At 61.9% G+C, this 55440-nt stretch carries 52 protein-coding genes and 1 pseudogene (2 of these 53 only partly in view); 26 read left to right on the top strand and 27 right to left on the bottom strand.

Annotation, left to right across the window (positions count from 1 at the left end; all coding sequences use genetic code 11):
- The 4 genes and pseudogenes from ACTG2S_RS08400 to ACTG2S_RS08415 all read left to right on the top strand — a co-directional run.
- Window positions 1–505 carry the 3' portion of an aminoimidazole riboside kinase gene (locus tag ACTG2S_RS08400; RefSeq protein ID WP_201974207.1) on the top strand. It extends 452 nt beyond the left edge of the window, so the window shows 505 of its 957 coding nt (coding positions 453–957); its start codon lies off the left edge, out of view; its stop codon occupies window positions 503–505.
- Window positions 506–588: 83 nt separating this feature from the next.
- Window positions 589–1952, top strand: a pseudogene (locus tag ACTG2S_RS08405) (sucrose-specific PTS transporter subunit IIBC).
- Window positions 1952–3367 carry a glycoside hydrolase family 32 protein gene (locus tag ACTG2S_RS08410; protein WP_274161007.1) on the top strand — a complete coding sequence of 472 codons (1416 nt, stop codon included), beginning with the start codon at window positions 1952–1954 and terminating at the stop codon, window positions 3365–3367. The pseudogene ACTG2S_RS08405 and the gene ACTG2S_RS08410 overlap by 1 nt, the downstream one beginning before the upstream one ends.
- Window positions 3368–3394: 27 nt before the next feature.
- Complete coding sequence (locus tag ACTG2S_RS08415) at window positions 3395–4405, top strand: LacI family DNA-binding transcriptional regulator (RefSeq protein ID WP_144712384.1); 1011 nt, start codon at window positions 3395–3397, stop codon at window positions 4403–4405.
- A 90-nt stretch (window positions 4406–4495) separates the two neighbouring features.
- Here the strand turns inward: ACTG2S_RS08415 and ACTG2S_RS08420 are convergent, their stop codons facing one another.
- The 4 genes from ACTG2S_RS08420 to ACTG2S_RS08435 all read right to left on the bottom strand — a co-directional run bounded on the left by ACTG2S_RS08420 (window position 4496) and on the right by ACTG2S_RS08435 (window position 7739).
- Complete coding sequence (locus tag ACTG2S_RS08420) at window positions 4496–5224, bottom strand: MgtC/SapB family protein (protein ID WP_123173429.1); 729 nt, start codon at window positions 5222–5224, stop codon at window positions 4496–4498.
- Between the two features lie 218 nt (window positions 5225–5442).
- The gene (locus ACTG2S_RS08425; protein WP_139406236.1) at window positions 5443–5847 is read right to left on the bottom strand and encodes a hypothetical protein; all 405 of its coding nucleotides are present in this window, start codon (window positions 5845–5847) and stop codon (window positions 5443–5445) included.
- A gap of 380 nt (window positions 5848–6227) precedes the next feature.
- Window positions 6228–7499, bottom strand: a complete 1272-nt coding sequence (locus tag ACTG2S_RS08430) for an NAD(P)/FAD-dependent oxidoreductase (protein ID WP_439982327.1) — start codon at window positions 7497–7499, stop codon at window positions 6228–6230.
- A gap of 54 nt (window positions 7500–7553) precedes the next feature.
- The gene (locus tag ACTG2S_RS08435; protein WP_005344304.1) at window positions 7554–7739 is read right to left on the bottom strand and encodes a YgaP family membrane protein; all 186 of its coding nucleotides are present in this window, start codon (window positions 7737–7739) and stop codon (window positions 7554–7556) included.
- 88 nt (window positions 7740–7827) lie between these two features.
- On the opposite strand from ACTG2S_RS08435, the gene ACTG2S_RS08440 reads away from it, so the two are divergent.
- Genes ACTG2S_RS08440 through ACTG2S_RS08480 form a run of 9 tightly spaced genes read left to right on the top strand, consistent with a single transcriptional unit; the run spans window position 7828 to window position 17541 of the window.
- Window positions 7828–8142 carry an ArsR/SmtB family transcription factor gene (locus ACTG2S_RS08440; RefSeq protein WP_005338008.1) on the top strand — a complete coding sequence of 105 codons (315 nt, stop codon included), beginning with the start codon at window positions 7828–7830 and terminating at the stop codon, window positions 8140–8142.
- Entirely contained in the window at window positions 8142–8555 is a 414-nt protein-coding gene (locus ACTG2S_RS08445) for a YeeE/YedE family protein (RefSeq protein ID WP_042080319.1), read from the top strand. The genes ACTG2S_RS08440 and ACTG2S_RS08445 overlap by 1 nt, the downstream gene beginning before the upstream one ends.
- Window positions 8556–8568: 13 nt before the next feature.
- Window positions 8569–9039, top strand: coding sequence for a YeeE/YedE family protein (locus ACTG2S_RS08450; RefSeq protein WP_201936885.1), 471 nt, complete (start codon window positions 8569–8571; stop codon window positions 9037–9039).
- A 41-nt stretch (window positions 9040–9080) separates the two neighbouring features.
- Window positions 9081–10121: an efflux RND transporter periplasmic adaptor subunit gene (locus tag ACTG2S_RS08455; protein WP_201936884.1), complete on the top strand. Its 1041-nt coding sequence runs from the start codon at window positions 9081–9083 to the stop codon at window positions 10119–10121.
- Entirely contained in the window at window positions 10114–13278 is a 3165-nt protein-coding gene (locus ACTG2S_RS08460; protein WP_274161005.1) for an efflux RND transporter permease subunit, read from the top strand. Before ACTG2S_RS08455 ends, ACTG2S_RS08460 begins: the two co-directional genes overlap by 8 nt.
- A 27-nt stretch (window positions 13279–13305) precedes the next feature.
- Window positions 13306–14445 carry an efflux RND transporter periplasmic adaptor subunit gene (locus tag ACTG2S_RS08465; RefSeq protein ID WP_274161004.1) on the top strand — a complete coding sequence of 380 codons (1140 nt, stop codon included), beginning with the start codon at window positions 13306–13308 and terminating at the stop codon, window positions 14443–14445.
- Complete coding sequence (locus ACTG2S_RS08470) at window positions 14438–15127, top strand: ABC transporter ATP-binding protein (protein WP_274161003.1); 690 nt, start codon at window positions 14438–14440, stop codon at window positions 15125–15127. Before ACTG2S_RS08465 ends, ACTG2S_RS08470 begins: the two co-directional genes overlap by 8 nt.
- Window positions 15128–16342 carry an ABC transporter permease gene (locus tag ACTG2S_RS08475; protein ID WP_274161002.1) on the top strand — a complete coding sequence of 405 codons (1215 nt, stop codon included), beginning with the start codon at window positions 15128–15130 and terminating at the stop codon, window positions 16340–16342. It abuts the gene before it with no gap.
- On the top strand, window positions 16342–17541 hold the full coding sequence (locus tag ACTG2S_RS08480) for an ABC transporter permease (RefSeq protein WP_439982329.1): 1200 nt from the start codon (window positions 16342–16344) through the stop codon (window positions 17539–17541). The genes ACTG2S_RS08475 and ACTG2S_RS08480 overlap by 1 nt, the downstream gene beginning before the upstream one ends.
- 51 nt (window positions 17542–17592) lie before the next feature.
- On the opposite strand, the gene ACTG2S_RS08485 is transcribed toward ACTG2S_RS08480, so the two are convergent.
- Window positions 17593–20055, bottom strand: coding sequence for a diguanylate cyclase domain-containing protein (locus tag ACTG2S_RS08485; protein ID WP_439982330.1), 2463 nt, complete (start codon window positions 20053–20055; stop codon window positions 17593–17595).
- A gap of 430 nt (window positions 20056–20485) precedes the next feature.
- On the opposite strand from ACTG2S_RS08485, the gene ACTG2S_RS08490 reads away from it, so the two are divergent.
- Both ACTG2S_RS08490 and ACTG2S_RS08495 read left to right on the top strand, forming a co-directional pair.
- Window positions 20486–21502 carry a lipoate--protein ligase A gene (locus tag ACTG2S_RS08490; protein WP_421342834.1) on the top strand — a complete coding sequence of 339 codons (1017 nt, stop codon included), beginning with the start codon at window positions 20486–20488 and terminating at the stop codon, window positions 21500–21502.
- A 224-nt stretch (window positions 21503–21726) separates the two neighbouring features.
- Complete coding sequence (locus ACTG2S_RS08495; protein ID WP_439982332.1) at window positions 21727–23421, top strand: pyridoxal phosphate-dependent decarboxylase family protein; 1695 nt, start codon at window positions 21727–21729, stop codon at window positions 23419–23421.
- A 146-nt stretch (window positions 23422–23567) separates the two neighbouring features.
- Here the strand turns inward: ACTG2S_RS08495 and ACTG2S_RS08500 are convergent, their stop codons facing one another.
- The 3 genes from ACTG2S_RS08500 to yiaY form a co-directional block, all read right to left on the bottom strand.
- Window positions 23568–24197, bottom strand: coding sequence for an NAD(P)H-binding protein (locus ACTG2S_RS08500; protein WP_439982333.1), 630 nt, complete (start codon window positions 24195–24197; stop codon window positions 23568–23570).
- Between the two features lie 184 nt (window positions 24198–24381).
- Window positions 24382–24720 (bottom strand): outer membrane protein assembly factor BamE, encoded by a 339-nt coding sequence (gene bamE, locus ACTG2S_RS08505; protein WP_005337980.1) that lies wholly within the window; start codon window positions 24718–24720, stop codon window positions 24382–24384.
- A 135-nt stretch (window positions 24721–24855) separates the two neighbouring features.
- On the bottom strand, window positions 24856–26007 hold the full coding sequence (gene yiaY / locus ACTG2S_RS08510; protein WP_323914010.1) for an L-threonine dehydrogenase: 1152 nt from the start codon (window positions 26005–26007) through the stop codon (window positions 24856–24858).
- A gap of 382 nt (window positions 26008–26389) precedes the next feature.
- Here yiaY and udp point away from each other — a divergent pair, with 382 nt between their 5' ends.
- On the top strand, window positions 26390–27145 hold the full coding sequence (udp, locus tag ACTG2S_RS08515; RefSeq protein ID WP_005337975.1) for a uridine phosphorylase: 756 nt from the start codon (window positions 26390–26392) through the stop codon (window positions 27143–27145).
- 140 nt (window positions 27146–27285) lie between these two features.
- Here the strand turns inward: udp and ACTG2S_RS08520 are convergent, their stop codons facing one another.
- The gene (locus ACTG2S_RS08520; protein WP_325793699.1) at window positions 27286–28014 is read right to left on the bottom strand and encodes an RluA family pseudouridine synthase; all 729 of its coding nucleotides are present in this window, start codon (window positions 28012–28014) and stop codon (window positions 27286–27288) included.
- Between the two features lie 222 nt (window positions 28015–28236).
- Here ACTG2S_RS08520 and rihA point away from each other — a divergent pair, with 222 nt between their 5' ends.
- Together rihA and ACTG2S_RS08530 are read left to right on the top strand one after the other, a co-directional pair.
- On the top strand, window positions 28237–29172 hold the full coding sequence (rihA, locus tag ACTG2S_RS08525; RefSeq protein WP_325793700.1) for a pyrimidine-specific ribonucleoside hydrolase RihA: 936 nt from the start codon (window positions 28237–28239) through the stop codon (window positions 29170–29172).
- Between the two features lie 33 nt (window positions 29173–29205).
- A complete protein-coding gene (locus ACTG2S_RS08530) occupies window positions 29206–29673 on the top strand; it encodes a hypothetical protein (RefSeq protein WP_139472934.1) in 468 nt (155 codons plus the stop codon).
- 136 nt (window positions 29674–29809) lie between these two features.
- Here ACTG2S_RS08530 and ACTG2S_RS08535 read toward each other — a convergent pair whose 3' ends face one another.
- The 4 genes from ACTG2S_RS08535 to ACTG2S_RS08550 all read right to left on the bottom strand — a co-directional run bounded on the left by ACTG2S_RS08535 (window position 29810) and on the right by ACTG2S_RS08550 (window position 32775).
- Window positions 29810–30079, bottom strand: a complete 270-nt coding sequence (locus ACTG2S_RS08535; protein WP_234879884.1) for a putative quinol monooxygenase — start codon at window positions 30077–30079, stop codon at window positions 29810–29812.
- Window positions 30080–30153: 74 nt separating this feature from the next.
- Entirely contained in the window at window positions 30154–30450 is a 297-nt protein-coding gene (locus ACTG2S_RS08540; RefSeq protein WP_319920185.1) for a winged helix-turn-helix domain-containing protein, read from the bottom strand.
- Window positions 30447–30977: a DUF1523 family protein gene (locus ACTG2S_RS08545; RefSeq protein ID WP_041208367.1), complete on the bottom strand. Its 531-nt coding sequence runs from the start codon at window positions 30975–30977 to the stop codon at window positions 30447–30449. Before ACTG2S_RS08545 ends, ACTG2S_RS08540 begins: the two co-directional genes overlap by 4 nt.
- 175 nt (window positions 30978–31152) lie before the next feature.
- Window positions 31153–32775 carry a methyl-accepting chemotaxis protein gene (locus ACTG2S_RS08550; RefSeq protein WP_266134438.1) on the bottom strand — a complete coding sequence of 541 codons (1623 nt, stop codon included), beginning with the start codon at window positions 32773–32775 and terminating at the stop codon, window positions 31153–31155.
- Window positions 32776–33007: 232 nt separating this feature from the next.
- On the opposite strand from ACTG2S_RS08550, the gene ACTG2S_RS08555 reads away from it, so the two are divergent.
- Complete coding sequence (locus ACTG2S_RS08555) at window positions 33008–33640, top strand: LysE family translocator (RefSeq protein ID WP_005344345.1); 633 nt, start codon at window positions 33008–33010, stop codon at window positions 33638–33640.
- Between the two features lie 73 nt (window positions 33641–33713).
- Here the strand turns inward: ACTG2S_RS08555 and ACTG2S_RS08560 are convergent, their stop codons facing one another.
- The 8 genes from ACTG2S_RS08560 to ACTG2S_RS08595 form a co-directional block, all read right to left on the bottom strand.
- Entirely contained in the window at window positions 33714–34922 is a 1209-nt protein-coding gene (locus ACTG2S_RS08560; protein WP_325793702.1) for a cation:proton antiporter, read from the bottom strand.
- Window positions 34923–34950: 28 nt separating this feature from the next.
- Window positions 34951–36054 (bottom strand): beta-N-acetylglucosaminidase domain-containing protein, encoded by a 1104-nt coding sequence (locus tag ACTG2S_RS08565; RefSeq protein WP_325793703.1) that lies wholly within the window; start codon window positions 36052–36054, stop codon window positions 34951–34953.
- Between the two features lie 43 nt (window positions 36055–36097).
- Window positions 36098–37825, bottom strand: coding sequence for a potassium/proton antiporter (locus ACTG2S_RS08570; protein WP_216948301.1), 1728 nt, complete (start codon window positions 37823–37825; stop codon window positions 36098–36100).
- Window positions 37826–38105: 280 nt separating this feature from the next.
- Complete coding sequence (locus ACTG2S_RS08575) at window positions 38106–38252, bottom strand: hypothetical protein (protein ID WP_005337933.1); 147 nt, start codon at window positions 38250–38252, stop codon at window positions 38106–38108.
- Window positions 38249–38938 (bottom strand): M15 family metallopeptidase, encoded by a 690-nt coding sequence (locus ACTG2S_RS08580; RefSeq protein WP_203116130.1) that lies wholly within the window; start codon window positions 38936–38938, stop codon window positions 38249–38251. The genes ACTG2S_RS08575 and ACTG2S_RS08580 overlap by 4 nt, the downstream gene beginning before the upstream one ends.
- Window positions 38935–40062 carry a succinyl-diaminopimelate desuccinylase gene (gene dapE, locus ACTG2S_RS08585; protein WP_219263511.1) on the bottom strand — a complete coding sequence of 376 codons (1128 nt, stop codon included), beginning with the start codon at window positions 40060–40062 and terminating at the stop codon, window positions 38935–38937. The genes ACTG2S_RS08580 and dapE overlap by 4 nt, the downstream gene beginning before the upstream one ends.
- A gap of 19 nt (window positions 40063–40081) precedes the next feature.
- Window positions 40082–40432: an ArsC family reductase gene (locus ACTG2S_RS08590; RefSeq protein ID WP_201993411.1), complete on the bottom strand. Its 351-nt coding sequence runs from the start codon at window positions 40430–40432 to the stop codon at window positions 40082–40084.
- A 315-nt stretch (window positions 40433–40747) separates the two neighbouring features.
- Complete coding sequence (locus ACTG2S_RS08595) at window positions 40748–41062, bottom strand: hypothetical protein (RefSeq protein ID WP_005337929.1); 315 nt, start codon at window positions 41060–41062, stop codon at window positions 40748–40750.
- 285 nt (window positions 41063–41347) lie between these two features.
- Here ACTG2S_RS08595 and dcuC point away from each other — a divergent pair, with 285 nt between their 5' ends.
- Entirely contained in the window at window positions 41348–42724 is a 1377-nt protein-coding gene (gene dcuC, locus ACTG2S_RS08600; RefSeq protein ID WP_005350454.1) for a C4-dicarboxylate transporter DcuC, read from the top strand.
- Between the two features lie 134 nt (window positions 42725–42858).
- Entirely contained in the window at window positions 42859–43998 is a 1140-nt protein-coding gene (locus ACTG2S_RS08605; RefSeq protein ID WP_325793705.1) for a M20 family metallopeptidase, read from the top strand.
- A gap of 138 nt (window positions 43999–44136) precedes the next feature.
- Here ACTG2S_RS08605 and ACTG2S_RS08610 read toward each other — a convergent pair whose 3' ends face one another.
- The 4 genes from ACTG2S_RS08610 to asnS all read right to left on the bottom strand — a co-directional run bounded on the left by ACTG2S_RS08610 (window position 44137) and on the right by asnS (window position 48950).
- Window positions 44137–44793 (bottom strand): adenine nucleotide alpha hydrolase, encoded by a 657-nt coding sequence (locus ACTG2S_RS08610; protein WP_236366737.1) that lies wholly within the window; start codon window positions 44791–44793, stop codon window positions 44137–44139.
- A gap of 172 nt (window positions 44794–44965) precedes the next feature.
- Window positions 44966–46309, bottom strand: coding sequence for an anaerobic C4-dicarboxylate transporter (locus tag ACTG2S_RS08615; protein WP_005337916.1), 1344 nt, complete (start codon window positions 46307–46309; stop codon window positions 44966–44968).
- Window positions 46310–46683: 374 nt separating this feature from the next.
- On the bottom strand, window positions 46684–47439 hold the full coding sequence (locus ACTG2S_RS08620; RefSeq protein WP_270804037.1) for a substrate-binding periplasmic protein: 756 nt from the start codon (window positions 47437–47439) through the stop codon (window positions 46684–46686).
- A gap of 110 nt (window positions 47440–47549) precedes the next feature.
- Entirely contained in the window at window positions 47550–48950 is a 1401-nt protein-coding gene (gene asnS / locus ACTG2S_RS08625) for an asparagine--tRNA ligase (RefSeq protein WP_043818544.1), read from the bottom strand.
- A gap of 200 nt (window positions 48951–49150) precedes the next feature.
- On the opposite strand from asnS, the gene ACTG2S_RS08630 reads away from it, so the two are divergent.
- Complete coding sequence (locus ACTG2S_RS08630) at window positions 49151–49495, top strand: hypothetical protein (protein WP_005359354.1); 345 nt, start codon at window positions 49151–49153, stop codon at window positions 49493–49495.
- Window positions 49496–49504: 9 nt separating this feature from the next.
- Here the strand turns inward: ACTG2S_RS08630 and ACTG2S_RS08635 are convergent, their stop codons facing one another.
- Both ACTG2S_RS08635 and bioA read right to left on the bottom strand, forming a co-directional pair.
- Complete coding sequence (locus ACTG2S_RS08635) at window positions 49505–50317, bottom strand: HAMP domain-containing protein (protein WP_005350472.1); 813 nt, start codon at window positions 50315–50317, stop codon at window positions 49505–49507.
- A 176-nt stretch (window positions 50318–50493) separates the two neighbouring features.
- Complete coding sequence (gene bioA, locus ACTG2S_RS08640) at window positions 50494–51768, bottom strand: adenosylmethionine--8-amino-7-oxononanoate transaminase (RefSeq protein ID WP_376890822.1); 1275 nt, start codon at window positions 51766–51768, stop codon at window positions 50494–50496.
- A 193-nt stretch (window positions 51769–51961) separates the two neighbouring features.
- On the opposite strand from bioA, the gene bioB reads away from it, so the two are divergent.
- The 4 genes in view from bioB to bioD are tightly spaced (at most 59 nt apart) and all read left to right on the top strand, a layout consistent with a single transcriptional unit that may run on beyond the window.
- Window positions 51962–53050, top strand: a complete 1089-nt coding sequence (bioB, locus tag ACTG2S_RS08645) for a biotin synthase BioB (RefSeq protein ID WP_439982336.1) — start codon at window positions 51962–51964, stop codon at window positions 53048–53050.
- Window positions 53047–54243 (top strand): 8-amino-7-oxononanoate synthase, encoded by a 1197-nt coding sequence (gene bioF / locus ACTG2S_RS08650; RefSeq protein ID WP_106843206.1) that lies wholly within the window; start codon window positions 53047–53049, stop codon window positions 54241–54243. Before bioB ends, bioF begins: the two co-directional genes overlap by 4 nt.
- Window positions 54236–55051 (top strand): malonyl-ACP O-methyltransferase BioC, encoded by an 816-nt coding sequence (bioC, locus tag ACTG2S_RS08655; RefSeq protein WP_106843205.1) that lies wholly within the window; start codon window positions 54236–54238, stop codon window positions 55049–55051. Before bioF ends, bioC begins: the two co-directional genes overlap by 8 nt.
- Window positions 55052–55110: 59 nt before the next feature.
- Window positions 55111–55440 carry the 5' end (the start) of a dethiobiotin synthase gene (gene bioD, locus ACTG2S_RS08660; protein ID WP_005337893.1) on the top strand. The gene runs 348 nt beyond the window's last position, so only the first 330 of its 678 coding nucleotides appear in the window; the start codon lies at window positions 55111–55113; its stop codon lies beyond the right edge, outside the window.

Here is a 55440-nt window from a genome sequence, read left to right on the forward strand (position 1 = left end):
GGCCATCAAGGCGGCAGGCGGGCGGGTCTGTTTCGACCCCAACCTGCGCCCCGAGGTGTGGGGCAACCCCGCCGAGATGCTGCCGCTGGTGCGTCAGGCCATTGCACAGGCGGATGTGGTCAAGCTCTCCATTGAGGAGCTGCAACTGTTGAGTGGCGAGGATGAGCTGGCCGCCGGGCTTGCAACGCTCTCTGGCCCGGCGCTGGTGCTGGTGACCCGGGGCGCGGCCGGTGTGGTGGCTCGCCTTGATGGCGAGTTGCTGGAGTGGGTGGGGCAGAAAGTGACGCCCATCGACACCACGGGGGCGGGGGATGCCTTCGTCGCCGGTCTGCTGGCGGCGCTGGCCGGGCGCTCGTCGCTGCCGACGCTGGCCGAGTTGCCCGCCATTCTGGCTCAGGCTCACGGCTGTGGGGCGCTCGCCACCACCGCCAAGGGGGCGATGACGGCGCTGCCGACCCGCTCCGAACTGAATGCCTTTTTGCGATCAGGCGCAAGCGACTGTTGAGCTGAGGCTAGAAGCCCGGCTCGACAGCCCCTACTCTCATGTGACAAGGGCCCGCCAGCGTGGCGGGTCATAAGAGGAAGAATATGAATATCAGTGCGATAGCCAAGGATCTGGTGCCCCTGCTCGGGGGCAAGGAGAATATCGTCAGCGCTGCCCACTGCGCCACCCGGCTGCGGTTGGTGCTGGCCGATGACAGCAAGGTAAACAAGGCCGCCATCGACAAGCTGGAGGGGGTCAAGGGGTGCTTTAGCAACGCGGGCCAAATTCAGGTGATCTTCGGCACCGGTCTGGTCAACAAAGTCTATGCGGAGTTTGTGACGCTGACCGGTACCGGCACCGCCAGCAAGGCGGAGCTGACCGACATGGCGGCGGCCAAGCTCAACGTGGCCCAGCGGTTGGCGCGAACCCTCTCCAACATCTTCGTGCCGATCATTCCGGCCATCGTCGCCTCGGGCCTGCTGATGGGGCTGCTTGGCATGGTGCGCACCTACGGCTGGGCCAATGCCGACAGCGCCCTGTTCGTGATGCTCGACATGTTCAGCTCGGCGGCCTTTATCATATTGCCGATCCTCATCGGCTTTACTGCGGCGCGGGAGTTTGGCGGCAATCCGTACCTCGGGGCGACCCTTGGCGGCATCCTCACCCACCCGGCGCTGACCAACGCCTGGGGCGTGGCCGGTGGCTTCAAGACCATGGATTTCTTCGGACTGGATGTGGCGATGATCGGCTATCAGGGCACCGTCTTCCCGGTGCTGCTGGCAGTCTGGTTTATGTCCCATCTGGAGAAACAGCTGCGCAAGCGCATTCCGGATGCGCTGGATCTGTCCTCACGCAGTTTCTCACCGTCATCATCACCGGCTTTGTGGCGCTGCTCTTTATCGGCCCAGCGGGTCGGGTGCTGGGGGATGGCATCTCGTTTGGTCTGAGCGCCCTCTATGAGCAGGCGGGCTGGCTGGCGGGGCTGGTGTTTGGCGGCACTTACTCGCTTATCGTCATCACCGGCATCCACCACAGCTTCCACGCCATCGAGGCGGGGCTGCTGGCCAATCCGCAAATTGGCGTCAACTTCCTGCTGCCCATCTGGGCCATGGCCAACGTGGCACAGGGTGGGGCTTGCCTCGCGGTCTACTTCAAGACCCGCGACGTGAAGATCAAGGCCATTACCGTGCCGGCGGCCATGTCCTGCCTGCTGGGCATCACCGAGGCTGCCATCTTCGGGGTGAACCTGCGCTATATCAAACCCTTCCTCGCCGGTCTGTTTGGCGGGGCCTGCGGCGGCGCCTACGTGGTGGCGGCCAAGGTGGGGATGACGGCGGTGGGGCTGACCGGTATTCCCGGCATGGCCATCGTCCAGCCCATGAGCCTTGTTCATTACATCATCGGGCTGGTGATCGCCTTTGGCGCCGCCTTCGCTGCATCCTACCTGCTCAAGTACAAGGTGGAGTGATGAAGGAAAGCGATCTTCTCAACCAGATTGTCCGGTCGCTGCTGGCCGGACAGCTCAAGGTGGCGGCCGATCCCCATCGGCCCCGCTGGCATCTGGCAGCCCCGGTGGGGCTGCTCAACGATCCCAACGGCTTTATCGAGCATGACGGGCGCTACCACCTCTTCTACCAGTGGAATCCACTGGGCTGCGAGCACCGCAACAAGGGCTGGGGTCATGTCACCTCCACCGATCTGCTGCATTGGCAGCACGAGCCGGTGGCGCTGTTGCCCACCGAAGCCTATGAGAGCCACGGCTGCTATTCGGGCTCGGCGGTGAGCGACGAGCAGGGGCGCCTGACCCTTATCTACACCGGCAATGTCAAATACCCGGATGGCAGCCGCACCGCCTATCAGTGTCTGGCCCGCGTCGACGGTGAGGGTAGTTTTGCCAAGCTGGGGCCTGTGCTGGATCTGCCCGAAGGCTACAGCGGCCACGTGCGCGACCCCAAGGTGTGGCATGACGGCCAGCAGTGGCTGATGGTGCTGGGGGCCCGCACCCTGGATGACAAGGGCGAAGTGCTGCTCTATCGCGGCGACACCCTGCAAAGCTGGCAGCGGGTGGGCCCCATCGCCGGTAGCGGGCGCGGGGGGCTGGGTGAGTTTGGCTATATGTGGGAGTGCCCGGATCTCTTCCCGCTGGGGGAGCGCCATGTGTTGATCAGCTGCCCGCAGGGGATTGCCCCGGCAGGCGAGGATTATCGCAACCTCTACCAGTGCGGCTGGCTTTCTGGCAACTTCGACGGCAAGCGCTTCGAGCACGGGGCTTTCCACGAGCTGGACCGGGGCTTCGAGTTCTATGCGCCGCAAACTACCCTGGACAGTCAGGGGCGCCGCCTCTTGTTCGGCTGGCTGGGGCTGCCGGAGGAGAACGAGATGAGCCAGCCTACGGTCGCTCACGGCTGGATCCACCAGATGAGCTGCCCGCGGGAGCTGTTCTGGCAGGATGAGTGGCTCTGCCAGCGACCGGTGGCGGAGCTCGCGGCATTGAAGGGAGAGCTGACCCGTTTCGAGGGGACGCTTGGCGAGTTTCCGGGGCTGGCCATCGACTCGGCCTGGCTCGATCTGGATCTCTGCGGTGAGGGGAGTCTCTGGTTCGGCGCCGTGGCCGAGCTGGTGTGGCAGCCGGACCGCATCACCTTGCGGCGCCAGAACTGGCAGAGCGGAGCGTGGGAGACCCGCTGCAGCCCATGGGCTGGCGGGCGGATCACCGTCCTGTGTGATCGCTCCAGTCTGGAGTGTTTCATCGATGAGGGGCGTCACAGCCTGTCGGCGCGCTACTTCCCCGGGGAGAAGCCGCAACTTTCATCAGGTAACGGCGATGATGGCTGCAAAATTTGCCTCAATCACTGGCCGCTGTCGGCGTGCCTAGTACAATAGCCCGGTTCTAGTCAGCCGGGAGGCCAGGTGGAGAAGAAGAAACGGATCACGATTGCCCAGATCGCCGAACTGGCGGGGGTGTCCAAGGCGACCGCCAGTCTGGTGCTCAACGGGAAGAGTGCGGAGTACCGGATTGCCGACGATACCCGCAAGCGCATTCAGGCGGTGGCGGAGGAGTGTCACTACCTGCCGAGCTTTCACGCCCGCTCCCTGCGTGAGACCCGCAGTTACACCTGGGGACTGGTGATACCCGATCTCACCAACTTCGGTTTTGCCCGCATTGCCCGTGCCCTCGAGGCGCACTGCCGGGAGGCGGGCATCCAGCTGCTGATCGCCTGCTCCGAGGATGATCCCGCTCTCGAGCAGCGGGTGGTGGACAACCTCATCAGCCGTCAGGTGGATGGGCTGATTGTCGCCTCCAGCGGCCACAGCGATGACATCTATACCCGCATTCACGACCGCCTGCCGGTGGTGCAGCTCGACCGCCATATTGGCGAGTCGCGCCTGCCCATGGTGATCTCCGATGCCTGCAAGGCGACCGCCGAGCTGGTGCGGGACATGGCCAGCGAGTGCGGCGAGCAGATCTACTACTTCGGCGGCCTGCTGGATCTCTCCCCCAGCCGTCACCGGCTGGCGGGCTATGAGCTGGGGCTCCATCGCGCCGGTTTTGAAGCCGATGCCGCCCGGGTGCGTCATCGCGACTACCAGCCGAGCTCCGGTTATCAGCTGATGGCCGAGCTGGTGGCCGAGCTGGGAGCCCCCCCCAGGGGGCTCTTTACCGCTTCCTTTACTTTGCTGGAAGGGGTGCTGCGCTACCTCAACGAGGCGGGGCTGATGGAGACGGGCATGCGCCTGTGCACCTTCGACGATCACGACCTGCTCGACTGCATCCCCATGCGTATCGACTCGGTGGCGCAGGATTGTCCGGCGCTGGCCCTCGCCGCTTTCGAGCTGATGCAGCAACTGATTGCGGGCAGTCCTCCCGCACAGACTGCCCAGGTGATCACCCCCAGGGTGCGCTGGCGCAGTCGCCGCTAGCCACTCTTCGCCCATCCATATGAAAAAGCCCCGCTATTGCTGGCGGGGCTTTTTGCTGTGGGCGGGTGGCTCGTTCCTCTGACCGGCAGCTCAGTCGGTGGTACTGGTGCGCCAGAACACCTGCTTGATATGGGGGTGGATGCCGAGTTTCACCATCAGGGCATCCAGCTCGTCGCCATCGATGGAGGTAGCCAGCAGCACCGCCGAGATCTCCAGATCCCCCGCGCCAAACGGCTCGATGTCGAGCTCGCTCAGGGGGTAGTTGGCCTGCTCCAGCATCTCTTCGAGCCAGTGCAGCACCTCTTTTTGATGTTCGCGCTGGGTCAGTGCCGTCACCTTGTAGGTCACTTCGGTGTCGGTATTGTCCACCGGACGGCGGTTGATCTGGTTGACCAGCGGTCTCAGCAGGGTGTTGGCGGCCAGCACGAACAGGGCGCCCAGAATTGCCTCCATGGCCAGCCCGGCGCCACAGGCGGCGCCGACCGCTGCTACGCCCCAGAGGGTGGCGGCGGTGTTGATGCCGCGGATATTGCCCGATTCGCGCATGATGACGCCGGCGCCGAGAAAGCCGATGCCGGAGACGATATAGGCCACCACATGGACCACGTTGTAGTTGCCGCCGTGCAGGTCATAGATACGCTGGGCCAGACTGACGAACAGGGCGGCCCCTACGGCGACCAGCACGTTGGTGCGAAGGCCTGCGGTACGTTGGCGGTACTGGCGCTCCAGCCCGACCAGACTGCCGAGCACAAAGGCGAGCAGCAGGCTGGCCAGGGTGTCGAGCAGGGAGATCATGTCAATTTGTTGCCACATCTTCATGGCGTACTCCTTCTGATAAGCGCTGGCTTGACGCAATCCATGATGAAACGCCGGGGGGCGGATGGATCAGGGGATGATTGCGCGGATGGCCAGCAGAAAAACAAAAACGCGGCGTCCCGGGGCGCGAGCATCATCGGATGCCCTGACGCTTGGAGAGGACGCAACAAGCGGGGCCAGCGTGGCTGGCCCCTTTCACTGTGGTTAACGCAGGTGTGCGGTCAGTTGAGTTCGGGATCGCAGTCGATGCGCGGGCGCAGTTGCCAGCGCACCGGATGTGCTACTCCGACCTGATGAACGAACTGCACCAGATAGCGTCGCTGGGGCGGGGTGCACTGCAGGTTGAGCACCAGCTCTCGCCCGCCGCCGCGACCCGGCTTCATCGATTGCATCGGTTGCAGCCCGGCCGGTTGCAACGTGTGGTTCACCATATCCAGCACCTGCTCCATATCGGCGCGATCCTCACAGCGGATCTGCAGCCGGTAGTGGTGCTGACGCTGTTTGCCGCCCAGCCAGCGTGGCAGCATGCCACGGCCGAGCCGGCTCAACAGGGGGTGAGCCCGGGTAGCAACAGAACCTGTTGCGACCGTGCGATCCGCAGCCGGTTTGATTGAGATAAAACGCATAGCAGCCTCCTTGTGGGAAGCAGAAACTATGCAGGCATGGCGACCGTGGCGGTTGGCCTCTGGTTGCCAGACGTCAAGTGTAAAAAGGGAGAAGAGGGGAGTGGATTTCCGCTTCTCGCAGGGTTGCGAGCATGCGGCAGAGAAAGACCTGCGGCTAGCTCGCGACCTTGGTACCGACGATGAGGGTCGGTCTACAACTGTCACTTGATGAGTTGCCCACTGATGGTCTCCGCTATTGATAAGAGGCTCGAATGATAGCCGAGGTGGTAGGCAGGGTAAACCCCGCGCCGCCCGCAGCAACATCTTGAAACATAATTGAAAGCCCCGTTTTGCCGCGCAGGGCCGTAAAAAGAGACCCGGCGAGGGCCGGGTCTGCGGGGTCATTCGGTCTTGTCGATGCCGAGGTATTTGAGCATCAGTTTCTCGTAGATGGGCTCGGTATCCCCCACCTGCATCTTGTGCAGGAAGTACTTCTCAAAGGCGATCTTGGTCAGATGGACCCACTTTCCTTTCTTGAACCAGGCGACGTTGCGCGGCGGGATCTGCGGCATGGCGACGAAGGCGGCACCTGTGTCCCCCATGTCTGCCAGGCAGATGGCATTCCACACTGCCTTGGTCACCGGCGGCTGGCCGCTGAGCTCCGCCTTGATGTTGTGGCTCAGGGTGCGCACCATCGCCTCAATCATATAGCCGGTCTTGGGCACCCCGGTTGGTACCGGCGTCTTGTGCGGCGGTGCAATGGCGATGCAGACTCCGGCGGCGTAAATCTGCGGGAAGGCGGGATTACGCTGGTGTTCGTCGACGATGACAAAGCCGCGGGGATTGACCAGCCCCTCGATGCCCCGCAGCGGCGCAATGCCGACAAAGGCGGGCAGCATCATGGCGTGTTTGTAGGGCAGGGTGTGAGTGCGTTTGATGTTGCCCTCATCGTCCAGCTCCTCCACCTTCATCTGGCCATCTTGCGCCGCCACAGTGCGGGCATTGCAGATCCACTGCACGTCGCGCATCCGCAATTCGCTCTCCAGCATCCCCTTGGAGTCGCCCACGCCGTTTAGACCCAGATGGCCGATGTAGGGCTCGCTGGTGACAAAGGTCATGGGCACATTTTTTCTCACCTTCTTGTCGCGCAGGTGGCGATCGAGGATGAATGCGTACTCGTAGGCGGGGCCGAAGCAGGAGGCACCCGGCATGGCGCCGACAATCACCGGGCCGGGCTCATCGACCAGGGCACTGACGCTGTGGCGGCACTCTTCGGCGTGGGAGAGGGTGCAGACGCTGGTGGTGCCACCGGATTCGGGGCCAGCCCCCGTCACCTCGTCAAAGGCGAGGGCCGGGCCGGTGCAGATCGCCAGAAAGTCGTAACGCAGGGTCTGGCCATCGGAGAGGGTGAGCTGCTGCGCCGCCGGTTGCAGCTCGGTCAGGGCGGCATGGATAAAGCGGATCCCCTTTTTCTTCACATGGGGTTCGATGGGTATCGAGGTCTCCTTGCGCTCCCGCCACTGGACGGCAATCCAGGGGTTGGAGGGGGTAAATTCAAAGTCCGGCTTGTCATTGATGAGGAGCACCTCATGCTGCTTGCCCAGTTCGGCCTTGAGTTCGTAGGCGGCAGACATGCCCCCCAGACCCGCGCCGATGACGATTACCGTTGCCATGTTCAGCCTCCTGCGTTTATTACACGCTCATGTGAGCCGGGTCATCCGACCCTGTTATTTAAATCCTATCCGTTTGAGGATCATCGCTGCCGGGCAGAAACCGGTGAAGGCGCTCTGGATCAGGTTGACCCCGACAAAGGCACTCAACCAGACAAAGCCCGGATGAACCCAGGTGGTAAGGATCAGCGAGAGCAGCAACATGCAACCCGCGACGATTCTGACTCCGTTATCTACTGTCATGGTCCTTCTCCTCATCTACTTTAGATGTTGCTAATTTAGTGTTGTTTTATACAATAGAACAAATATCAGCAATTGCTAATTTAATCTTATGAGCCAATTCGACGAGATGAACAGACATGCGACAGCCGCCGCCTCCCTGCTCAAGGCGTTGGCTCATCCCGAACGCCTGATGGTGCTCTGCCAGCTGGTGGAGGGGGAGAAGGGGGTCGGGGAGCTGCTGGCCCATAGCCAACTTGGGCAGTCGGCCTTCTCCCAGCAACTTTCGGTATTGAAGCGCTACGGCCTGATCCGTTCGCGCAAGGTCTCCCAGCAGATCTACTACTCGCTGGTGAGCGAGGCGGCCGCCGATGTGTTGGGGGCGCTGCAAACCCATTTTTGTCACTCAGAAAATAAGGAATCTTGATGATGGAAAGCCAATGGCTGCTCTCTTTGGGCGGTGGCATGCTGGCGGGGCTGTCGGCCCTGATCCTGATGTTGTTCAACGGCCGGGTGGCCGGGATCAGCGGCATTCTGGCCGGTGCGCTGCAACACCGTGCGCCGTGGCGGGTGCTATTTCTGCTGGGGCTCGGGGCGGGCGCCTGGTTGGCGCTGACTCTGGGTTGGGCCCGCATGCCCACATTCACCACGCTGCCCGGCTGGCCCGTTGTGCTGCTGGCCGGTCTGCTGGTCGGCATCGGTACCCGTCTTGGCAATGGCTGCACCAGCGGCCACGGCATCTGTGGCATGGGGCGGCTCTCCCTGCGCTCCATCGTCGCCACCCTGACCTTTATGGCGGCTGGCTTTATCACCGTCTTCGTCACTCATCATCTGCTGTAAGGGGCTGATTGCCATGAAGTTGCTGACAAGTTTGTTTGCGGGTGTGTTGTTCGGACTGGGGATGGCCATCTCCGGCATGATGGATCCCGCCCGGGTCACCGGTTTTCTCGATCTGGCCGGGGCCTGGGATCCCAGCCTCGCCTTCGTGATGGGAGGGGCCCTGCTGGTCTTTATGCCGGGTTATTTTCTGCTGGTGAAACCCCGTCGCCAGAGTGTGCTGGGGGAGCCCATCGCCGCCGTACCAGCCCCTCAGCTGGAGCGCAGGCTGATCGGCGGGGCCGCGCTGTTTGGCATCGGCTGGGGATTGGTGGGTATCTGCCCGGGGCCTGCTCTGAGTCTCATTTCCAGCGGGCAGCCCATGATAATGTTGTTTATAGCGGCCATGGTGGCCGGGATCTTGCTGTTTGACAGAGGGCTGGCCAGGGTGCTGACCAAGGCGCCAGTTCGGGGAGTGGATAAGGTGCGCCAGTCCCATACCGCCTGATCCCGTGAAGTGACAGATTACGCCAGGGAAGGAGAGTAATAATGGAAAAGATCCGGTTGCTGGGGATCACCTTGTTGGTGATGACATCGCAGGCCATGACATCCCCCCGGGCCCTTGCCGCGGACGGGGAGCCAGAGCCCTTGTTGACAGTGGCGCCACAGCCGGTGACTGACTGGCTGACGCTGGATGGCACCGTCAGTGCCATCAATCAGGGGACGGTGGCGGCCCAGACCAGCGGCCGGGTCTCCCGCATGCTGGTGGATGTGAACGATCAGGTGCAGGCGGGGCAACCGCTGCTGGAGATCAGTGGCAAGGAGCAGTTTGCCGCCGTCACGGGGGCCGAGGCGCGGCTGGCGCGGGCGCAGGCCCAGCAAGTGGAAGCCGAGCGCCAGCTCGCCCGCTTTCAGGCGCTGATTGCCAAGGGGGTGATCACCCGCGCCCAGCTCGATAATGCCCTGGCGACTGATCGCGCCGCCCGCGCCGAGGTGAACGCTGCCGATGCGGCTCTCACTCAGGCTCGCGAGGCCTACGGTTATACCCGCATTCTGGCCCCTTACGCCGGAGTGGTGACCAAACGGCTGGTAGAGCTGGGGGAGACTGTCGCCCCCGGTACCCCGCTGCTCTCCGGCTTCTCTCTCGACACCTTGCGGGTGGAGGTGGAGTTGCCCCAATCCGCCCTGACGCTTGCTCGTGAGCCTGCGGATGTGCAGGTGCTGCTGCCGGATGGCAAGTCTGTTACCCCGGTCAAATTGACCCGCTTCAACTATGCCGACAGCCAGAGCCACACCTTCAGGTTGCGCCTCGACTTGCCGCCGCAAACCGCCGGGGTATTGCCCGGCATGTGGCTCAAGGTGCAGCTCAAACAGGGTGAACGTCAGGTGTTGCAGGTGCCGGATCGCGCCCTGCTGCGGCAAGGGGAGTTCAACGGCGTCTATCTGCAGCAACCCGCTGGCTGGGCCCTGACACCGGTGCGGGTCGGCCATTGCGTCGAGGGACAGTGCGAGATCCTGGCCGGGCTGCAAGCCGGTGACAAGCTGGCTCCCGATGCCTGGGCGCAGCAGCAGGAGGTGGCCCATGAGTAGCGAGCTGAACGGCAACAAGGAGAGGCTGGGGCCTGCCGGTCGGCTGGCTGCGCTGTTCCAAGGCTCGGCCATCACTCCGCTGCTGGCGCTGGTGGGGCTGTTGCTCGGTCTGTTTGCAGTGCTGGTGACCCCCAAGGAGGAGGAGCCGCAGATCGATGTCACCTTCGCCGATGTCTATATTCCCTTCCCGGGAGCCACTCCGGCTGAAGTGGCCTCTCTCGTCACCACCCCTGCCGAGCAGGTGGTCTCCCAGATAAAGGGGATCGATACCCTCTACTCTTTTTCCCAACCCGATGGCGCCCTGCTGGTGGTGGTGTTCAAGGTGGGTGTTAGCCGCGAGCAGGCCATCGTCGATCTCAACAACCAGCTAGACTCCAACCGCGATTGGCTGCCACAGGGGATCGGAGTCGGTCTGCCACTGGTAAAACCCCGGGGGATCGATGATGTCCCTATCGTCAGTTTGACCTTATGGAGCAAAGAGGGGAGCAAGCAACTGGGGGCTCCCGAGTTGACCCGGGTCGCCCATGAGCTGGAGACCGAACTCAAGCGCATTCCCGGTACCCGCGATATTTACACGCTGGGCAGCCAGAGCGCCGTGTTGCGGGTGATGCCGGATCCGGCGGCCCTCAGCGCCCACGGCATCAGCTGGGGTGAGCTGAGCCAGCGCCTTGCTGCCGCCAATCAGGTGGGCACCACACAGGCCATCGAGCAAGACAACAGTGAGATCAAGGTGCAGGTGGGGCAGTTCCTGCAAAACGAACAGGAGGCCCGCGAGCTGGTAGTGGGGCTGCACGACGGCAAGCCGGTCTATCTGGGGGAGGTGGCCAGGGTCTCTCTGGGTCAGGAGACCCCGACCAAACGCAGCTGGATGGGGATGGGACAGGCCAGTTATCCGGCGGTGACCCTGGCCATCGGCAAGCAGCCGGGCCAGAACGCGGTCGATGTGGCCAAGCAGGTGGAGGCGCGGGTCGAAAGTTTGCAGAACCGACTCATCCCTGCCGGGGTCGAGGTGACGGTGACCCGGGACTACGGCGTCACCGCCGAGACCAAATCCAACACCCTCATCGGCAAGCTGATTTTTGCCACCACAGCGGTGGTGCTGCTGGTGCTAGTGAGCATGGGTTGGCGCGAGGCGTTGGTAGTGGGGGTTGCCATCGTCATCACCCTGGCGCTGACCCTGTTTGCCAGCTGGGCCTGGGGCTTTACCCTCAACCGGGTGTCGCTGTTTGCGCTGATCTTCTCCATCGGCATTCTGGTGGATGACGCCATCGTGGTGGTGGAGAACATCCACCGCCATCGCGGTTTGGGCAAGGGGGCGCTCAAGGATCTGATACCGGGGGCGGTGGACGAGGTGGGGGGGCCGACCATACTGGCGACCCTGACCGTCATCGCGGCCCTGCTGCCGATGGCCTTTGTCAGCGGGCTGATGGGCCCTTACATGAGCCCCATTCCCATCAATGCCAGCATGGGGATGCTTATCTCCCTGCTGGTGGCCTTTATCTTCTCCCCCTGGCTGGCGAGCCATTTGCTCAAGGATTCGGTGCACGGTGCCCACGGCGAGGCCAAGGCGGGTCTTTTTCACCGGCTGATGACCCCTTTCCTGATTGGTGATGGCGCCAAGCGTGCCAGACGCAAACTCTGGCTGGTGGTGTTGCTGCTGGTCGGGGCCGCCACCGCCATGCCGGTGGTGCAGTGGGTGGTGCTCAAGATGCTCCCCTTTGACAACAAGTCGGAATTTCAGCTGGTGCTCGATATGCCGGAGGGGGCGACCCTGGAGCAGACCGAGCGCACCCTGCTGGCGGTCGGACGAGAGCTTGCCAAGGTGGAGGAGGTGAAGGATTACCAGATCTACGCCGGCACCGCCGCCCCCATCAATTTCAACGGGCTGGTGCGCCACTACTTTATCCGCAGCGGCGCTAACGTGGGGGATATTCAGGTCAATCTGGTGGACAAGCATGAGCGGGATCGCAGCAGTCACCAGATTGCCCAGTCGGTTCGGGAGCCGCTGCAGGCCATCGCCAGTGCGGCAGGGGGCAACCTGAAAGTCGTTGAGGTGCCGCCTGGCCCGCCGGTCTGGTCACCTATCGTTGCTGAAATCTATGGCCCAACTCAGGCCGCCCGCGAAGCGGCGGCTCGCGCCGTACAGGCTCGTTTTGTGGCCACGGCGGATCTGGTGGATGTGGATATCTATCTGACCGACCCGCAGCCCAAGTGGCGGCTGGTGGTGGATCGCAGCAAGGCGGCCCTGCTCGGGGTCGATCTCGGGGAGCTGGTGAACACCCTCAATGGCGGGGTGGGTTATCAGGATGCCAGCTGGCTGCAGGGGCAAGGCGCCAAGTATCCGGTGCCGATCCGCATCGAACTGGCTCCCGGTGACAAACGGGATCTGGCGGGTGTGCTGGCCCTCAAGGTGCGCAGCCAGAGCGGCCAGCTGGTGCGGGTCTCCGAGCTGGTGAGTCGCCGTGATGAGGTGGCCCCCAGCTATATCATGCACAAGAACATGCAGCCCATGGTGATGGTGGTGGCCGACATGGGTGGCAATACCGACAGCCCGCTCTACGGCATGTTTGCCGCCGGTGCCGATATCGACCTGCCCCAATATTACGTGCAGCAGCCCGACAAGCTGGGGGAGGTGGCGCTGTTGTGGGACGGTGAGTGGAAGATTACCTACGAGACCTTCCGCGATATGGGCATCGCCTACGGGGTGGGGATGATCCTCATCTATCTGCTGGTGGTGGCCCAGTTCCGCTCCTATCTGGTGCCACTCATCATCATGGCTCCCATTCCGCTCACCATCATAGGGGTGATGCCGGGCCACGCCCTGTTGGGGGCCCAGTTTACCGCCACCTCGATGATCGGGATGATCGCCCTGGCCGGGATCATCGTACGCAACAGCATCCTGCTGGTGGACTTTATCGAGCAGCAGCGCAGCGCCGGAGTGGCGTTCGAGCAGGCGGTGATCGAAGCGGCGCAGGTGCGGGCCAAACCCATCATGCTGACGGCGCTGGCGGCGATGATCGGAGCCCTGTTTATCCTCGATGATCCCATCTTCAACGGACTGGCCATCAGCCTGATTTTCGGGATCCTGGTCTCCACTTTGCTCACCCTGGTGGTGATACCCTTGCTCTATTATGCCCTGCTCTCCCGACGCACATGACGGGAGTCACTAGCGAAAGGATGCGCGATGAAGAGAGGTTGGTTGTGGTGGGGAAGTGGCGCTGTGGTAGCGGCTGCTGCTGTGGCATGGTGGTGGCAACCGCAGCCGACGCCGATCAGGCTGGCTGAGGTCGGGAGGGGGGATGTGCTGGTCACCGTGGTCAACACCCGGGCTGGCACCATCAAGTCGTGTCAGCGGGCCGGGCTCAGTCTGCCCGGTGGCGGCGTGGTGGAGCAGATCGCCGTCAAGGCCGGGGAGCGGGTAGCCCGGGGAGATCTGCTGCTGACCCTCTGGAGTGACGATATTCATGCCGATCTTGCCCGGGCCCGCGCCCAGCAGGCGCTCGGCAAGACCCAGCGCGAGGAGCGTTGCAGCGAGGCTGCCTACTACGAGCGGGAGGCCAACCGGCTGGCCACCTTGCTGGCCAAAAACCTCACCTCCCGCACCCTCGCCGAGCAGGCCCAGAATCTGGCCGATACCCGCCGCTATGTCTGCCGCGCATCCCGTCAGCAGGAGCGGGTAGACGAGGCGCAGGTCGCCCAGGTGGAGGCTCGCTTGAGCGAGCGCCGCCTGCTGGCGCCGTTTGCCGGTGTGGTGGCAGAGGTCAACAGCAAGTTGGGCGAATACATGACTCCCTCACCGCCCGGGGTCGCCATGCCTCCGGTGATCGATCTTATCGATGATAAGTGTCTGTATGTCTCTGCCCCCATCGATGAGGTGGATGCCGCCCGCCTCAAGGTGGGCCAGTCTGCCCGGATACTGCTCGATGCCATGCCCGGGCGCGATTTTGCCGCCACCGTCACCCGTATCGCCCCCTATGTGAAGGAGCTGGAGAAGCAGGCCCGCACCGTGGAGGTGGAGGCGGCGCTCACTGCCCTGCCCACCGATGTCCCCCTGCTTATTGGCTACAGCGCCGACCTTGAGGTCGAGGTGACCCGCGCCACCGATGTGCTGCGGGTAGCGGCCAGCAGCCGGGCCGACGATGGCAGTGTGCTGCGGCTGGAAGGGGATAAGCTGGTGCGGGTGGTACCCCGCTGGGGTGTGGAAAACTGGAACTGGATTGAGGTGGCCGAGGGGCTCGCCGCCGGTGATCGGCTGGCAGCCCAGCCCGGACAGATTGTCGGGGAGGGCCCTTTCAGCGCCGCCACGGAGCAGACGGATGAGTGATCTCATTCGCCTTGAGGCCGTCAGCCGTCGCTTCACTCTGGGGGGGAGCGAGGTGGCTGCCCTCGATCGTGTATCCCTGCGGGTTGCCGAGGGGGAGTATCTGGCGGTGATGGGCCCCTCGGGATCCGGCAAATCGACCCTGCTCAATGTGCTGGGGCTGCTGGATCGGCCCGATGAGGGGCGCTACTGGCTGGGAGGGGAGGATACCGCCACCCTGTCAGAGCCGGCGCTGGCCCAACTGCGCGGCCATCGCATCGGCTTCGTGTTCCAGTCGTTTCACCTTATCTCCCGCCTCACCGCCCGTGAAAACGTCGAGCTGCCGCTGATGTTGTGCGGGATTGCCCCCGCCGAGCGCCATCGTCGCAGCCAACGACTGCTGGGGGAGCTGGGGCTGGAGAACCGGGCCGGACACCGCCCTGCCGAGCTTTCCGGTGGTCAGCGTCAGCGGGTAGCCATCGCCCGTGCCATGGCGATGGCGCCGCGGCTGATCCTGGCCGACGAGCCCACTGGCAATCTCGACTCCCGCTCCGGGGAGGAGGTGATTACCCTGCTGGAGGGGCTCAACCGGGAGCAGGGGATCACGCTGGTGGTGGTGACCCATGATCCGCGCCTCGGTGAGCGGGCGGGCAGGCGGATCCTGATGAACGATGGCCGCATCAACATTGATAGCGGCGGTGGCTGAATGCGGCGCCCCGATGTGATCCGCTTTGCCGCCGTGGCGTTATTGCGTCAGCGTTCACGGGCGCTGGTCTTGATCCTGGCGGTGAGTCTGAGCGTCACCTCGGTGCTGCTGCTCACCGCGCTGGGGGAGGGGGCGAGGCGCTATGTGGCCGACCAGTTCAGCTCCCTTGGCAAGGATCTGCTGGTGATGTTCCCGGGCCGCAAGGAGACCACCGGCGGGCTGCCGCCGGTCACCGGAAACAGTCTGCGGCAGATCACCCTCGATGACATGCACTACCTTGGCCAGCACCAGCCAAACGTGCGGCTGGTGCCGCTGGTGATGGGCTTTGCCGAGGCCAAACAGGGGGCGCGGCTGCGCCAGACCATGCTGCTTGGCAGCAGCAACGGGCTGCGCGATACCCACGGGCTGGAGCTGCTCTCCGGCCGCTGGCTGCCGGGGGATGCCGCAGAGGATCGACCGGCCGTCCTGCTCGGGGCCAAGGTGGCCCGTGAGCTGTTCGGTCAGGCCGATCCGGTCGGCCAGTGGCTGCGTTTTGACAATCGCCGCTTTCGGGTGGTGGGGGTCTTCACCAGCCAGAGCAGCAATCTGGGGATGGATATGGCCGAGGCCGCGCTGATCCCGGTCGGTAGCGCCATGCGGCTGTTCAACACCGAGGGGCTGTTTCGGCTGCTGATCCAGCCGCTGGCGGGGCAAGCAGTGCCCCCGCTGGTCAAGCGACTGGAGCAGCTGATGCAGGGGCGTCACGGGGTGCTCGATGTGACCGTGGTGCGTCGCGACGCCATGCTGGCCACCTTCTCCACCATTCTCTCGACCCTCACCCTGGCGGTTGCCGGCATCGGTGCCATCAGCCTGCTGGTCTCCGGCATCATGATGATGAATCTGGCGCTGATCAGCACCCGCCAGCGCACCGGCGAGATCGGCCTGCTCAAGGCGCTGGGGGCCGACAGTCGCCAGATCCGCCAGCTGTTTTTGTGGGAGGCGCTGCTGCTAAGCGGCAGTGGCGCGCTGTTTGGAACGGTCTTGGGCTATGCCCTTGTTTCCCTCGCCGGAGTGATTTGGCCCGGATTTCCGGCGGCGGTCCCTCAGCTCGCTACTTTCTGCACCATACCGGCGGCCCTGCTGACCGGGCTGTTTTTTAGTTGGTTGCCCGCCTCCCGGGCGGCACGGCAAGATCCGGTCAGCAGCCTGCGCAGCGGGCAGTGGAGCGGTGGCTGATGCGCGCCGCTGATCTGCTGTTCTGGCTCTGGCGCGCCTTGCTGGCGGGGCGCAGTCGCAGCCTGCTGTCGGCGCTGGGGATCGCCATCGGGATCGCCTCGGTGACCCTGCTCACCGGCATCGGCGAGGGGCTCAGGCTCTATCTGCTCGACAGCTTCTCCCAATTTGGCACCCGACTGATCGCCGTGACCCCGGGCAAGACCGAAACCGCCGGCGGCCCGCCCGGCATCCTCTCCAGCAGTCGTCCCCTGCTGCTGGAGGACGCCGATGCCCTCGCCAGATTGGCAGGGGTAGAGGCGGCGCTCCCTGTGGTACAGGGGCAGGGGGAGGTGCGCAGCCGCGGGCTCACCCGCAGCACCGCCATTCTGGGCACCGGCCCGGCGGCACTCTCCGGCTGGCGACTCACCCTGGTGCAGGGGCGTTTTCTGCCCGCGGACGACAGTGCCATGCCCCGCGCCTATGCGGTGCTGGGGGCCAAGGTGGCGGCTGAGCTGTTTCCCGGTGGCGATGCGCCGGGCAGTCTGCTGCGGGCCGGTGATCGCCGTTTTCGGGTGGCCGGCGTGCTGGCGCCCAAGGGGCAATTTCTCGGCTTTGATCTGGACGACATGATCTATCTGCCCGCCGCTCACGCCCAGGCGCTGTTCAACAAGGAGGGGCTGCAGGAGATCGACGTCATCTATCGCGCCGGACAGACGGAAGCCGATATCACCGCCCAGATCCGGCGGGTGCTGATCGCCCGCCACGGCGCCGAGGACTTCACCCTCACCTCCCAGCAGGACATGCTGACCAACCTCGACAAGATCCTCTCCATCATCAAGCTGGCGGTTGGCGGGCTCGGTATTATCTCGCTGCTGATCGGGGCGGTCGGCATCTTCAGCATCATGAGCATCGCCCAGCAGGAGCGGATCCCTGAAGTGGGCTTGCTGATGGCGCTGGGCTGCCCGCGGCGGCGCATTCTATTGCTGTTCCTGCTCGAAGCCGTGGTGCTGGCGCTGCTGGGCGGAGCCATGGGGCTGGCCCTGCTCGGCGGGCTCAAGCTGCTGCTCACCCTGCTGGCGGCCGGCTTGCCGCTCACCCTCCATCCTCTCTATCTGCTGCTGGCGCTCGGTTGCAGCGCCCTGGTTGGCCTGCTGGCCGGGGTCGCTCCTGCGCTGCGGGCAGTGCGTCTCGACCCAGTGGTTGCCCTGCGCGGTGACTAGGTCGCCCCTTTCGCAAGAGGCGCATTACGCTCGGGTCTTAGCAGAGGGGGACTAGGCGACCACCTCCGCAACCGACAGGCTGCGCTCAGATCTGAACAGGGGGAAGTAGCGGCGATCCGCCTGACTCATGTGGCCGACTACCAGCTCCTGAATGATGAAGTTGAGCAGCTCGTCGTTGCCCAATGTCCCCGCTTTGGCGGCGTGCAGCAGTTGGCTCGCTTTGTTGAGCAGGCGCTGGTGATCCTGACGGTGGCTGACGAGCTCCCGATAGTCGATCTCCGCCAGCATCTGCTCTTCAAAGGCGAAGTGATGGCGGGCCATGTCGAACAGGCTCTCCAGACTCTCCAGAAACGGGGCCGGATCCTCGTGCTGATCTTTCATCCGCTCCAGCAGCCGGTTGGTCAATACGAAGAGCTGGCGATGCTCGGCATCGATGCGCGGGTGACCGCACTCGTGGCCTGGTTGCCACAGCAGTGCGCCCTGCTCGGGATCAAGGCCCTCGGTAAAGAGGCAGACCCGGCCGCGGCCGCGATTCTTCGCCTGATACATGGCCTGATCGGCGTGGTGCATCAGGGTTTTGGCATCCTCCCCGTGCTCGGGATAGAGCGCCAGCCCGATACTGCTGGAGATGAGCAGCTCCTGCCCCTCCAGCTGGAACGGATGGCGCAGATGCTGGTGCAGCTTGTCGGCCACCGCCAGCACTTCGTCGCCACTCTCCGGCAGCAAGATAACGAACTCATCGCCCCCCAGCCGTGCCACCAGATCCTGTTTGCGCACGCAGTGGCTCATCCGCTCGGCCACCATATTGAGCAGAATATCCCCGGTCTCATGGCCGAAGGTGTCGTTGATCGGCTTGAAGTGATCGAGGTCGATAAACATCAATGCCAGCGGACGGGGCGTCTCCTGCTCCATCAGCTCCTTGAGCCGTTGCTGCAGCAAGCGGCGATTGGGCAGCCCGGTGAGGGGGTCGTAGAAGGCGAGGCGGCGCATCATCTCCTCTCGCGCTGCCCGCTCGGTGATATCCCGGGTGACCCCAAGTATCGCCTCCGGCTGGGCATTGTGGTTGCCATGGAGGGTGGTGATGGTCTCGGTCGCCACCAGATGGCCATCCTTGTGGCGCAGCTGGGTGCGAATGACCCGGCGAGTCTGGTCATGTTCCCCCCGCTGCCAGGCCTCCAGGGTGGCGGAGATCTCCTCGCGCAGCAGTTGCCTTGAGGCATCGGGCAGCAGCTGTTTGAGGGGCAGGGCAAAAAGCTCGGGGGCCTCGTAGCCGCTCAGAGGGGCGATGGCCGGGCTGACATAGCGAAAGCGCAAGCTGGCGGCATCCATGGTCCAGATCACATCGGCGCTGTTCTCCGCCACGAAGCGATAGTGTTGCTCGCTCTGGGCCAGTTCACGGGTCAGCCGCTGGCGATCCCGCGCCTCCTGGCGCAGGCGCAGATAGAGGTGCAAGAAGATGCCGAGCAGGGTCATCAGGGTAAAGGTGATGAGCATGGCCACCGCCACGCTCTTGTCGAGCAGTTGCCGTTGCTGGCGTAGCCGCTCCTGCGCAGGGTCGTAGATAAAGCGGTCGAGGTTGGGCAATACCGTGAGCATGCCCGCCTCCAGATAGGTTTTGGCGATCTGCAGCCAGCGCTCCTGCTGCATGTAGCCAGGTTCGATCAGATCCGGTTGCATCAGCTCTCTGGTTTCGCGCGCCTCGAACTCCAACTGTTCACGGCCAGCCCCGGTCGGGTACTGCTCCATGATGAGGTTGATCATCTCTTCGGGGTGGTCCATCGCATAGCGCCACCCCTTGAGGCTGGCCTGCTGGAAGGCGTAGACCCGATCCTGTCGGGTGATCAGCTCCCGCTCGGAGGTAAACAGGTTGTCGCCGTAGAAGTCGAAGTCGATGGTGCGCGGACTGAAGACCCGATAGGGGATGCCTCTTTGCTGCAGATAGAAGGGCTCGGTAGTGCTGTAGGCGCTGATGGCATCCACCTTGCCCGCCAGCAGTGCCTGTATCCCCTGCTTGTATGGGAGGGTGACCCAGTCGCGGCTGCGGGTCTGGTGAGAAAGGTAGTTCAGCAGCTCGTTGGAGCCAGGCTCCAGCATCAGTCGCTTGTTGGCCAGATCAGCCGGGTTGCGAATATCTGGCCGATCCAGCGTGAGCAGAACCAGCGGCGAGTGCTGCAGCAGGGCGGCGAGCACCACCACCGGACGACCGGCAGCCCGATCCAGCAGCAGATCACTGCCGCTGATGCCAAACTGGGCCTTTCCCGAGATCACCTCGCTGACCACATCGGTGCGGGAGTCCGCTTCGCGCAGGGTGACATGCAGACCGGCCTCCCGATAAAACCCTTTGGCGATGGCCGCGTAGTAACCGGCAAACTGGAACTGGTGTTGCCACGGCAACTGGACGATGACCTGCTCGCCGGCTCGCACCGGGGGAGAGGTCAGGGTCGCGATGACCATACTGACCAGCATTGGCAGAAACCAGCTGAGGGGCTGGCGGGGGGCTGCGTTCTCCGTCATACAACGTTTCTCTCGGGAGCGGTGTCTAGGCTAGATTCAAGCAATTTTGTGTCACCTGCAAGGGGAGAAAAGGCGTTTGCAATGGGGGATAGGGGGGTTGGAAAGTCATTTTTGTGTCATTCATCACACGGAATGGATACATGCCGTTTTTTTGCAAGTTATGTGACCAATAAGAGAGTCATATGGCCTATCGAAGTGGTCGCATTCTAGCCACTTTTTCCCGTTTTTATCGTTGTCATTGTGGCTTGACTGCATTTTTTCCGTGGTTGCACGTCAAGCTGTGTCGTTATATCAATAGATACTTTTATGGGGCGGTCAGGTGTGACGCAAATGTATCGCGGCTGCTGCGCACCGGTTAATGTGCGATGGCTCAGTGATGGTACCCCGTCAGTGTTATCATGCTGCCCCCAGTTCCGGATAAGGTCTTTTTATGTCCCGCTTGCGTCTGCTTGTCTCCGACTCTCACGATCCCCTGTTCAATCTGGCCGTTGAGGAGTGCATCTTCCGCCAGATGGACCCCGGCCAGCGGGTGCTGTTCCTCTGGCGCAATGCCAATACCGTGGTGATTGGCCGTGCCCAGAATCCGTGGAAGGAGTGCAATACCCGCCGCATGGAAGAGGATGGGGTTACCCTGGCGCGTCGCAGCAGCGGTGGTGGCGCCGTGTTTCACGACCTTGGCAACAGCTGCTTCACCTTCATGGCGGGCAAGCCGGAGTATGACAAGAGCGTCTCCACCGCCATCGTGCTGGACGGGCTCAAGCGATTGGGGATCGAGGCGTTTGCCTCCGGTCGCAACGATCTGCTGGTGGCCACCCCGGACGGGGAGCGTAAGGTATCGGGGTCGGCCTATCGGGAGACTCTGGATCGCGGTTTTCACCACGGCACCCTGCTGCTGGATGCCGATCTCGGTCGGCTCGCCAACTACCTCAACCCCGACCCCAAGAAGCTGGCGGCCAAGGGGATCACCTCGGTGCGCAGCCGGGTGGCCAATCTGTGCGAACTGTTGCCGGGGATCGACCATCAACAGATGAGCGAGGCGCTGCAGGAGGCCTTCTTCCACCATTACGGTGCTCGAGTTGAGCCCGAGCATATCTCTCCCGAGCAGATGCCGGATCTGCCGGGCTTTGCCGAGACCTTCGCCCGTCAGCGCAGCTGGGAGTGGAACTACGGTCATGCCCCGGCGTTCAGCCATCTGCTGGAGGAGCGGTTCAGCTGGGGCGAGGTGGAGCTGCACTTTGATGTGGAGAAGGGGGTCATCACCCGGGCACAGCTCTTTAGCGATACTCTGGAGCCGGCCCCGTTTGATCTGTTGGCGGCCGAACTGGCAGGTTGCGGCTATCGACCGGAGGCGGTTTCCGCGCGCCTGCAGCCCTGGCTGGCGGCCTTCCCGCAGCAGCAGAGCGAGCTGGTGGAGTTTGCCCGGTGGCTGTTGACCTCCCTGCGTTGAGGGGGGGCACTGCACTGATGGCGGTCCGTTAGTGAGGGCGCTGTCAGCCAGGATGGGAGCAAGATCACGAAATATAAAGAGGCGCCTCAAAGGCGCCTTTTTGCCAGCCCTTGTGATGGCTGATACATGACAAAAAGTAGGGTAGGCCATTAGATATTGTCACTGTCGGCCCCGCAGGTACAGGGGTATAACGGCCGCACATTTGCTGTACTAATGGTATAAAAATGAGTGACTTAGTTTATCTGCAAGACGAAAGCGTCAATGCCGTCCACCCCGATTTTTCCGCCCGTTTCGCCACCGTCAAAGCCAACTTTTTCTCGCGTAATCCCGATCTCTGGCCCGTTTTTCGCGAACCCGGATTTGCCACTCTCAACGAATTTCGGGCCCGTGGTCTGGCGCCGGATGCCCGTTTGAATGCCTGGCCTGATGGCCGTGCCCGCCTGGCCGATCTCTGCGAGACCATGCCGGTGCCCGCCACCATGCGCACCCCGGGAGAGCCCATGGCCGAGCTGCTGTTTGCCGCCGCCCTGTCGAAGGATTGGGAGAACCCCTCCAGCGTCGAGAACGTCATCACCATGTCGGCGGATCCCGCCATCTACGGCGCCCAGCTGGGCATTCTTGCCAACCCCAATCTGGTCTACTCCGAATACGCCGGGGTGGCCGAGGAGCTGGAGAAGAAGGTGGTGCGCCAGATTGCGCTGCTGGCAGGCTATGACCCCGAGCGGGCCACCGGCATCTTCACCCAGGGGGGGACCTTTTGTAACCTCTATGGCTACCTGCTCGGCATTCGCAAAAGCCTGCCCGAGGCCAAGCACAAGGGGCTCGGCCACTATCAGGATTACCGCATCATCAACTCCCAGGGCGGTCACTACTCCAACATCACCAACCTCTCCCTGCTCGGGGTCGATATCGAGAACAAGACTATCCGCATTCAGGTCGGCGAGAACAACGACATCGATCTCGACCACCTCGAACGCACCCTGACCGCCAGTTTTGCCCTGAAACACGTGGTGCCCACCATCATGCTCACCATGGGCACCACTGATACCTTCGGGGTGGATCAGGTGAAACCCGTGTTCGAGCTGCGCAATCGCCTCTGCGAGCAGTTCGAGGTGACGGTCAAGCCCCATATCCACGTCGATGCGGCCATCGGCTGGTCGATGATCTTCTTCCTGGGTTACGACTTTGCCGCCAACCCGCTCGCCATCAACAGCGCCACTCTGGCGGGGATCGAGCGCAACGTGGCGCGCTTTGCCGAGCTGAAATATGCCGACTCCTTCACCGTCGACTTCCAGAAGTGGGGCTATGTGCCCTACACCTCCAGTCTGGTGATGATCAAGGAGCAGGACGATCTCAAGGCGATGGAGAATGACCCGGAGAACTTCTCCTACTTCGAGCGGGACATTCAGGGCCAGACCCACCTGCAATCCACCATCGAATGTTCCCGCGGCGCGAGCGGCCTGTTCGGTGCCTATGCGGCGCTCAACTACATGGGGGTGGAGGGGTATCGCACCGTGCTGGCCCACTGCCTGCAAAATGCCAACTACTTCCGCTTCCGGTTAAGTCAGCTGGGCAACGTCAAGCTGGTGGCGCAGGAGAATCAGGGGCCGAGCGTCGGCTTCAAGATCTACAACCCCGTGTGGGTGAGCGATCCGGAAGCCGAATTTGCCTTCGAGCTGGCCCGCTCCAGCGACCTTGCCTACAAGGCGCGACTGCAGCGCAACACTGACTACCACCGCAGCCTGTTCAAGGGGCGCGGCAAGGTGGGGCTCTACACCAACTGGGTGGAGGCGGTGGCCCACTCCGACTATGACGCCCGCGGCAAATACTCCTACATCGCCGGGGAGAAGGCGGTCTTTATGAATCCTGCCTGCACTCGCGAGCAGATCGACGCCTTTATCGACCATATTCGTGGTTGATGGCGGTTGCCCTGACTGCCGAGCGCGGTCAATGGTGGCAAGAGGTGGTTGGGGTGTATCACGCCAACAGATAGACAAAGGGCAAGCCGGTTGGCTTGCCCTTCTGTTTTCACGACTGAATGCGAAAGCGGTGGAAAAGGCCGGGCTCAGAGGGCCAGCAGTTGCTCGTTCTCGACAATCTCGCACCCGACGGGCAGTTTCGAGAGGGCGATCATGGCGCGGGCCACCTGACGGGCCTCGATGGCGCGCCAGCGGGCGAGCTTGCCCACCAGCAGTGGCCGAAACAGCGGATAGATGGCCTGAAAGATCTGCTCCGAGCGGCGCGGCGGTTGTCTATCCCCCAGCAACATGGCGGGGCGCACGATGGCGAGCCGCGGCCAGGATTGGGCCAGCAAGGCCTGCTCCATCTCCCCCTTGGTTCGCGGATAGAGAGCCGGGGACGATGCACTGGCCCCCATGCTTGAGACCACGATGAGCCGTTGACAACCGTGGCGGCGGGCCAGTTCGGCAAAGGCGACCACATAGTCGAGATCGACCCGGCGAAATGCCTCGGCAGAGCCCGCTTCCTTGCGGGTGGTGCCGAGGGCGCAGAAGGCGATATCCACCGGTCGGGGCAGGGTGACGCTAGCCAGATCATCAAAATCGACCGGCAGCCAGTGGTGCGCCTCCTTGCCCGGCTTGCGGCAGAGCAGGGTCAGCCCGTGTTCGGCGGGCAACTGTTTGATCAGCTCGCGGCCAATCAGGCCGCTGGCTCCGGCAATCAGGATCCGGCTCATGGGGATTCTCCCTGTGTCATTCGATGGTGTTGATGCCATGGTGGCTGCTCATCAGCATCAGGCAATTTGCGGGCAGCTGCAATGGTAGGAGATGATACGACATCCCCCGACAGGATCACGGGCAAGATAGATAGTGCGGAGGCTGGATAAAACAAAACCGGCGCGAGGCCGGTTTTGCGGGATATCAGAGCGGGGTATTGAAAGCTGCTGGCAGCGGGAAGTCACCCGTCACTGTGGTCAGCCTGTCATTGGCGAAGGTGACGGTGAGCTCTTTGCGCTCCTTGTCGCCGTGGCCCGGCTGGAATTCATAGAGGTAGTACCAGGTGTTGGGGTCAAAGCCGTCACGCAGCATGGGGGTCCCCAGTACATAGCTGACCTGCTCGCGGGTCATCCCCTGGCGCAGTTTGTCGACCTGTTTTTGTTCCACATAGTTGCCCTGGGGAATATCGATACGATAGACCAGGCTGCAACCGGAGAGGGTGAGGGCGGTCAAAGCCGCGGCAATCAGGTGTTTCATCCGCATATCGAGTTCAGATCATCCATACAGTCTTTTTGGCTCGGCAAATCATACCGACTCCCTCCACGGAAGTAAAAAGCCATTGATCCATCAGCCAATAAAAAGGGTCGCACTGCGACCCTTTCTGGCAATCCGCTGCTGTCACATCGCTGCGCGGAAGATGGCGACGATCTCTTCGTGGCTCGCCTGTTTCGGGTTGGTGAAGCCGCAAGCATCTTTCAGGGCGTTGCTGGCCAGGGTATCGAAGTCATCGGCTTTGACGCCGAGCTGCTCCAGACCGGCCGGGATCTTCACATCCAGCGCCAGCTGCTTGATGGCGGCAATGGCAGCGGCAGCGCCCTGCTCGTCGTTCATGGTGCTCACGTCAACACCCATGTAGCGGGCCACATCCTTCAGACGAGCCGCGCTCACCTGGGCGTTGAACGCCTGAACGTGGGGCAGCAGCACGGCGTTGCAGACACCGTGGGGCAGGTCATAGAAACCGCCCAGTTGGTGGGCCATGGCGTGCACATAGCCCAGGCTTGCGTTGTTGAAGGCCATGCCGGCCAGGAACTGGGCATAGGCCATCTGCTCGCGGGCATGCAGGTCATCACCATGGTGAACGGCGGTGCGCAGGTGCTTGGCAATCAGCTCGATGGCCATCACGGCGCTGGCATCGGTCACCGGGGTGGCGATGGTGGAGACATAGGCTTCGATGGCGTGGGTCAGGGCATCCATGCCGGTGGCGGCGGTGAGACCGGCTGGCTTGGCCAGCATCAGCTCGGGATCGTTGACCGACATCAGCGGGGTAACGTGCTTGTCGATGATGGCCATTTTCACGTGGCGCGCTTCGTCGGTGATGATGCAGAAGCGGGTCATCTCGGAGGCGGTACCGGCGGTGGTGTTGATGGCGATAAGCGGCAGTTGCGGTTTGGCGGAGCGATCCACCCCTTCGTAATCCTTGATGCTGCCACCGTTGGCGGCGACCAGCGCGATGCCCTTGGCGCAGTCGTGGGGCGAGCCGCCACCCAGCGAGATAACGCAATCGCAGCCGTTGGCCTTGATCATGGCCAGACCCGCTTCGACGTTGCTGGTGGTGGGGTTGGGTTTGGTCTCATCGAAAAGAGCGCTTTCAATGCCATGTTCAGCCAGCAGGGTGGTGAGCTTGGCAACCACACCGATCTGGTTGAGGATTTTGTCGGTGACGATCAACGCCTTGCGATAGCCGTAACCCTTGATATCGGCGGCGGCCTCTTGCAGACAGCCGGCACCCATCAGGTTGATAGCGGGAATATAGAATTTGAATGTAGCCATGATGGACTTCCTATAGTTAGCCATTAAGTGGTAGTTGAGAGCTAGGCTACCATCTAGAAAGGGATACAAAAGCATCTTGTTTACAACTTTACGGGGTCGATCACGAGTCGTTAATTAAGCGCTGAACCAGGCTTGACTTTCCCGCATCTGACTTGATTGGTAGAAAAACGTTTGTCAATTATTTCATTGAGTTAGCAAACGTTTTGCGCAATGTTTGTCACTGTCAATGCGTGGAAGTGTGAGGCGCTTCAAGGAATTGGAAAGCGCTTTCGACCATAGTTGGCGCCTCCCCGAAGAGGGGGGTAAAGGCTTGAAAGTATCATAAAGAATCATCTTAACTTGTGCCCTGACCATGCTGGCAGGGGGCAACCAGGAGTCCAATATGTCTGATGTATTTCACTTGGGTTTGAAGAAAGCGGATCTGCAAGGCGCCACCCTGGCGATCGTCCCCGGTGACCCCGAGCGCGTGAAGCGTATCGCAGAGCTGTTGGATAACCCGGTGCACCTGGCCAGCCATCGTGAATTCACTACCTGGCGCGGCGAGATGGACGGCAAGGCCGTGATTATCTGCTCTACCGGTATTGGTGGCCCGTCCACCTCCATCGCGGTAGAAGAGCTGGCCCAGCTGGGTATCCGCACCTTCCTGCGTATCGGTACCACCGGCGCCATCCAGCCGCACCTGAACGTGGGTGACGTGATCGTGACTACCGGTTCCGTGCGCCTCGACGGTGCCAGCTTGCACTTTGCACCGATGGAGTTCCCGGCTGTTGCCGACTTCGACTGCACCACCGCGCTGGTGAACACCGCCAAAGAGATGGGCTCCAAGCTGCACATCGGTGTGACTGCCTCCTCTGACACCTTCTACCCGGGTCAGGAGCGTTACGACACAGTTTCCGGCCGCGTAGTGAGCCGTTTCCAGGGGTCCATGAAAGAGTGGCAAGCCATGGGCGTGCTGAACTACGAGATGGAATCAGCCACCCTGCTGACCATGTGCTCCAGCCAGGGCCTGCGTGCCGGTATGGTGGCTGGTGTTATCGTCAACCGTACCCAGCAAGAGATCCCGAACGCCGAGACCATGGCGAAGACCGAATCTGATGCCATCAAGATCGTACTAGGCGCTGCCCGCAAGCTGATCTGATAGCACCACAAAGAGTGGGGGGTGGGGGCCGTTGCGAAAGCGCGGCCCCTATCTTTATCCGCCGTTTACCGCTTTTCCTCTCCCGTCACCCCTTTCACTGATCCCGTCGCACTCGCACTTGTTGTTCCTACCCATTGCCTCTAAAACGCAGGCGCACAGCGGATCTGCATCGGCTCACCGCTCACCGGATGAGCAAAATCCAGCTCGCTGGCATGCAGCATCAGCCGCGGCGCCTGTTCGCAGCCGGGGGGAAGCAGGCCACCATAGAGATCGCAACCTAGGATGGGGTGGCCCAGCAACTGACTGTGGATGCGCAGCTGATGGGTGCGGCCGGTCTCCGGCACCAGTCGTACCCGGGTCAAAGGCACGTTCTGCCCCTGTATCTGCTGCGCCAGCCGCTCAATCACCTGATAGCGGGAGCGGGCGGGCTTGCCGCTGGCGGCGCAGATCTTCATCAGCGGAAAGATCGCTGGATCCTTGGCGATAGGAGCGTCGATAACTCCTTCGTCGTCAATCAGATGACCGCACAGCAGGGCGCTGTAGGCCTTGCTCACCGCCCGCTGACTGAACTGCTGGCAGAGCAGGGCATTGATGGCCTTGTTTCTGGCCACCACCATGATGCCTGAGGTGCCAAAATCGAGGCGATGCACCAGGGTGCAGCCGGGGAAATCCTGCACCAAGCGATAGTGAACCGAGTCGAGGTTTTGCGGATTCTTGCCCGACAGACTCAGCAGGCCGCTCGGCTTGTTGATGAGCAACAGATGCTCATCTTCGAACAGGATCTCGATGGCGGCATTGCAGGGCGGGGCAATAAAGGTGTCGACGATAACGGACATAGGTGGCACAGGCTGGAAACGGGGGGCGATCATACCCGAACCGGCGCGGCCGGGCGAATGGGGGGTGCGCAGCCTCGGAAAATGAACGGCATGACGCCATGCAAACTTTTGATAGTGAGCCGTGTTGAGCTAGGTGGCGTGCCGTGCAAACCGCCCAGGTCAGCAATAAGGCCCCATTTTGTGACCCCTTCCCGAGTTCATCCGAAGCTTGCTTGTTAAGGTATGGCTCCCTGTTATGTTGTAAGGACCCTTTCCATGGCACTGCCCGTTATTCTCGATTGTGATCCCGGCCACGACGACGCCATTGCCCTCATTCTGGCGCTGGCCAGCCCTGAACTGAACGTGCTGGCGGTCACCACCAGTGCGGGCAACCAGACGCCGGACAAGACCCTCAACAATGCCCTGCGCATCCTCACCCTGCTGGGGCGGGACGATATTCCGGTGGCGGCCGGGGCGCCGAAACCACTGGCCCGCGAGCTGATCATCGCCGACAACGTCCATGGCGAATCTGGGCTCGATGGCCCCAAACTGCCAGATCCTGCCTTTGCGCCGCAGACCATGACTGGGCTTGAATTGATGGCCAAGTGCCTGCGCGAGAGCCCGCAGCCCGTGACTCTGGTGCCGACCGGCCCGCTCACCAATATCGCCCTGCTGCTGGCGGCTCATCCCGATCTCAAATCCAAGATTGCCCGCATCGTGCTGATGGGGGGCGCCGCAGGGGCCGGCAACTGGACCCCGGCCGCGGAATTCAATATTTATGTGGACCCGGAAGCGGCCGATATGGTCTTCAAGTCGGGCATCCCAATTACCATGTGTGGCCTCGATGTGACCCATGAGGCGCAGGTGATGGATGCGGATATCGAGCGGGTGCGCGCCATCACCAACCCGGTAGCCCAGTGTGTGGCCGGTCTGCTCGACTTTTTCATGATCTACCATCGGGATCCCAAGTGGGGATTTACTGGTGCACCGCTCCACGACCCCTGTACCATTGCCTGGTTGCTGGCTCCCGAGCTGTTCCACGGAGTCGAGTGCCGGGTCGATATCGAGACCAGCGGGGAGCATACCGTGGGGATGACGGTGGTGGATCGTTATGGTCTGACCGGCAAGCCAGCCAATGCGCTGGTATTGTTGGGGCTGGATCGTCCGGGCTTTATCGATCTGCTGGTGACGCGGCTGCGGGCGTTTGACTGAGCGCCGGTTCATTTTTGCAAGAAGGGGCGGGGAATGTGGAAGAGAGGCTTGGTGCTGCTGGCCGGGTTGCAACTGATGGGCTGTGCGACGCCATTCGAGCGGATGTGGCAGGGGCTGGCGACCTGTGAATTTACCGATCTCTATGTGGATGAGACGGGCAGGCCCGCCAATCTGCAACTGGCCAACTACACCCCCTACAAGGTGAGCGACGGCTTTGCCTGGTACAAGGTGCACGAGGAGCTGCACGGCCTGCCGGTGGTCGGTTTTATCGTGCCCGCCTCCAGCTTCGAAGTGCACGCCCTGTTTGTTGATACCCCCATCGCCAATGCTCGCCGCTTGACCCACAACGCCTACGGCAGCGAGTTTGGCGACGAGCAGAAGCATGACGAGGGCTCAGCCCCTCTGCTTTTGCGCGATCCCAACAACCCCAAGCGCTCCATCATCGACTGCACCCGCGGTGAGTCTGACGGGGAGCTTGAGGATTCGGCCATGCCCGAGTAGGGCGACCTGTTACGCCATCGGCCTGAAAATAGAGGGGCCAGCCTTGCCGGCTGGCCCCTCTATTTTGTTCCCCTTCGCCCGCCTAAGGGGCTGGCACGGCACGCGTTGGCATTCCTTCTCGAGGTGTTTGTTATGTTCAACTCACAGTAACTTCATAATAACGTTCAACATTAACAGAAACTTTACCCCACTTAGACGATTTAACTCTTAGCTGATGCCTATCAAAAGCAGTTTGATCTTTAAACTCTTCATATACATCGAACCGATACTGGTTTTCTTCGTTTTGCGTGACTTCAAAAATCAGACAACCATCTTCTAATCTCGTCAAACGAATATGATTGTCTAGCTCATTGATAACAGCAGTTAACTCAGCTTGTGGCACAACAATGAAGCCTTTTAGAATCACCTTGCTCAACTTTCATCCTTTTAAATTTTTGCAGATGTAGCTGATTTGTTTATGTGAAGCGCATAACACTCGGATCAGGGATAGCTCAGCGTCTTCTTGATAAGCGGCAGTTGAGCCTTGATCCATGCCGGATTGATGGGCCCCCAGTCGCTGATGCGGTAGTGTCCCTGCAGGTGGCGAGCCCCCTCGGTCTGTTCGAAGGCGCAGCTGATATCGAGTTCGGCCAGCGCCGTCAGGGTATCCTGCGCGGTGCGACGCGGCATGCCGGTCGCCTCCATGATGGCGGGCACCGTATCCGTGCCCTGGCTGATCAGCCAGGCCACGTAGAGGCGGCGGTAGAAGCTGGTGCGGGTCTTGCTCGGCTCACTCATAGCTCGTCCTCGAGACGATCGAAGTAGCGCCAGGTTGCGATGGCGGCTTTGCCCATCACCAGTGCCCAGAGGCCGAACCAGAACCAGCGGAAGAAGCTCCAGGTGGAGGCGTCAGGCTCGGTGCTCTCAATCTTGGTGACGTTGGGGAACATGGAGAACATGTTGATGCGCCAGCCGTAGGAGGTGATGATGGCGAGTCGTTTTTCGAACTCCATCGACTTGGCCTTGGCCTGTACGTCGGCGGCGTTGAACTTGAAGTAGAAGGGCCAGCCCCACTCGGTATCCTCGTTGCGGAACACCCGGATCTTCTCGCCGGGACGCTCGGTGTAGATGTAGTAGACATCGGTAGTGGGGCCGTCAGCCGGGTTCTTCTGGCTGATGGGGCCATCCTTGTCGGTGCGCTTCACCTCGACCCCGGTGATGGTGGCGATGGTGTGCTCCGGCAGGTAGTAGTCGAGCCAGGTGGCGGAAACGAGGGCAATGAGCCCCAGGGCGATAAAAGCGGGTTTCTTGAATCTCAGGCTCATGATGGTCTCACGTGAGGGGGAGTGACGTGCCTCTACCATACTCACATTTGCCCCCACAGCCCAGCCCCTTATGGCACCAACTGCCAAAAAATGGCGTTTAAAACAGAGACAAAGCCATTGCTCCATCAACAAGAAAGGCCCTTGCGGGCCTTTTTGTCTGGTTCACTTTGTGCGCTTACAGCTGGAATTGGGCCAGCTGTTTGCGTTGCTGCTCGGCGAGCTGGGAGAGTTCGTTGCTGGCACTGGCGCTCTGGCTGATGCCAGCGGAGCTCTGGCTCACGATCTCGTGAATATTGGTGATATTGCGGTTGATGTCGGCGGTGACGCAGGACTGCTCCTCGGCGGCGGTGGCCACCTGGGCGTTGGCGTCGTTGATCTGGCGTACGGCACCGGTAATGCCGCTTAGCAGATCCTGCACCTGAGCGGACAAGCGCTGGTTATGGCTGAGGATCTCCAGAGTTTCCTGCACGCCGTTGTTGGCGGATTGGGACTGGCTCTGCAGCCGCTCGATGATGGCCTGGATCTCCTTGGTGGAGTCCTGGGTACGGGCCGCCAGCATTCTCACTTCGTCGGCCACCACCGCAAAACCACGACCCGTTTCACCGGCACGGGCCGCTTCGATGGCGGCATTGAGCGCCAGCAGGTTGGTCTGCTCGGAGATCCCCTGGATCACTTCAATTACCTTGCCGATCTGCTCGGACTGGGATTTGAGCTGAGCCACGATGGCTGCGGCATCTTCCAGACTGCCTGCCATCCGGCTGTTGGCGGCGATGCTTTCGGTAAAGAGGGCGAGCCCCTGTTCGACCCGGCCATTGGCATCCCGCGCCAGCTCATCGGCGATGGCGGCGTTGTGGTTGACGTTGTCTGCTGTGCTGGAGAGTTCGGTCACGGCGGAGGCGACCTGTTCGATCTCGCTGTGCTGCTGCTTTGCATTGGCCTCTGACTGGGTCATCACGGCGGCCAGCTCGGTGGCGGCGGAGGCGACGCTGTTGCTGATCCCGGTCAGGTTCTCGATGGTGCTACCAAGTTGCCCCAGAGTGAGGTTGATATCTTTGGCCAGACGGGTCAGCTCGTTGTTGCCCTCCGCTTTGGCGCGCACGTTGAAGCGCCCTTGCGCCACGGCGTGCATCACTTCTTGCAACTGGCCGATGGGGCTGACGATGCGCCCGGATAGGACCCAGCCACAGATCAGCGCCGCCAGCAGGGTACCGGCGGTGAGCAGCAGGGTACGCAGCAGGGTGGCGTCGTAGTGGGCCTGCTCTTCGGCCAGCTCTTGCTGGATCAGCTGGTTGATGTGGGCGGACATGCTGTCGATCTGTTTGATCAGCTGTTCACCCAGCTCGCGGAAATGGAGGCGAGCCGCCTCGTAGGCGACCGGATCGCCGCCACCCTGATGTTTTTGCGCCAGCAGCGGCAGCATGTTGCTGCGGGTATGGCTGAGGTAGGCCTGCAGGGCGGCAGCGACCTGACGGTTATCCTGCTCGGCACCGGGGAGCACCAGACGGCCGAGGATGGCGTTGATCTCCTGCTCGGCGCTGTTGAGGTTTGCGGGCAGTGCGGCAAACAGCTTGGCATCGTAGAGGCCATAGATGGCGCTGGTGCGTAGCCGGTAGGTGGCGTGGATCAGTTTGGCAATATCGTCCTTGTGCTGGACCACGGTCTGGGTCGTCTCATCTATGTCATTGATGGCTTCATCCAGACCCTGTTTGCTGATGGCGATCATCACCATCATCAGCAGGCTGGCCAGCAGCAAAGGTATCAAGACCTGAACGCGTATTGATAGATTATTCAATGACATAAGTGGCTCTAATCCGGAATTGGAGGAGCCGACATATTACACATGCACGTCAGGAGCTGTCACAGGCTTTTATTGCTGAAATGTGCTGAATAAAAGGTTTTTTCTTGTGGGAAAGGAGCCATTTAGGCATGATTGAGCGCTTTATCCCCTGAATATGTGGTACAACTGGCTGGATTGTGTCAATCCTATCCCGTTTTCGTGATTTCCCGCTCTCGTCATATGGAGGTGTGTTGTGTCCAGCTGGATCGATCCGGCCATTCTGGCTCTGTTTATCCCGACCTTTTTCTTTGTCTCGGTGACCCCCGGCATGTGCATGACCCTGTCGATGACGCTGGGGATGAGCCTGGGGGTGCGCCGAACCCTGCACATGATGTGGGGGGAGCTGATCGGGGTCGGGCTGGTCTCGGTGCTGTCGGTGATCGGGGTGGCAGCCATCATGCTCAACTATCCGGGGATCTTCGCCGCCTTCAAATATGTGGGGGGCGCCTATCTGGTGTGGCTTGGCATCCAGATGTGGCAGGCTAAAGGGAAGATGGCCATTCCGGCGGATCTCTCGGCCGGTCAACAGACCAGCGCCATGGGGTTGGCGCTGCAGGGCTTTGTCACCGCCATCGCCAACCCCAAAGGGTGGGCCTTCATGATCTCCCTGCTGCCCCCCTTTATCTCTGCCGACAAGCCGATGGCGCCGCAGATCAGCGCGCTGGTGGCGCTGATCCTGGTCATCGAGTTCTCCTGCCTGCTGCTCTACGCCAGCGGCGGCCGCACCCTGCGCCACTTCCTTGCCAAGAGCGGCAACGTCACCCTGATGAACCGCATCGCCGGTACCCTGATGCTGGGGGTGGGAGTCTGGCTGGCGCTCGGGTAAGAGCTGTCAGTGACTCTCGCCACAAAAGAAAAATGCCACCGATCGGTGGCATTTTTTATGGGCGCCGGGTGGCTCAGTGAGGCTTGAAACGCTCGACCCAGGGGTTGGCGGTGAGGCCGTGCAGGATGACGCTCAATATGATGGTGCAGAGCACGGTGGCGATGATAGGGCGCTGGCCAATCAGGGCGGGCTCGTTTTGCAGCACCATCACCGCAAAGACGATACTGGCAAGGCCCCGCGGGCCGAACCAGCCGATAAAGAGCTTGAGCTCCGGCTTGAGGCCGGTGCCGATGAGGCTCAGCCAAACCGGCACCATCCGCAGCAGGGTGAGGCTGGCAATGGCATAGAGCCAGTATTGCCAGTGCAGCAGCTCCGGCAGAATGGGCATCAGGGTCGCGCCAAACACCATCCAGATCACCACGGAGAGCAGATCGCCGTACCCTTCACAGCTGTCCATATAGGCGTGCTTGTGCTCGCCGAGGCGGTGGCCGATAAAGAGGCCGCCGACAAAGGCGGCGATAAAGCCGCTCCCCCCGAGAGTCTGTGCCAGCGCAAAGCAGAGCAGGGCCAGCCCCGGCATGGTGAGCTGGCGCCAGAGCGGCAGTTGCCAGCCGTTGAGATAGGTGATTTTCAGTAGCCGGATGGTGAGGCTGGTCAGCACAAAGGCGACCAGCAGGCCAATGCCGATCTCCTCCAGCATCAGGGTGATAGCCAGAGTGGCGGTGCCTGCGTGCTGCTCGGTGGGGGCGATAAGGGCCAGCAGCAGAAGCAGCACCGGTACGCAGATGCCGTCGTTGAGGCCGCTCTCCTGATTGAGCCCTTCACGCACAGGTGCAGGCACCGCGGGGTTGCTTACCACCGCCTTGCCGAGCGCCGCATCGGTGGGCGCAAGAATGGTGGAGAGGATCGCCATCTCCAGCAGTGGCAGGTCGGGGAAGATCCAGTGGCCAAACAGGGCACCACAGAGCAGGGTGAGGGGCAGGCCGATCAGCAGCAGCCGGATGGGCAGCTGGCGGTTGGCCAGCAGCACCTGCCAGTTGGTGTTGGCGGCATCGTTGAACAGCACAATCACCAACGTCAGCTCGGCCAGCAGCTTGATGCCGGCGCTGTCGATAGAGAGGGAGAGCAGCTCCAGCCCTCCCGGCCCCAGCAGCCAGCCGCTCAGCAGAAAGAGCAGGGGGCCGTTGACCAGTTTTGACTCGAAGCGCCCCGCGATCAGGCTGTAGAGCAGCAAAAAGGCGGCGATCACCGCCAGATTCTGATAAAGCAGGTGTGCATCCATACAACCTCCTTCCAGCCACGCGGGCGGTTTAATCGGTCAGGCAGTCCGGGTCGAACACATACTCGCCGTCCAGCCAGCGCACGATTTCATCGACGCAAGCCTGATCGCGAAACGGCAGGTAGCGCGCCTTGAGGGCGGCAATCTGCTCGGGAGTGAGTCGGGCCAGTCCCAGATCCTGAAACAGCGGCAGGTCGGCCTCAATCATCGCCGAGATCTGCGGGCCGCAGGTGGCGTTGAGGGAGGCGTGCAGCGCCTTGTCGGGATCATACTGCTTGCCGAGCTTGTAGCTCATCGGCAGGGTGGCGAGCGGCAGGGCGGAGAGCGCCGCCTGCTTCATCGGGTTGACCGCATGGCCGGAGAGCAGATCCGCCAGCTCGGCGGGGCGGTTCTCGAAGGCACGCAGATAGAGATAGCTGCTTGCCTTGCTGCCATCGTTGACCGGGTAGTTGTCCCACAGGAAGGGCTTGCGGCCGAGCAGTTCGGTCACCTGCTTGAGGTGGCTCGCTGGATACTCGGTCGAGCAGACCTTGGGGCCAGTCCAGAAGATCTCGAAGCGGCGGTCGAGCTGCTCGCCAAGCTCCTCCAGATAGCGGGGAGGCATGGCGCCAAACACCTTCTCCAGTACCGGATCGGTCGAGTAGTAGCTGGGGCAGAAGATGAGGCGGGTCGCCTTGCTGTGGGCCGCTATGTCGTGGGCGATGGTGAGCTGGTGACGGGCCAGGTCCGGGGTATCCCCCTTCATATCGTCAAACAGCACCGCCAGAATATCGGGCTGGAGCATCTCGTCGATGAGGCGCACTTTCTCGAGCAGTGCCGGGCGCTGCCGCTCATAGTCGTGATGCGCCCCCATGGGGCTCAAGCCCACCCCGAAGGCGAGCCCGTTGGCGCGGCACTGGCGCGCCAGTTCGGCGAGATCCGCCAACTGCTGCTCGGGCCAGGGGAGGGCCCAATGCTTGCGCAGATAGCCATCCTCTTTCGGGGCGTAGATATAGAAGCCGTAACCGTGGCGCGGCAGCCACTGGGCATAACGGGCGCGGGCCTGCCAGCTCCATCCCTTGCCAAAAAAGCCTTCAATCACCCCCAGATTGGCAGCGGGGGGCAGGGGGCCGGACAGCAAACTTTGATATGGCATAACTCTCTCCCTTCTTGCTGGGGACTTGATACGGGACGGTCGGTCAGACCGGGTCCTCTTCCTGAAAGCGCACCCCGATCTTGCTCGGCACGCTCTCGTCCATTTCGGCCACGGTCCAGATCAGGCCCTGCCATTCGATGTTGTCACCGACTACCAGATTATCGCCCAACTGGCTGGCAATAAAATCGCCCAGTGTCTGATCCGCCACCTCGCTCACATCCAGCCCGTAGAGAGGGGCGAGATCCACCAGCCGCGCGGCTGCTTCCAGCAGGAAGTCACCGAAGAAGCGGGGGCCGAGATCTTGCTCCGGCGCCTGACTGAACAGCTTACCGAGGGCGGGGAGGTCACGTTCGTGACCGATCACGCAGAGGATGTCATCGGCCTGCAGACAGGTACTGCCCGAGGGGTGGAGCAGCTCGCGGCCGCGAAAAAGGGCGCAGATCCGGGTGCCGGTGGGCATCTGCAGATCCCGCAGTGGCGAGCCGATGCACCACTTCTCCTCCCCCAGCTGGTAGACGAAGGTCTCCCACTGGCTGTCGAGATCGATCTCGAGCCCGGAGCGGTTGATGGGGGACGGCGGTGCCGGTACCTCCACCCGCGCCAGTTTTGAGGCCAGCGGCAGCGAGCTGCCCTGCAAAATCAGCGAGACCAGCACCACGAAGAAGGCGACATTGAAGTAGAGCTGGGCGTTGGGCAGCCCCGCCATCATGGGGAAGACCGCCAGAATGATGGGCACTGCGCCGCGCAGGCCGACCCAGGAGATAAACCAGCGCTCGCGGGGGGCGAAGTTCTTGAACGGCAGCAGCCCGATCCAGACCGACACCGGGCGGGCAAACAGGATCATCCACATCGCCAGCGCCAGCGCGGGCAGGGCGATGGGCAGCAGCTTGTGGGGGGAGGCGAGCAGCCCCAGCACCAGAAACATGCCGATTTGGCTGAGCCAGGTCAGACCGTCCAGCACCGACAATGTGGTGCTGCGGCTGCGCAGGGCGAGGTTACCGAGCAACAGACCGGTGAGGTAGATGGCGAGGATGCCGCTGCCACCGACCGCCGTGGTGAGGGCGAAGATCAGCAGACCGCCGCTGACGGTGAGCAGCGGATAGAGTCCCGGCGCCAGGCGGGCGGTGTTGATAAGGCGCCACAGCAGCCAGCCGCCGCCAAGGCCAATCCCGGCGCCAAGGCCAAACTGCTTGACCAGTTGCAGCAGCAGGAAGCCCCCATCCAGCCCTTGCTGGGCGGTGGCGAGCACCTCGATCAGGGTGACGGTGAGAAACACTGCCATGGGGTCGTTGCTGCCTGACTCTATCTCCAGAGTGGCGCTCACCCGCTCGTTGAGACTGCGTCCGCCAAGCAGGGAGAAGACCGCCGCCGCATCGGTGGAGCCGACGATGGCGCCGATCAGCATCCCCTGCATCAGGTTGAGGTCAAACAGCCAGGCGGCGGCAAGCCCCGTCAGGCCGGTGGTGATGGCCACCCCGACCGTCGCCAGCGACAGGGCAGGCCAGAGCGCCACCCGGAACGAGGAGACCCGGGTGCGCATGCCGCCGTCAAGCAGGATGATAGCGAGCGCCAGGTTGCCCACCAGATAGGCGATGGAGTAGTCAGCGAAGTGGATGCCTCCTGGGCCATCCTCACCGGCCAGCATACCGACGGCGAGGAAGATAACCAGAATGGGAATACCGAGGCGGGAAGAGAGGGCGCTCAACAGTACGCTGGCTCCCACCAACAGGGCAGCGACAAAAAAGAAACTGTTGATGGTAGCGGCATCCAAGGGCGAACTCCTTCCTGGTAATGTGCAAAGTAGGCACATTATATGCAGTTAGGCCCCCCTTGTGTGGCTTATTTGTGCATCAATTTGCACTTTCTTACATTTTTCATCCCTTTTTTCAGCATGGCCGCGCCATATTCTGACAGTGACGGGGTTAACGAAAGCGGAGTCAAAGGAGCGTCGATTTCAGGATGCGCAGGGAGGAGAGGGCGGGGAAAAGCGAAACGGCACAGCAGAGGGAGAGGGGAGCACAAGGGCGCTCCCCACGGGATGGGGGCGGGATTCAGTCGTCCTCGTCGTCCTTCACTTCGCGGATCTTGTCCTTGTAGTTGGGCAACTGCTTCTCCAGCCGTTTCATGTCTTTGATGGCATTGAGAAACAGCCCGAGCAGGAACAGCAGCGGCAACCCTATCCACAGCCAGAGATTCATGGGATTTTCCTTTCGTCAGGACAGGTGGTGACATAACGGGCCAAAATTTCATCAAGGTTGGCCAATATGGTCGACTTGCCTTCAATATCCGCCTGTTGCAGACAAAGCGCCAGTGCCGCGGGATCGAGCCGCTGCTCGTCGGACTCCAGCGAGAAGCTGATATGCCAGGGCTCGTAGGCGACGCCGCTGCCTGCACCAACTGGTTTGGCATAAGGGAGGAAGAAGCCGAAGTCGCTCATATGGTCGCTGAGCCACTCGCTGAGGTCCGCAAACCAGCCCCCGTCTTCATACTCCCAGGGCTCCAGCGTCAGTTTGGTATCGGCTGGCAGGCAGTCCGGGTCGTAGATATCGAGATCGGTCCCCCAGTGGTGACGACTGGTGCCGGGCAGGGCACTCCAGCGCAGGATGGCGTGCAGCCGCTCTATCTCGCCCAGTTGCAGGGCATCGATGGGCTGGCTGTTGGCATCGAGCAGCGGCCGTTCGCCGCGCCACTTGCCATTCCAGATGGCGAGCTGGCGCTCGAAGCTGCGCCAGCTGGAGGCCGCCTGCAGGTTGAACCCCTCATAGGCGGCCGCCACCTGCATGTCGTTGAAGGCCGCCGCGGTGGCGGCGGTCAGCCGATGAGGGCCGCGCCCCACCAGAATAAGGTGGCTCTCGTCGAGCCCCAGCAGTTGTTCCTGCGTCATGCCAGCAATCTCTCGAGCACCCCTTGGTACATGTCGGCCAGCAGATCCAGATCGTCCGCCTTCACGCACTCGTTCACCTTGTGAATAGTGGCGTTGACGGGGCCAAGCTCAATCACCTCGGCGCCGGTGGGGGCGATAAAGCGCCCGTCGGAGGTGCCGCCGGTGGTGAGCAGGGCCGGTCGCTGACCATTAACCTGTTCGATGGCCGCCACGGCCGCATCGAGCAGCGCGCCAGTATCGGTGAGAAAGGGCTGGCCGGAGAGGGTCCAGTTCAGCTGATAATCGAGGCCATGTTTATCCAGCAGCGCTTCGACCCGCTCGCGGATATCCATGTCGGTCAGTTCGGTACTGAAGCGGAAGTTGAACTGGACCTGCAGCTCGCCCGGAATGACGTTGGAGGCGCCTGTGCCGGCCGAGATGTTGGCGATCTGGAAGCTGGTGGGGGGGAAGTAGGCGTTGCCCTCATCCCACACGGTGGCGGCGAGTTCCGCCAGCGCTGGCGCGGCTTTGTGAATGGGGTTGTCCGCCAGATGGGGGTAGGCGACATGGCCCTGCACTCCGCGCACCAGCAGATCGCCGGTGATGGAGCCGCGGCGGCCGTTCTTCACCACATCCCCTACCACTGCGGTAGAGGAGGGTTCACCGACGATGCACCAGCGGATCTTCTCGTTACGGGCCTCCAGGGTGTCGATCACCCGGGGGGTGCCATTGATAAAGGGCCCCTCCTCATCGGAGGTGATGAGAAAAGCGATGGACCCGGTGTGATCCGGATGCTCGGCCACGAAGCGCTCGACCGCCACCACCATGGAAGCCAGCGAGCCCTTCATGTCGGCGGCGCCGCGCCCGTAGAGCACACCATCCTTGATGGTCGGCTCGAACGGCGGGGTGTGCCATTTGTCCAGCGGCCCGGCGGGCACCACGTCGGTGTGACCGGCGAAGCAGAACAGCGGCCCCTCGCTGCCACGACGGGCCCAGAGGTTGGTGGTGTCTTCAAACACCATGGATTCGATAACGAATCCGATCCTGGCGAGGCGCTCCGCCATCAGGGTCTGACACCCTTCATCGAGGGGGGTAACGGAGGGGCGGCGGATCAGATCCTTGGCCAGTGCGATGACATCCGACATCAGTTGTCCTTAGTTGTCCTTAACGGGAAAAGAGGGATTGGTAGTGATCAGCCTTGAAACCCAGAGTCAGTTCGCCGTCACGGTCGAGCAGCGGGCGCTTGATCATGGCCGGATGTTCCAGCAGCAGGGCGCGTGCCTTGGCGGTGTCGAGCCCCTGTTTGGCCTCATCCGGCAGGGTGCGGAAGGTGGTGCCGCGGCTGTTGAGCAGGGCTTCCCAGCCGAGTTTTGCCAGCCAGCTGTCCAGCTCGTCCGGATTCAGGCCGTCGGCGCGGTGGTCGTGAAAGCGGTAGTCGATACCGGCCTCATCCAGCCACTTGCGGGCTTTCTTGATGGTGTCGCAGTTCTTGATGCCATAGAGGGTGATGGCCATGGGGAGTCCTTCTCTTGTGGGCGCTGGCCGTGGCCGTGCCCGAAAATCCGAATCAACGCAGTGCAAGGGCCCGATTCTGGCATTGTGGCAATCCCATGGCAACGCCGATGGTCCGGCTCGCGGGTTTTACCGGGACTGGTCACACCTGAACGGCGATTTTGAGATCAAGATCAGAAGCAGTGCGGTGGGTATGCCCGATGAGATGGTGATTGCGGAGAAAAGCCGCTATTGCAGGAGAAAAAGAGAAAGGGCAAACGCCAGATAGCCAAAACGCGCCAGCGGGCGCGTTTTGGTCGGCATCATCAAGCACCTCAATCAGTGCAGGGTGGTCCATTCATGATCAAAGACCCGGGCCCGTTCCCAGGGTGCATCAGGCAGGCTGGAAGAGAGGCCAGTGTATTTGCCCACGTCGTCCACCACGATGGCGGAGAGGATCGGCAGGTTGTTTTCGGTGCAGTACATGCGGATGCGTTGCAGCAGGGTGCGCAGTTCATCCTGGCACTGCTCCAGCCCGGCCTGCTTGGCCAGTTTGGAGTAACGAATGGTAGTGCGTTCCTTTGCAGACTCGACGAGGATGTCCCACAGCTTGTAGTCGCAGGTCGAAGCACCTGCGGTGGCTTGGCTTGTCATAACTCTCTCCGGCGCGAAATGGTCGCTATATGTCGAAGCGCATCTTCGCCAGTTCGGCGCCGTCATATGTTGATCCAACGCAAAAAAGAGGGGAGTCGCGTCACACAATTCCCGGATATGGGGTGATAAAGGTTTTCTGGCAGTTGAAATAACGAAAAATTGTTACATGGCCGACATATTATGCTAATGAATCACGGTGACGGCACCTTTATTGATAGGGATCAAAGGCAAACAGTGGTCAGATCACTAGATTTCGCTCTTCGATAAATTTATCAGGAGTGAATATTGGAACTTTTATTCGTCTTGCTCGTTCTGGTCGCCGTGGTCTACGGCATTATCAAGGATTACAACCCGCAGGCGGTGCTGGCGCTGGCGGGCATGGCCATTTTTGCAGTGGCCTACTGGCTGGGGCTGCACCCCATTCTCCCCGCTGACAAGAGCACCGGCTTCGCCCTGTTCGACCTGTTCGAAGTGTTCAAGGGGATCTTCTCCTACCGCGCGGCGGGCCTCGGTCTCACCATCATGGCGGTGGCGGGGTTTGCCACCTACATGTCCCATATCGGGGCCTCCCAGGCGCTGGTGCGGGTGGCGGTCAAACCGGTGGCGGGCATCCAGTCCAGCTACCTGATGCTCTCCATCTGTTATCTGGTGGCGGTATTCGTCTCCCTGTTCGTTACCTCCGCTACCGGCCTTGGCCTGCTGTTGATGGTCACCATGTATCCGGTGATGCGCAACCTCGGCATCAGCCCGGCCTCCGCCTGTGGCGTCATCGCCACCTCCCAGGCGTTTGAAATTGGCCCGACCCAGACCAACGCCATCTTCTCCGCCGGTCAATCCGGCATGGATCCGACCAGCTATTTCGTTGACTACCAGATCTGGCTGGTGGCCCCCATGCTGCTGGTGACCATGGTGCTGCACTTCTTCTGGCAGCGTCACTGCGATCGCAAGGATGGCTGGGATCCGGCGCTCCATCGCGGCGATCACGCCGAGCTGGACGAGCAGGGCACCGAGAGCGTGCAGGCGCCCACCTGGTATGCGCTGCTGCCGATCATCCCCTTCGTGCTGATGATGACCTTCTCCAAGCTGCTGGTGAGCGACATCAAGATGAGCGTGGAGGTGGCCATGCTGCTGTCGGTCTTTATCGGCATGCTGTGCGAGCTGCTGCGTAGCCGCTCGGTGCGTACCGCGTTTGCCGGGCTGTCGAGCTTCCTCGACGGCATGGGCAAGGTGTTTGGCCCCGTGGTGGCGCTCATCGTCTGTGCCGAGCTGTTTGCCGAATCCCTCAAGGCCATCGGCGCCATCGATACCCTGCTGCACTCTGCCAGCAATGCCGGTATCGGCAGCGGTCTGATGACCCTGGTGATGGTGGCGCTGATCATGGTGGCGGCGGTCATCATGGGCTCCGGCAACGCGGCGTTCCTCAGCTTCTCGACCCTGGCACCGGCGGTGGCGGCCAAGTTTGGCGTACCTGCGGTGACCATGCTGCTGCCGATGCAGCTCGCTTCCAGTATCGGCCGCACTGTCTCTCCCATCGCGGCTGTGCTGATCGCCTGTGCGGGGATTGCCAAGGTATCGCCCTTTACCGTGGTCAAACGCACCAGCGTGCCGATGGCGGGGGCGCTGGTGACGGCGTTGACCCTCAACTATCTGCTGTTTATGTAGTGATGTGGGTTATGTAGTGGTGTTTGGAATTTACCAGTCGGGCGGGTGGCATGGCTGCCCGCCTTTTTCTCACTGTGTCGCATTGTTGCAATAGACGATCGGCCATCAATGCTGATTGTTGCATGGAGAAGATAATGACAGTTGTAAAGAGCCCGTTTTCCCTTGATAGCTATCTGGCCGATCTGGCTCCGCTCATCAACCTCGATTGCGGTACTCGCACCCCGGCCGGGGTAGCGAAAGTGGCCGACATCATGACCGAGAAATATGAGGCCATCGGCTGGCAGGTGACCCGCCACCAGTTCGCTGCCGAGTGCGGCCCCTGCCTCGAGATCACCAATGCGCCGGGTGCCGATCACTACGACGTGATGCTGTGCGGCCACATGGATACCGTCTTCCCCGAGGGGACGGCGGCCAAGCGCCCGCTGAAAATCGAAGGCAATCAAGCCTTTGGCCCCGGTGTGTCGGACATGAAGAGCGGCCTGCTCTCTATCTGGTATGCCCTCAAAGAGATGGATCCGGCATTGCTTGCCAAGCTCAAGGTGCTGGTCTGCTACAACTGCGACGAAGAGATTGGCTCCCCCTGGTCGAAAGATTGGCTGGTGGAGAAGGCCAAACAGAGCGGCTGCGTGCTGGTGGCCGAGGCAGCCCGTCCCAACGGCGATCTCATCAGCGCCCGCAAAGGCAATGCCAAGTACCGCATCACCTTCCACGGCAAGGCGTCCCACGCAGGTTCGGCCCTCACCGAAGGGGTCTCTGCCATCACCGAGCTGGCGCACTGGGTATTGGCCATCAACGAGCAGGTCAACATGACCACGGGCACCACCATGAACGTCGGCGTGGTACAGGGCGGCACCGGTGTCAACGTGGTGCCGGACTTTGCCGAGGCGATCGTGGATTTGCGCTTCTGGAGCAACGAAGAGGCCACTGCGGTACACGATCGGCTCACCTTTATGGCCAACAACCCCTTCCTTGCGGGCTGCCGGGTCGAGGTGGATCGCCAGAGCTTCAAGCCGGCGATGCGCCCGAGTGGTGACACCGAGGCCGTGATGGCGCTGGTGGAGGCGGCAGCCAAAGAGGAGGGGATCCCCTTCAACTGGCTGGAGGCCGGTGGCGGCTCGGATGCCAACTTCACCGCCGCCGCAGGTGTGCCGTCGCTGGATGGCTTCGGCCCCATGGGGGGCGGTTTCCACTCGGAGGCGGAGTTCCTGCTGCTCGACAGCATCGAGCCGCGCATCCGCCTGCTGCAGCGGGTGCTGGGCAAGCTGGCGAAATAAGCCGGTTTATCCCTTGTTCGGGTCGTTATTGGCCTGCTCAAAACTGGTCCGCTCAAATCCAAACGGGAGGCTGTTGCCTCCCGTTTTTTTATCTCGATTTTCGCGCGCTGAGTGAGCGGGCCAGATGGCCTGAGGCCGTTACCCCTGTGGCTCGGCCAGATAGGCCAGATGATCCTGGCGCGCCACCTGCCAGCCATCGAGGCGCAGCGGGGCCGCAAAGCCCGGGCCGTCAGTCACCATGGTGTGGTACTCCCCCTGCTCGCCGCAGGCATCGAAGTCCTCGCGCTCGGCCAGTTGTTGTAGCTCGCAGAGGGTGGCGGCATCGAGGGTGCGTCCAGTCCACTCGGGAGCCAGCACCCGGGTATCGACGCAGGAGAGGTGGGCGACGATGCCGCGGGCCAGCAGATCCGCCAGCAAGGCTTGACGAGATTGCAGCCAGAGCGGGGTGTGGACGGTGAGCCCCAGCGGCTGGCAGCGTTCGCGGATCCAGTTTGGTGCGCCCCCCACGCTGTCGATATCGCCGGTGACTACGCCATCGAGTTGCCACTCCTCCTTGAGCCGTGCCAGTGCCCGCTCATAACCGAGATCGAACGGCGCTTCTATGGTGACCAGCAGATGGGGCAGCCCGAGGGCTTCCGCCTGACGGCGCACCAGCGGCAAGGGGTGAGCGAGAAATCGGGGCTCTGGCGGGGCAAAGGTGGTCAGTGCCATCACCTGATGGCCCGCTTGACGGGCATGACAGAGGGCCAGCATGGCATCTTTGCCACCGCTCCAGAGCAGGATGACGCGAGACATGGATGAGATTCCAATGGTGAACGAGGGGGCATGCTACCCAGCGGCGGGGGCAGAGGTAAAGGCATAGTGTCCGGAAATGGCGGCGGGGAAATGGTTGGGGTCACAGAGCGGGAAAAAGCAGGCCCCCGAAGCGGGGGCCTGTATTGCAATAGCGTGGTAAACGCCGCTGCGATTAGAGCAGGATGCTGGTGAGGATAAAGCCCAGCGAGCAGGAGGTCACCACCCCGATCAGCCCCGGAATGATGAAGCTGTGGTTGATGATGAACTTGCCGATGCGGGTGGTGCCGGAGCGGTCGAAACCGATACAGGCCAGATCGCTCGGGTAGGTTGGCAGCACGAAGTAGCCGTAGCTGGCTGGCAGGAAGGCGATCAGCAGCTTCGGCTCGACACCCAGCGCCAGACCCATGGGGGCGATGGCGGTGAGGGCGGCTGCCTGGCTGTTCACCAGCTTGGAGATGAGGAACAGCACCAGGGCGTAGGTCCAGGGCTGGGCCTGTACCACATGGGCCAGAGTCTCTTTGAGCAGCGGCATGTGAGCCTGGAAGAAGGTCTCACTCATCCAGGCAACCCCGAATACGGAGAAGATGGCGACCATGCCTGCCTTGAAGACGGCACCGTTGGCGATCTCGCCCGGCTTGACCTTGCAGCGCATCAGGATGATGGCACCGGCGATCAGCATCATCATCTGGATCACCAGGTTCATGGAGAGCGGGCCGGTTTTGTCCTTGATGGTGAACACTGGACGCAGACCTTCGTTGGCACCGAGCAATACCACGGCAGCGATGGCGGCGAAGAAGATCCAGGTAGACCAGTAGGCCTCTTTCGGGAACTTGGTGTTGAGCAGGGTTTCACCACCGCCGTAGATGAAGGCGCGCTGCTCCGGGTCTTTTATCTTGGCCTGGAACTCTTCGTCCTTGTCCAGATCCTTGCCGCGACGCAGGCTCCACAGGGCCGCCACGATGACACCGGTCAGGGAGGAGGGGATGGCGATCATCAGGATGTCGAGCAGGCCGTAAGCCTGACCGATACCATGACCGGCCGCCAGAATGGAGACCATGGAGACCACGGCAACGGAGACCGGGGAGGCGCAGATGGCCATCTGGGAGGCAACGGAGGCGACAGCCATCGGACGCTCGGGACGGATGTTCTTCTGCAGCGCGATGTCAGCGATGATGGGGAACATGGTGTAGACCACGTGGCCGGTACCGCACAGGAAGGTGAGGGTCCAGGTGGTGAGCGGCGCCAGGATAGTGATGTATTGCGGGTGACGGCGCAGCAGGCGCTCGGCCACTTGCATCATCAGGTTGAGGCCACCGGCAGTCTGCAGGGTGGCGGCACAGCCGATCACCGCCAGAATGGTCAGCATCACCTGCACCGGCGGTTCGCCCGGCACCAGACCGAAGACGAAGGTCAGCAGGAAGAGACCGATACCACTGATGAGACCGAGTCCCATGCCCCCAAAGCGGGTACCCAGCAGCAAGCAGCCGAGTACCACTAAAAATTCCATCAAGATCATTCCGTTACCTCGTGTGATTCAACCCATATTGCCGCGGGTAGCCTGAACCATGAATTGTCATTGTCTGTTTTATTTAGCCCAAAAGGGTTAGTTGCTATTCTGCTCCCCTGAAAAAGTGAAAAAATTGAGTTACTTCAATAACTCGATGAATTTTTGATTAAACCACTTAAAAACCACGTACTAACAAAAACATCATTTCTGTCACCAAGTGGTATCACTCGGGGCCAAGCCATCGGGTGGTCATGGCGGTAGAACAGAGCGGCAACAGGGCTGCAGGGGAGGGGCATAAAAAGGGCTCGATTGCGGCAGAAGAGGGTGAAAAAGCCAGCGCTCAGGCTATTTTTGCCAGCAAGGGCTGACTTCGTCGGGTCTGCTCACTTGGCCGCGGGTGCTTGTTGCAGATGGCGGCGCTGATAATCCTCGCTCAGCTTGGCAATATCGAGTCTGGCAATGGCCTGTGCCAACTGTTGCTGCAACGCCTGCTGATCGGGACGAAACATGATGTGCAGGCTCTTGTGTTCGAGGATCTTCGGGTGAAATTGCAATCTGGCGCTGCTCAGCTTGCGATCATGGTTGATGAGCCAGTGAAAGACATCCCGGTCGATCACCGCCAGATCGAGCCGGTCGCGCTGCAATTTGCGCAGGTTGAGCAGGTCGGAATCGACGGCGGCAGTGTTGAGGCGCTTGTTGGCCATCAGGGCATCGAATTCACGGGTGTTGACGTACCCTTCCACCACGCCGATCCGATAGGGGGCGAGATCCGTGAGCTGCTGCCAGGGGATGGGGGGGCCTGAGCGCTGCGCCATACCCAGCACACTGTCGCCTACGCTGGCTGAGCTGCGCCACAGGGTCGGCAGGGTGTCGGAGAGGTACTCGGGAAAATAGCCGCTATAAGGCTGGGTCGGGTCGGCCGCCAGCCGCACTGCCCGCTGCCAGGGATAGAAGTCGAATGTCACTTCCAGTCCCGCCTCGGCAAAGGCGCGTTTGACAATATGACCGGTGAGGCCGCCATCGGGCAGGCTCTGGCTGGTGTAGGGGGGCCACTCCAGGGTAGTCAGACGAACGGGCTCGGCCCACAGTTGAACAGGCATGCAGGACAGTAGTAGCGAGAGCAGCAGGCGATATCCCATAGGCGACGAGTTCCTTGTGCCGGTTGATCCTGAGTATCATCCATAACGGTGACAATAAAAAAGCCGACCCACAGGTCGGCTTTTGCAATGCAGTGGCAAGATGCCGCTGATCAGAACTCGGCGGTACGCGGAGTACGCGGGAACGGGATCACGTCGCGGACGTTGCCCATGCCGGTCACGTATACCACCAGACGCTCGAAGCCCAGACCGAAGCCGGAGTGCGGCACGGTACCGAAGCGACGCAGGTCGCGGTACCACCAGTAATCTTCCTTGTTCAGGCCCATCTCGGCCAGACGGGCATCCAGCACGTCCAGACGCTCTTCACGCTGGGAACCACCGATAATCTCGCCGATGCCCGGTGCCAGTACGTCCATCGCGGCAACGGTCTTGCCGTCGTCGTTGAGGCGCATGTAGAAGGCTTTGATATCTTTCGGGTAGTTCTTCACCACCACCGGAGACTTGAAGTGCTCCTCGGCCAGATAGCGCTCGTGTTCGGAGGAGAGATCGATACCCCAGGAGACCGGGAATTCGAACTTCTTGCCGCAGTTTTTCAGCACTTCGATGGCGTCGGTGTAGTCGATCTGGGCGAAGTCGGAGGAGACGAAACGCTCCAGACGGCCGATGGCATCCTTGTCCACGTGCTGGGCGAAGAACTCCAGATCGTCGCGACGCTCGGTCAGTACGGCGTTGAAGACATACTTCAGCATGGCTTCGGCCAGTGCGGCGTTATCTTCCAGATCGTTGAAGGCCACTTCCGGCTCAACCATCCAGAACTCGGCCAGGTGGCGGCTGGTGTTGGAGTTTTCAGCGCGGAAGGTCGGGCCGAAGGTGTAGACCTTGGAGAGTGCGCAGGCATAGGTTTCGGCGTTCAGCTGGCCGGATACGGTCAGGAAAGCTTCTTTGCCGAAGAAATCTTCGTTGTAGTCCACCTTGCCGGCGTCGGTGCGCGGCAGGTTTTCCATGTCCAGAGTGGAGACGCGGAACATCTCGCCGGCACCTTCGGTGTCAGAGGCGGTGATGAGCGGGGTCGCAACCCAGAGGAAACCCTCTTCGTGGAAGAAGCGGTGGATGGCTTGCGCCAGGCAGTGACGAACGCGGGTCACGGCGCCAACGATGTTGGTGCGCGGGCGCAGGTGGGCCTGTTCACGCAGGTATTCGATGCTGTGGCGCTTGGCGGCCATCGGGTAGGTATCCGGATCTTCGACCCAGCCGACTACCTTCACCTCGGTCGCCTGCAGTTCGAAAGCCTGGCCGCTGCCCTGAGAGGCGGCAACCACGCCGGTCACTTCCACGGAGCAGGCAGTGGTCAGACGCAGCACTTCATTCTCGTAATTGGCCAGGGTATTGGGGACAACTGCCTGTACCGGATGGAAACAGGAGCCATCGGAAATGGCCAAAAATGAGATCCCCGCCTTGGAATCACGGCGAGTCCGGATCCACCCTTTGACAGTTTGGGTGGTGCCGACCGGATACTTACCGGCCAGCACATCTACTACGGATGCGTGCGTCATCGAAATATTGTCTCCAGCTTGTTCTTGCAGCGCTATTTGCAACACTAGGGAGTCTGGCCCGGGCACAGATGGCCCACCATGGCAGACTAAGCCGTCAATCTTACCCGCGCGGGTTTGATAAACAAGCAAAAATGTCGGACTCTGGTGGGGTTTTCGGCATGGTTCACTCAACAAGAGTGTCACGGGCGCAGGAGAGGTGGGTGAAAGATCGGCGGCATGGGCCAGATTGGCTGACACGGGTGTTGCAGGGGCTGGTGATGCTCTGCTGGGGCGGCTTTATCGTGCTGCTCTCCCTTTACCACTATGCCCGTCCCGAAATTGCCTACGGTTTTCTGGTCTATGGCGGGATCGAGGTGCGCGATTATTGGGACCCGGCCCTTACCCCCTGGCTGGTCTACGGGCTCTGGAGCTGTTGCGCCCTGACGCTGGCGGTGTTGCTGCTGGAGCGCAAGCGCAGCCGCCGTCAGGATGACTCCCGGCATGTCAATCTGGCCATCCTGCTATTGGTGCTGATCGCCAGCTTGCTCTTCTACTACGTCGGTTAAGCGTTCGTCTTAGCGGGGCTGATCCGGCTCCTGCCTGCTGGCCTTGGTGCGCTTGCCGAGCTGGCGCTCCACACTGTCGAGCATCTGGTTGTAGGCCACCGCCACCCGGCCAATCTCGTCACCGTCATCCCCCTCCAGCCGGTGGCCGAAGTCGTGCAGGTCAGTCGCCTCTTCCATGGAGCGGGTCAACTGGTTGAGAGGGCGCACGATCCAGGTGCGGATGACCCAGAGGGTCAGCAGCAGTCCCATCCCGAAGATGCCGGTGAGGATCAGCGCCGAGGTGAGAATGTTCTGCTCGACCCGGGTAAACAGCGAATCGAGGGAGTAGTCAAAGCGCACGGCCCCTAACACAGTGTTCTCCGGCACCAGATGACAGCTGGTGCAGTCGGTGCCGCGAAAATCCTTCTTGGCCAGCAGCGGTCGGGTGACCACCAGACGGCTGTGCATGCCGTTGTGCACCACCTCCAGACTCCCTTTGCCCGCCAGAGCCAGCTCATCAAACTCATCTTTTACCTGCTCTGTCTCCCGTCCCGGCCCGAACTGTTTGCTCACCGCATCGCCACGGACGATGCGGGCATCCTCCACATGGGCGTGGTCGAGAAACTTGCCGCGCAGGGTATCGCGGGCATCCATCTTGCCGGTCAGCATCAGCATGTTGAGGCCGTCGAAATAGGCTTCGGTCTGCTCGCGGCTCTGCTCCTTGATGAGGGTCAGGATGAGATCGCGCTCGCGCACCGCCTGATAGGCTGCGGAGAAGACCAGTACCATGGAGAAGATGAAGAGCAGGAAAAAGTTGATTTTGGCAGCAATGGAGAGGCGCATGAGCAGTCTTTCTTGATGGTAAAACCGCAGCAGTTTACCCCTCTTGGGGTCTCAGGTCTGGTGTTTTGCTCACATTACGGCAAGTGAAACTGCACTGAAGTGGATAAAGTTGCCCTCTTTATATATCAAATGCCGGTAGTCAAACGGGCGGCTGCGATGGCCGCCCGCTGCATGCATTAAAACTCGCCTTCGGTGATGGCCTGACTGATGGCGCCGGTCAATACCCGCAACTCTTCAGGGGTGATGACGAAGGGGGGCATCAGGTAGACCAGCTTGCCAAAGGGGCGGATCCAGGCGCCCAGTTCGACAAACTTGCGCTGGATGCGCGCCACATCCACCCGCTCTTTCATCTCCACCACCCCGATGGCGCCGAGCACCCGCACATCCGCGACCGCCGGGTGCAGGGTCAGCTCTACCAGTTCTGTTCGCAGCTGATGCTCGATGGTGCGCACCCGCTCCTGCCAAGGTGAGGTCAGCAGCAGATCGATGGAGGCGTTGGCCACCGCGCAGGCGAGGGGATTGCCCATAAAGGTGGGGCCGTGCATAAAGACGCCGGCCTTGCCGTGACAGATGGTGCGGGCGACATGCTCGGTGGTCAGGGTCGCCGAGAGGGTGAGGTAGCCGCCGGTGAGCGCCTTGCCCAGACACATGATGTCGGGGCTGATCCCCGCCCAGTCGCAGGCAAACAGCTGGCCAGTGCGGCCAAAGCCGGTGGCAATCTCGTCGGCAATCAGCAGCACGCCGAATTCGTCGCACAGGGCGCGCACCCACTGCAGGTAGCGGGGGTGATAGAAGCGCATGCCGCCAGCACCTTGCACTATGGGCTCAAGCACGATGGCGGCGATCTCTTCGTGATGATCGGCGATGAGCGTCGCCAGCTCCACCACGCACTGCTCGTCCCACTCGGCGTGGAAGCGGCAGCTGGGTGCTTCGACAAAATAGTGTTCCGGCAGGAATCCTTTGTAGAGCTCATGCATGCCGCCATCGGGATCGCAGACGCTCATGGCGCCAAAGGTGTCGCCGTGATAGCCGCTGCGCAGGGCGACGAACTTGGCTCTGGGCGTCCCCCTGGCGTGCCAGTACTGCTGCGCCATTTTGAGCGCCACTTCCACTGCCACCGAGCCGGAATCGGCCAGAAATACCCGATCAAGCCCCTTCGGAGTGATCTCCACCAGCTTGCGGCAGAGCTCGACCGCCGGGGCGTGGGTGAGGCCGCCAAACATCACGTGGGACATTTTGCCGAGCTGGGCGGTGGCGGCGGCGTCCAACTCCGGCACCTGATAGCCGTGCACGCAAGCCCACCAGGAGCTCATGCCATCCACCAGTTTGCGGCCATCGCTGAGGGTGAGGGTGACCCCTTTGGCACTGGCCACTTCATAGCAGGGCAGGGGGTGAGTGAGTGAGGTATAGGGGTGCCAGATGTGGTGCAGGTCGAATTCTTGATTGGTCATTTGTTGTTCTATTGTCAATTGGTTTGATCTGGTCGGTGTTGACAGTCTACGCGTGCTCTCTACACTAGCCAACAATTTCAGCCACTTGGCACTGCGCATCACCCTGAGCGCGCAGGCCCGGCGGCGGGTTCTGTGGCCGTCCATCCCAAGATGGCGGGCGCAGGATCCCACTAATAACAACCGGAAGCCATGTATGAATGCTCTCACCGCGGGCGGTCACGCCCTTCGTCATGACTGGACCCTAGCCGAGGTTCAGGCCCTGTTTGCCCTGCCATTCAACGATCTGCTGTTTCAGGCCCAGACCGTCCACCGCGCCCACTTTGACCCGAATGAAGTGCAGGTGAGCACCTTGCTCTCCATCAAGACCGGCGCCTGCCCGGAAGATTGCAAATACTGCCCCCAGAGCGCCCGTTACCACACCGGTCTAGAGGCCGAGCGGCTGATGGAGGTGGAGAAGGTGCTGGAGCGGGCCCGCGAAGCCAAGGCCAATGGCTCGTCCCGTTTCTGCATGGGGGCCGCCTGGCGCAACCCCAAAGAAAAAGACATGCCCTACATCATCCGGATGATCGAGGAGGTGCGCGGGCTCGGTATGGAGACCTGCATGACGCTAGGGATGCTCACCGCCGATCAGGCGGCCCGTCTTGGCGCTGCGGGGCTCGATTACTACAACCACAACCTCGATACCTCGCCCGAGTTTTACGGCGAGATCATCTCTACCCGCACCTATCAGGATCGACTCGATACCCTGGAGCATGTGCGCGGTGCCGGGATGAAGGTGTGCTCCGGCGGTATCGTCGGCATGGGCGAGCAGGCCAAAGACCGTGCGGGCCTCTTGATGGCGCTCGCCAACCTGCCGCGGCACCCGGAGAGTGTGCCCATCAACATGCTGGTCAAGGTGAAGGGAACGCCGCTGGAGGATCAGGAGAACCTCGATCCGTTCGAATTTATCCGCACCATCGCCGTGGCACGGATCATGATGCCCGCCTCCCATGTGCGCCTCTCAGCCGGGCGGGAGAAGATGAATGAGCAGATGCAGGCCATGTGTTTTATGGCCGGGGCCAACTCCATTTTCTATGGCTGCAAGTTGCTGACCACCCCCAACCCGGACGAAAACAGCGATATTCAGCTGTTCAAGCGGCTCGGCATTCGCCCTGCCCAGCGGGCCCAGAAGCCGGATCAGGTTCAAGAAGAGGAACTGCTGGCCGAGGTGAGTCGCCAGAGCGAGCCTGCCGAGATGTTTTATGACGCCACCCGCCCCCGTGCAAGGGCTGCGCGGTCATGAACGGCCCTGCAGTAACGGGCCCCTTTGTGTTGGGCACGGCTCTGGCCGAGCGCGAGCAGGTGGGTCTGCTGCGCAACCGCATCGCGACCGACGGGGCGAGTGGCGGGCGGCTCAGGGTTGCGGGGCGCGACTACCTCAACTTTTCCGCCAACGACTATCTGGGACTGGCGGATCACGGCGCCATCAAGGCCGCCTTCAACGCGGGGATTGAACGTTATGGCACGGGCTCCGGCGCCTCGCCGCTGGTGACCGGGTACAGCCGTGCCCACCAACAGCTTGAGGAGACCCTGGCCGAGTGGCTCGGGGTGGAGGCGGTGCTGCTGTTCAACTGCGGTTTTTCGGCCAATCAGGCGGTGCTCAAAGCGCTGCTCGGCAAGGAACATCTGCTGTGGCAGGACAAACTCAACCACGCCTCTTTGCAGGAGATGGGCAGCCAGCTCCCTTGCAAGATGAAGCGTTTTGCCCACAACGATATGGCGGCCCTTGAACGGCAGCTTGAGCCAAATCGCGGGCTGATTGTCTCGGAAGGGGTGTTCAGCATGGACGGGGATCAGGCCCCCTGGGCTGAGCTTGCGGCATTGGCCGCCCAAAGCGGCAACTGGCTGATGATCGACGATGCCCACGGCCTCGGCGTGCTGGGACCCGAGGGGCGTGGCACGCTGGCGGCGCAGGGAGTTCCTCCTGCCAGCGTACACATCCAGATGGGCACTTTTGGCAAGGCGCTTGGCGTCGCAGGCGCCTTTGTCGGCGGCAGTCGCGAACTGGTGGAGTATCTGGTCAACTTCGCCCGCCACTACGTCTACAGCACCCATATGCCCGCCGCCCAGGCTTGCGCGGTCAGCAAGAGCATCGAGCTGGTGCGTGCCGCCGATGAGGCCCGCTCCCATCTTGGTAAGCTCATCGCCCGCTTCCGGCAAGGGGCACAGGCGTTGGGTTGGCAACTCGGTGCGAGCGATACCCCGATCCAGCCGCTGCTGGTGGGGGAGAGCAGTGTTGCCCTGCAACTGGCAGAACGGCTGCGGGAGCGCGGCGTCTGGGTGAGCGCCATCCGCCCGCCCACGGTGCCAGTTGGTAAGGCGCGGCTGCGCATTACCCTGAGCGCGGCTCATCGCGAGCAGGATGTGGATCGCCTGCTCGATGCCTTGGGGGTCTGCCCTGCAGTTACAACACTTGGGGAGGCTCACTATGGCTGAGCGTTTTCAAACGGTTGACAAGGCGCAGCTTGCTCGCCGTTTCGGCGCCGCTGCTCGTCATTATGATGCCCATGCCCGCTTTCAACAGGAGGTGGGTCAGGCGCTGTTGGAATGGATGCCGAGCAGGCCGGTTGGCACTGATCTGACGGTGAGCGGACTGGATCTGGGCTGTGGCACCGGCTTTTTCTTGCCCCAACTGGCGAACCGTTGTCATCAGTTGGTGGGGCTGGATCTCGCCCCCGGCATGCTGGCGCAGGCTGCCTTGCGTGGCAGCGATGCTCGCCTGCTCTGCGGCGATGCGGAGCAACTTCCTTTCGCCGACAGCGCGTTTGACTGGGTTTTCTCCAGTCTGGCGTTGCAGTGGTGCGAGCGTCCGGCCCAGGCTTTTGGCGAGCTGCTGCGGGTGGTCAAACCGGGCGGCCAGATCTTTTTCTCGACCCTGCTCGATGAGTCGCTCTGGCAGTTGCGAGCCGCCTGGCAGCAGCTTGATGGTCGCGCCCATGTCAATCGCTTCCTCAGCCTGCCACAATTGGAGCAGGCTCTGGCGAGCGCCGGGGTATCTGCTCCCGAGCTGCGTTGTATCACCTGGGATCTCGCCTATCTTGAATTGCCGCAGTTGTTGCGCGATCTCAAGGGGATTGGGGCCAATCAGGTCAATGACAATCAGGGGAGTGCCGCCCCGGCCGGTCTGAGTGGTCGCGCCAGATTGCAGCAGCTGGCTCAGGCGTATGAGGCGTTTCGCCAGCCCGATGGCAGGCTGGTCGCCAGTTATCGGGTGTGCCTCGGCCGTCTCAGCAAGCCTCGCTGAGCGCCGGGAATCGCATTGTGTGCAGGGTAGTCAACGGGCCCTGCCAAGGAGAGAACCGTATGAAATCATTCTTTATCACCGGCACCGATACCGATGTGGGCAAGACGCTGGTGGCGCGCACCCTGCTGCGTGAATTCAGCGCACAGGGAATCAAGTGCGCGGGTTACAAGCCGGTCTCGGCCGGATGTGCCCGCACTCCGGACGGGCTGCGCAACCTGGATGCCGTCCTGTTGCAGGAGGCGGCGAGTCTGCCGCTGCCCTATGAGGTGGTCAATCCGTTCGCCTATGAGCCGCCGATTGCACCCCACATTGCCGCCAGCGAGGCGCGCCAGCCCATCACCATGCAGGGGTTGAGCGAGGGGCTACGCAAGATTGAACAGGCCGGGGCC

Origin of the sequence: Aeromonas sp. 82P, from assembly GCF_051919365.1 — a bacterium.
GTDB classification, from domain to species: Bacteria; Pseudomonadota; Gammaproteobacteria; order Enterobacterales; family Aeromonadaceae; genus Aeromonas; species Aeromonas veronii.

What these genes read in the sequence shown, in the direction of transcription:
- bioA (WP_376890822.1), bottom strand. Translation starts at nt 51,768, where the DNA reads ATGACCAATCAAGAATTCGACCTGCACCACATCTGGCACCCCTATACC.
- ACTG2S_RS08480 (WP_439982329.1), top strand. Translation starts at nt 16,342, where the DNA reads ATGCGCGCCGCTGATCTGCTGTTCTGGCTCTGGCGCGCCTTGCTGGCG.
- ACTG2S_RS08500 (WP_439982333.1), bottom strand. Translation starts at nt 24,197, where the DNA reads ATGAGCCGGATCCTGATTGCCGGAGCCAGCGGCCTGATTGGCCGCGAG.
- bioB (WP_439982336.1), top strand. Translation starts at nt 51,962, where the DNA reads ATGAATGCTCTCACCGCGGGCGGTCACGCCCTTCGTCATGACTGGACC.
- ACTG2S_RS08420 (WP_123173429.1), bottom strand. Translation starts at nt 5,224, where the DNA reads ATGAAGATGTGGCAACAAATTGACATGATCTCCCTGCTCGACACCCTG.
- ACTG2S_RS08460 (WP_274161005.1), top strand. Translation starts at nt 10,114, where the DNA reads ATGAGTAGCGAGCTGAACGGCAACAAGGAGAGGCTGGGGCCTGCCGGT.
- ACTG2S_RS08425 (WP_139406236.1), bottom strand. Translation starts at nt 5,847, where the DNA reads ATGCGTTTTATCTCAATCAAACCGGCTGCGGATCGCACGGTCGCAACA.
- asnS (WP_043818544.1), bottom strand. Translation starts at nt 48,950, where the DNA reads ATGACGCACGCATCCGTAGTAGATGTGCTGGCCGGTAAGTATCCGGTC.
- ACTG2S_RS08430 (WP_439982327.1), bottom strand. Translation starts at nt 7,499, where the DNA reads ATGGCAACGGTAATCGTCATCGGCGCGGGTCTGGGGGGCATGTCTGCC.
- bamE (WP_005337980.1), bottom strand. Translation starts at nt 24,720, where the DNA reads ATGCGGATGAAACACCTGATTGCCGCGGCTTTGACCGCCCTCACCCTC.
- udp (WP_005337975.1), top strand. Translation starts at nt 26,390, where the DNA reads ATGTCTGATGTATTTCACTTGGGTTTGAAGAAAGCGGATCTGCAAGGC.
- ACTG2S_RS08565 (WP_325793703.1), bottom strand. Translation starts at nt 36,054, where the DNA reads ATGCCATATCAAAGTTTGCTGTCCGGCCCCCTGCCCCCCGCTGCCAAT.
- ACTG2S_RS08595 (WP_005337929.1), bottom strand. Translation starts at nt 41,062, where the DNA reads ATGACAAGCCAAGCCACCGCAGGTGCTTCGACCTGCGACTACAAGCTG.
- ACTG2S_RS08635 (WP_005350472.1), bottom strand. Translation starts at nt 50,317, where the DNA reads ATGCGCCTCTCCATTGCTGCCAAAATCAACTTTTTCCTGCTCTTCATC.
- ACTG2S_RS08435 (WP_005344304.1), bottom strand. Translation starts at nt 7,739, where the DNA reads ATGACAGTAGATAACGGAGTCAGAATCGTCGCGGGTTGCATGTTGCTG.
- ACTG2S_RS08620 (WP_270804037.1), bottom strand. Translation starts at nt 47,439, where the DNA reads ATGGGATATCGCCTGCTGCTCTCGCTACTACTGTCCTGCATGCCTGTT.
- rihA (WP_325793700.1), top strand. Translation starts at nt 28,237, where the DNA reads ATGGCACTGCCCGTTATTCTCGATTGTGATCCCGGCCACGACGACGCC.
- ACTG2S_RS08575 (WP_005337933.1), bottom strand. Translation starts at nt 38,252, where the DNA reads ATGAATCTCTGGCTGTGGATAGGGTTGCCGCTGCTGTTCCTGCTCGGG.
- ACTG2S_RS08580 (WP_203116130.1), bottom strand. Translation starts at nt 38,938, where the DNA reads ATGACGCAGGAACAACTGCTGGGGCTCGACGAGAGCCACCTTATTCTG.
- ACTG2S_RS08520 (WP_325793699.1), bottom strand. Translation starts at nt 28,014, where the DNA reads ATGATCGCCCCCCGTTTCCAGCCTGTGCCACCTATGTCCGTTATCGTC.
- ACTG2S_RS08465 (WP_274161004.1), top strand. Translation starts at nt 13,306, where the DNA reads ATGAAGAGAGGTTGGTTGTGGTGGGGAAGTGGCGCTGTGGTAGCGGCT.
- bioC (WP_106843205.1), top strand. Translation starts at nt 54,236, where the DNA reads ATGGCTGAGCGTTTTCAAACGGTTGACAAGGCGCAGCTTGCTCGCCGT.
- ACTG2S_RS08545 (WP_041208367.1), bottom strand. Translation starts at nt 30,977, where the DNA reads ATGAGCCTGAGATTCAAGAAACCCGCTTTTATCGCCCTGGGGCTCATT.
- ACTG2S_RS08560 (WP_325793702.1), bottom strand. Translation starts at nt 34,922, where the DNA reads ATGGATGCACACCTGCTTTATCAGAATCTGGCGGTGATCGCCGCCTTT.
- ACTG2S_RS08485 (WP_439982330.1), bottom strand. Translation starts at nt 20,055, where the DNA reads ATGACGGAGAACGCAGCCCCCCGCCAGCCCCTCAGCTGGTTTCTGCCA.
- dapE (WP_219263511.1), bottom strand. Translation starts at nt 40,062, where the DNA reads ATGTCGGATGTCATCGCACTGGCCAAGGATCTGATCCGCCGCCCCTCC.
- ACTG2S_RS08470 (WP_274161003.1), top strand. Translation starts at nt 14,438, where the DNA reads ATGAGTGATCTCATTCGCCTTGAGGCCGTCAGCCGTCGCTTCACTCTG.
- ACTG2S_RS08440 (WP_005338008.1), top strand. Translation starts at nt 7,828, where the DNA reads ATGAGCCAATTCGACGAGATGAACAGACATGCGACAGCCGCCGCCTCC.
- ACTG2S_RS08410 (WP_274161007.1), top strand. Translation starts at nt 1,952, where the DNA reads ATGAAGGAAAGCGATCTTCTCAACCAGATTGTCCGGTCGCTGCTGGCC.
- ACTG2S_RS08530 (WP_139472934.1), top strand. Translation starts at nt 29,206, where the DNA reads ATGTGGAAGAGAGGCTTGGTGCTGCTGGCCGGGTTGCAACTGATGGGC.
- ACTG2S_RS08605 (WP_325793705.1), top strand. Translation starts at nt 42,859, where the DNA reads ATGACAGTTGTAAAGAGCCCGTTTTCCCTTGATAGCTATCTGGCCGAT.
- ACTG2S_RS08495 (WP_439982332.1), top strand. Translation starts at nt 21,727, where the DNA reads ATGAGTGACTTAGTTTATCTGCAAGACGAAAGCGTCAATGCCGTCCAC.
- ACTG2S_RS08450 (WP_201936885.1), top strand. Translation starts at nt 8,569, where the DNA reads ATGAAGTTGCTGACAAGTTTGTTTGCGGGTGTGTTGTTCGGACTGGGG.
- ACTG2S_RS08475 (WP_274161002.1), top strand. Translation starts at nt 15,128, where the DNA reads ATGCGGCGCCCCGATGTGATCCGCTTTGCCGCCGTGGCGTTATTGCGT.
- ACTG2S_RS08540 (WP_319920185.1), bottom strand. Translation starts at nt 30,450, where the DNA reads ATGAGTGAGCCGAGCAAGACCCGCACCAGCTTCTACCGCCGCCTCTAC.
- ACTG2S_RS08615 (WP_005337916.1), bottom strand. Translation starts at nt 46,309, where the DNA reads ATGATCTTGATGGAATTTTTAGTGGTACTCGGCTGCTTGCTGCTGGGT.
- ACTG2S_RS08455 (WP_201936884.1), top strand. Translation starts at nt 9,081, where the DNA reads ATGGAAAAGATCCGGTTGCTGGGGATCACCTTGTTGGTGATGACATCG.
- ACTG2S_RS08590 (WP_201993411.1), bottom strand. Translation starts at nt 40,432, where the DNA reads ATGGCCATCACCCTCTATGGCATCAAGAACTGCGACACCATCAAGAAA.
- ACTG2S_RS08550 (WP_266134438.1), bottom strand. Translation starts at nt 32,775, where the DNA reads ATGTCATTGAATAATCTATCAATACGCGTTCAGGTCTTGATACCTTTG.
- ACTG2S_RS08490 (WP_421342834.1), top strand. Translation starts at nt 20,486, where the DNA reads ATGTCCCGCTTGCGTCTGCTTGTCTCCGACTCTCACGATCCCCTGTTC.
- yiaY (WP_323914010.1), bottom strand. Translation starts at nt 26,007, where the DNA reads ATGGCTACATTCAAATTCTATATTCCCGCTATCAACCTGATGGGTGCC.
- ACTG2S_RS08610 (WP_236366737.1), bottom strand. Translation starts at nt 44,793, where the DNA reads ATGTCTCGCGTCATCCTGCTCTGGAGCGGTGGCAAAGATGCCATGCTG.
- ACTG2S_RS08445 (WP_042080319.1), top strand. Translation starts at nt 8,142, where the DNA reads ATGATGGAAAGCCAATGGCTGCTCTCTTTGGGCGGTGGCATGCTGGCG.
- bioF (WP_106843206.1), top strand. Translation starts at nt 53,047, where the DNA reads ATGAACGGCCCTGCAGTAACGGGCCCCTTTGTGTTGGGCACGGCTCTG.